Origin of the sequence: Brevibacterium casei CIP 102111, from assembly GCF_900169275.1 — a bacterium.
Taxonomy (GTDB): Bacteria; Actinomycetota; Actinomycetes; order Actinomycetales; family Brevibacteriaceae; genus Brevibacterium; species Brevibacterium casei.
Genome location: NZ_FXZC01000002.1, coordinates 513176 through 569558, shown reverse-complemented (window position 1 = coordinate 569558; position 56383 = coordinate 513176). Strand labels below are relative to the sequence as shown.

General features: G+C 68.6%; 56 protein-coding genes and 3 tRNA genes (2 of these 59 cut by a window edge). 39 read left to right on the top strand and 20 right to left on the bottom strand.

Annotation, left to right across the window (positions count from 1 at the left end; translation table 11 throughout):
- The 3 genes in view from BC102111_RS06300 to BC102111_RS06290 are tightly spaced (at most 12 nt apart) and all read right to left on the bottom strand, a layout consistent with a single transcriptional unit that may run on beyond the window.
- On the bottom strand, positions 1 to 1064 hold the 5' portion of the coding sequence (locus BC102111_RS06300) for a 3-hydroxyacyl-CoA dehydrogenase NAD-binding domain-containing protein (protein ID WP_101623835.1). It extends 454 nt beyond the left edge of the window; the window shows 1064 of its 1518 coding nt (coding positions 1-1064); the start codon lies at positions 1062 to 1064; the stop codon falls past the left edge of the window.
- Complete coding sequence (locus BC102111_RS06295; RefSeq protein WP_009375510.1) at positions 1061 to 1972, bottom strand: beta-keto acid cleavage family enzyme; 912 nt, start codon at positions 1970 to 1972, stop codon at positions 1061 to 1063. The genes BC102111_RS06300 and BC102111_RS06295 overlap by 4 nt, the downstream gene beginning before the upstream one ends.
- 12 nt (positions 1973 to 1984) lie before the next feature.
- Entirely contained in the window at positions 1985 to 2842 is an 858-nt protein-coding gene (locus tag BC102111_RS06290) for a TetR family transcriptional regulator (RefSeq protein ID WP_095375879.1), read from the bottom strand.
- A gap of 199 nt (positions 2843 to 3041) precedes the next feature.
- Between BC102111_RS06290 and BC102111_RS06285 the strand changes: the two genes are divergently transcribed.
- On the top strand, positions 3042 to 4415 hold the full coding sequence (locus BC102111_RS06285; protein WP_101623834.1) for a pyridoxal phosphate-dependent decarboxylase family protein: 1374 nt from the start codon (positions 3042 to 3044) through the stop codon (positions 4413 to 4415).
- A gap of 77 nt (positions 4416 to 4492) precedes the next feature.
- Here BC102111_RS06285 and yczE read toward each other — a convergent pair whose 3' ends face one another.
- Entirely contained in the window at positions 4493 to 5170 is a 678-nt protein-coding gene (gene yczE / locus BC102111_RS06280; protein ID WP_009375518.1) for a membrane protein YczE, read from the bottom strand.
- A gap of 93 nt (positions 5171 to 5263) precedes the next feature.
- Here yczE and yczR point away from each other — a divergent pair, with 93 nt between their 5' ends.
- From yczR to BC102111_RS06260, 4 genes are all read left to right on the top strand, one after another.
- Entirely contained in the window at positions 5264 to 6709 is a 1446-nt protein-coding gene (yczR, locus tag BC102111_RS06275) for a MocR-like transcription factor YczR (RefSeq protein WP_232252581.1), read from the top strand.
- Entirely contained in the window at positions 6706 to 7695 is a 990-nt protein-coding gene (locus BC102111_RS06270) for an arsenic resistance protein (protein WP_101623833.1), read from the top strand. The genes yczR and BC102111_RS06270 overlap by 4 nt, the downstream gene beginning before the upstream one ends.
- A gap of 32 nt (positions 7696 to 7727) precedes the next feature.
- Complete coding sequence (locus BC102111_RS06265) at positions 7728 to 9167, top strand: Ada metal-binding domain-containing protein (protein WP_095375882.1); 1440 nt, start codon at positions 7728 to 7730, stop codon at positions 9165 to 9167.
- A gap of 77 nt (positions 9168 to 9244) precedes the next feature.
- The gene (locus tag BC102111_RS06260; protein ID WP_095375883.1) at positions 9245 to 9775 is read left to right on the top strand and encodes a methylated-DNA--[protein]-cysteine S-methyltransferase; all 531 of its coding nucleotides are present in this window, start codon (positions 9245 to 9247) and stop codon (positions 9773 to 9775) included.
- Between the two features lie 206 nt (positions 9776 to 9981).
- Here the strand turns inward: BC102111_RS06260 and BC102111_RS06255 are convergent.
- Together BC102111_RS06255 and BC102111_RS06250 are read right to left on the bottom strand one after the other, a co-directional pair.
- Positions 9982 to 10054, bottom strand: a tRNA-Ala gene (locus BC102111_RS06255).
- Positions 10055 to 10134: 80 nt separating this feature from the next.
- Positions 10135 to 10323 (bottom strand): hypothetical protein, encoded by a 189-nt coding sequence (locus tag BC102111_RS06250; protein WP_101623832.1) that lies wholly within the window; start codon positions 10321 to 10323, stop codon positions 10135 to 10137.
- Positions 10324 to 11015: 692 nt separating this feature from the next.
- On the opposite strand from BC102111_RS06250, the gene BC102111_RS06245 reads away from it, so the two are divergent.
- Both BC102111_RS06245 and BC102111_RS06240 read left to right on the top strand, forming a co-directional pair.
- Positions 11016 to 11975: a universal stress protein gene (locus BC102111_RS06245; RefSeq protein ID WP_101623831.1), complete on the top strand. Its 960-nt coding sequence runs from the start codon at positions 11016 to 11018 to the stop codon at positions 11973 to 11975.
- A gap of 2 nt (positions 11976 to 11977) precedes the next feature.
- Positions 11978 to 12841 (top strand): alpha/beta fold hydrolase, encoded by an 864-nt coding sequence (locus tag BC102111_RS06240; protein WP_101623830.1) that lies wholly within the window; start codon positions 11978 to 11980, stop codon positions 12839 to 12841.
- Positions 12842 to 12893: 52 nt separating this feature from the next.
- Here the strand turns inward: BC102111_RS06240 and BC102111_RS06235 are convergent, their stop codons facing one another.
- Entirely contained in the window at positions 12894 to 13121 is a 228-nt protein-coding gene (locus tag BC102111_RS06235; RefSeq protein ID WP_101623829.1) for a hypothetical protein, read from the bottom strand.
- A 97-nt stretch (positions 13122 to 13218) separates the two neighbouring features.
- Positions 13219 to 13632 (bottom strand): phage holin family protein, encoded by a 414-nt coding sequence (locus BC102111_RS06230; RefSeq protein WP_063250628.1) that lies wholly within the window; start codon positions 13630 to 13632, stop codon positions 13219 to 13221.
- A gap of 251 nt (positions 13633 to 13883) precedes the next feature.
- Here BC102111_RS06230 and BC102111_RS06225 point away from each other — a divergent pair, with 251 nt between their 5' ends.
- A complete protein-coding gene (locus BC102111_RS06225; protein WP_101623828.1) occupies positions 13884 to 15215 on the top strand; it encodes an MFS transporter in 1332 nt (443 codons plus the stop codon).
- Between the two features lie 137 nt (positions 15216 to 15352).
- Positions 15353 to 16822: a peptide MFS transporter gene (locus tag BC102111_RS06220; RefSeq protein ID WP_063250630.1), complete on the top strand. Its 1470-nt coding sequence runs from the start codon at positions 15353 to 15355 to the stop codon at positions 16820 to 16822.
- A 63-nt stretch (positions 16823 to 16885) separates the two neighbouring features.
- On the opposite strand, the gene BC102111_RS06215 is transcribed toward BC102111_RS06220, so the two are convergent.
- Positions 16886 to 17644 (bottom strand): ArsR/SmtB family transcription factor, encoded by a 759-nt coding sequence (locus BC102111_RS06215; protein ID WP_101623827.1) that lies wholly within the window; start codon positions 17642 to 17644, stop codon positions 16886 to 16888.
- Positions 17645 to 17779: 135 nt separating this feature from the next.
- Between BC102111_RS06215 and BC102111_RS06210 the strand changes: the two genes are divergently transcribed.
- A complete protein-coding gene (locus tag BC102111_RS06210; RefSeq protein WP_232252804.1) occupies positions 17780 to 18892 on the top strand; it encodes an MFS transporter in 1113 nt (370 codons plus the stop codon).
- Between the two features lie 6 nt (positions 18893 to 18898).
- Here the strand turns inward: BC102111_RS06210 and BC102111_RS06205 are convergent, their stop codons facing one another.
- A complete protein-coding gene (locus BC102111_RS06205) occupies positions 18899 to 19744 on the bottom strand; it encodes a CPBP family intramembrane glutamic endopeptidase (RefSeq protein WP_101623898.1) in 846 nt (281 codons plus the stop codon).
- 92 nt (positions 19745 to 19836) lie between these two features.
- On the opposite strand from BC102111_RS06205, the gene BC102111_RS06200 reads away from it, so the two are divergent.
- Complete coding sequence (locus BC102111_RS06200; protein WP_101623825.1) at positions 19837 to 21018, top strand: molybdopterin molybdotransferase MoeA; 1182 nt, start codon at positions 19837 to 19839, stop codon at positions 21016 to 21018.
- A gap of 10 nt (positions 21019 to 21028) precedes the next feature.
- Positions 21029 to 22144 carry a ThiF family adenylyltransferase gene (locus tag BC102111_RS06195; RefSeq protein ID WP_101623824.1) on the top strand — a complete coding sequence of 372 codons (1116 nt, stop codon included), beginning with the start codon at positions 21029 to 21031 and terminating at the stop codon, positions 22142 to 22144.
- 15 nt (positions 22145 to 22159) lie between these two features.
- Here the strand turns inward: BC102111_RS06195 and BC102111_RS06190 are convergent, their stop codons facing one another.
- Both BC102111_RS06190 and moaA read right to left on the bottom strand, forming a co-directional pair.
- Positions 22160 to 22405 (bottom strand): MoaD/ThiS family protein, encoded by a 246-nt coding sequence (locus BC102111_RS06190; RefSeq protein WP_101623823.1) that lies wholly within the window; start codon positions 22403 to 22405, stop codon positions 22160 to 22162.
- Positions 22406 to 22413: 8 nt separating this feature from the next.
- Entirely contained in the window at positions 22414 to 23502 is a 1089-nt protein-coding gene (gene moaA / locus BC102111_RS06185; RefSeq protein WP_101623822.1) for a GTP 3',8-cyclase MoaA, read from the bottom strand.
- 38 nt (positions 23503 to 23540) lie between these two features.
- Here moaA and BC102111_RS06180 point away from each other — a divergent pair, with 38 nt between their 5' ends.
- The 13 genes from BC102111_RS06180 (at position 23541) to gluQRS (ending at position 34900) form a co-directional block, all read left to right on the top strand.
- Positions 23541 to 24767 (top strand): molybdopterin molybdotransferase MoeA, encoded by a 1227-nt coding sequence (locus tag BC102111_RS06180; protein ID WP_101623821.1) that lies wholly within the window; start codon positions 23541 to 23543, stop codon positions 24765 to 24767.
- 35 nt (positions 24768 to 24802) lie between these two features.
- Positions 24803 to 25234 carry a cyclic pyranopterin monophosphate synthase MoaC gene (gene moaC, locus BC102111_RS06175; RefSeq protein ID WP_063250648.1) on the top strand — a complete coding sequence of 144 codons (432 nt, stop codon included), beginning with the start codon at positions 24803 to 24805 and terminating at the stop codon, positions 25232 to 25234.
- Entirely contained in the window at positions 25231 to 25653 is a 423-nt protein-coding gene (locus BC102111_RS06170; protein WP_063250637.1) for a molybdenum cofactor biosynthesis protein MoaE, read from the top strand. Before moaC ends, BC102111_RS06170 begins: the two co-directional genes overlap by 4 nt.
- Positions 25650 to 26051: a TOBE domain-containing protein gene (locus tag BC102111_RS06165; RefSeq protein ID WP_009375555.1), complete on the top strand. Its 402-nt coding sequence runs from the start codon at positions 25650 to 25652 to the stop codon at positions 26049 to 26051. The genes BC102111_RS06170 and BC102111_RS06165 overlap by 4 nt, the downstream gene beginning before the upstream one ends.
- 72 nt (positions 26052 to 26123) lie before the next feature.
- Positions 26124 to 26885, top strand: coding sequence for a molybdate ABC transporter substrate-binding protein (gene modA, locus BC102111_RS06160; protein WP_101623820.1), 762 nt, complete (start codon positions 26124 to 26126; stop codon positions 26883 to 26885).
- A complete protein-coding gene (locus tag BC102111_RS06155; protein ID WP_063250640.1) occupies positions 26882 to 28564 on the top strand; it encodes an ABC transporter permease in 1683 nt (560 codons plus the stop codon). Before modA ends, BC102111_RS06155 begins: the two co-directional genes overlap by 4 nt.
- A 24-nt stretch (positions 28565 to 28588) precedes the next feature.
- Complete coding sequence (locus BC102111_RS06150; RefSeq protein ID WP_101623819.1) at positions 28589 to 30274, top strand: AMP-binding protein; 1686 nt, start codon at positions 28589 to 28591, stop codon at positions 30272 to 30274.
- A 99-nt stretch (positions 30275 to 30373) separates the two neighbouring features.
- Positions 30374 to 31102 carry an amino acid ABC transporter ATP-binding protein gene (locus BC102111_RS06145; RefSeq protein WP_009375560.1) on the top strand — a complete coding sequence of 243 codons (729 nt, stop codon included), beginning with the start codon at positions 30374 to 30376 and terminating at the stop codon, positions 31100 to 31102.
- Between the two features lie 36 nt (positions 31103 to 31138).
- Entirely contained in the window at positions 31139 to 32035 is an 897-nt protein-coding gene (locus BC102111_RS06140) for a glutamate ABC transporter substrate-binding protein (RefSeq protein WP_009375561.1), read from the top strand.
- A 67-nt stretch (positions 32036 to 32102) separates the two neighbouring features.
- Positions 32103 to 32765 carry an amino acid ABC transporter permease gene (locus BC102111_RS06135; RefSeq protein WP_009375562.1) on the top strand — a complete coding sequence of 221 codons (663 nt, stop codon included), beginning with the start codon at positions 32103 to 32105 and terminating at the stop codon, positions 32763 to 32765.
- On the top strand, positions 32762 to 33604 hold the full coding sequence (locus BC102111_RS06130; protein WP_101623818.1) for an amino acid ABC transporter permease: 843 nt from the start codon (positions 32762 to 32764) through the stop codon (positions 33602 to 33604). The genes BC102111_RS06135 and BC102111_RS06130 overlap by 4 nt, the downstream gene beginning before the upstream one ends.
- Before the next feature lie 13 nt (positions 33605 to 33617).
- Positions 33618 to 33932, top strand: a complete 315-nt coding sequence (locus tag BC102111_RS06125) for a GNAT family N-acetyltransferase (protein ID WP_101623817.1) — start codon at positions 33618 to 33620, stop codon at positions 33930 to 33932.
- Positions 33929 to 34900 carry a tRNA glutamyl-Q(34) synthetase GluQRS gene (gene gluQRS, locus BC102111_RS06120; protein WP_101623816.1) on the top strand — a complete coding sequence of 324 codons (972 nt, stop codon included), beginning with the start codon at positions 33929 to 33931 and terminating at the stop codon, positions 34898 to 34900. Before BC102111_RS06125 ends, gluQRS begins: the two co-directional genes overlap by 4 nt.
- Positions 34901 to 34933: 33 nt before the next feature.
- On the opposite strand, the gene BC102111_RS06115 is transcribed toward gluQRS, so the two are convergent.
- On the bottom strand, positions 34934 to 36106 hold the full coding sequence (locus BC102111_RS06115) for a glycosyltransferase (RefSeq protein ID WP_257957707.1): 1173 nt from the start codon (positions 36104 to 36106) through the stop codon (positions 34934 to 34936).
- Positions 36107 to 36148: 42 nt separating this feature from the next.
- Positions 36149 to 37060, bottom strand: a complete 912-nt coding sequence (locus tag BC102111_RS06110) for a DMT family transporter (RefSeq protein ID WP_223289865.1) — start codon at positions 37058 to 37060, stop codon at positions 36149 to 36151.
- Positions 37061 to 37327: 267 nt separating this feature from the next.
- Between BC102111_RS06110 and BC102111_RS06105 the strand changes: the two genes are divergently transcribed.
- The 11 genes from BC102111_RS06105 to BC102111_RS06055 all read left to right on the top strand — a co-directional run bounded on the left by BC102111_RS06105 (position 37328) and on the right by BC102111_RS06055 (position 47271).
- Positions 37328 to 37400, top strand: a tRNA-Asn gene (locus BC102111_RS06105).
- Between the two features lie 124 nt (positions 37401 to 37524).
- Positions 37525 to 38577 carry an LLM class flavin-dependent oxidoreductase gene (locus BC102111_RS06100; RefSeq protein WP_101623814.1) on the top strand — a complete coding sequence of 351 codons (1053 nt, stop codon included), beginning with the start codon at positions 37525 to 37527 and terminating at the stop codon, positions 38575 to 38577.
- Between the two features lie 106 nt (positions 38578 to 38683).
- Entirely contained in the window at positions 38684 to 40186 is a 1503-nt protein-coding gene (locus BC102111_RS06095) for an MFS transporter (protein WP_101623897.1), read from the top strand.
- Between the two features lie 87 nt (positions 40187 to 40273).
- A complete protein-coding gene (locus BC102111_RS06090) occupies positions 40274 to 41530 on the top strand; it encodes an EAL domain-containing protein (protein ID WP_232252582.1) in 1257 nt (418 codons plus the stop codon).
- A gap of 69 nt (positions 41531 to 41599) precedes the next feature.
- Positions 41600 to 41673 (top strand) — tRNA-Ile (locus tag BC102111_RS06085).
- A gap of 134 nt (positions 41674 to 41807) precedes the next feature.
- Entirely contained in the window at positions 41808 to 42299 is a 492-nt protein-coding gene (locus BC102111_RS06080; protein WP_063250473.1) for a DUF3145 domain-containing protein, read from the top strand.
- Positions 42300 to 42634: 335 nt separating this feature from the next.
- Complete coding sequence (locus tag BC102111_RS06075) at positions 42635 to 43594, top strand: ABC transporter substrate-binding protein (RefSeq protein ID WP_101623813.1); 960 nt, start codon at positions 42635 to 42637, stop codon at positions 43592 to 43594.
- On the top strand, positions 43591 to 44634 hold the full coding sequence (locus tag BC102111_RS06070; RefSeq protein WP_101623812.1) for a FecCD family ABC transporter permease: 1044 nt from the start codon (positions 43591 to 43593) through the stop codon (positions 44632 to 44634). The genes BC102111_RS06075 and BC102111_RS06070 overlap by 4 nt, the downstream gene beginning before the upstream one ends.
- Positions 44631 to 45713 carry a FecCD family ABC transporter permease gene (locus BC102111_RS06065; protein WP_101623811.1) on the top strand — a complete coding sequence of 361 codons (1083 nt, stop codon included), beginning with the start codon at positions 44631 to 44633 and terminating at the stop codon, positions 45711 to 45713. Before BC102111_RS06070 ends, BC102111_RS06065 begins: the two co-directional genes overlap by 4 nt.
- Positions 45710 to 46510, top strand: coding sequence for an ABC transporter ATP-binding protein (locus BC102111_RS06060; protein WP_101623810.1), 801 nt, complete (start codon positions 45710 to 45712; stop codon positions 46508 to 46510). Before BC102111_RS06065 ends, BC102111_RS06060 begins: the two co-directional genes overlap by 4 nt.
- Complete coding sequence (locus tag BC102111_RS06055; protein ID WP_101623809.1) at positions 46507 to 47271, top strand: GntR family transcriptional regulator; 765 nt, start codon at positions 46507 to 46509, stop codon at positions 47269 to 47271. The genes BC102111_RS06060 and BC102111_RS06055 overlap by 4 nt, the downstream gene beginning before the upstream one ends.
- A 109-nt stretch (positions 47272 to 47380) precedes the next feature.
- On the opposite strand, the gene fabF is transcribed toward BC102111_RS06055, so the two are convergent.
- The 6 genes from fabF to aceE all read right to left on the bottom strand — a co-directional run bounded on the left by fabF (position 47381) and on the right by aceE (position 55122).
- Positions 47381 to 48622, bottom strand: coding sequence for a beta-ketoacyl-ACP synthase II (gene fabF, locus BC102111_RS06050; protein ID WP_040340998.1), 1242 nt, complete (start codon positions 48620 to 48622; stop codon positions 47381 to 47383).
- 68 nt (positions 48623 to 48690) lie between these two features.
- Entirely contained in the window at positions 48691 to 48942 is a 252-nt protein-coding gene (locus BC102111_RS06045) for an acyl carrier protein (RefSeq protein ID WP_009375612.1), read from the bottom strand.
- 118 nt (positions 48943 to 49060) lie between these two features.
- A complete protein-coding gene (locus tag BC102111_RS06040; protein ID WP_009375613.1) occupies positions 49061 to 50062 on the bottom strand; it encodes a beta-ketoacyl-ACP synthase III in 1002 nt (333 codons plus the stop codon).
- A gap of 5 nt (positions 50063 to 50067) precedes the next feature.
- Positions 50068 to 50985, bottom strand: a complete 918-nt coding sequence (locus tag BC102111_RS06035) for an ACP S-malonyltransferase (RefSeq protein WP_063250478.1) — start codon at positions 50983 to 50985, stop codon at positions 50068 to 50070.
- A gap of 55 nt (positions 50986 to 51040) precedes the next feature.
- On the bottom strand, positions 51041 to 52240 hold the full coding sequence (locus tag BC102111_RS06030) for a PucR family transcriptional regulator (RefSeq protein WP_063250479.1): 1200 nt from the start codon (positions 52238 to 52240) through the stop codon (positions 51041 to 51043).
- Positions 52241 to 52359: 119 nt separating this feature from the next.
- Positions 52360 to 55122 (bottom strand): pyruvate dehydrogenase (acetyl-transferring), homodimeric type, encoded by a 2763-nt coding sequence (gene aceE, locus BC102111_RS06025; protein WP_009375622.1) that lies wholly within the window; start codon positions 55120 to 55122, stop codon positions 52360 to 52362.
- A gap of 268 nt (positions 55123 to 55390) precedes the next feature.
- Here aceE and BC102111_RS06020 point away from each other — a divergent pair, with 268 nt between their 5' ends.
- The 3 genes in view from BC102111_RS06020 to BC102111_RS06010 are tightly spaced (at most 13 nt apart) and all read left to right on the top strand, a layout consistent with a single transcriptional unit that may run on beyond the window.
- Positions 55391 to 55834 (top strand): DUF3052 domain-containing protein, encoded by a 444-nt coding sequence (locus BC102111_RS06020; RefSeq protein ID WP_009375624.1) that lies wholly within the window; start codon positions 55391 to 55393, stop codon positions 55832 to 55834.
- Positions 55831 to 56298 (top strand): redoxin domain-containing protein, encoded by a 468-nt coding sequence (locus BC102111_RS06015; protein WP_009375626.1) that lies wholly within the window; start codon positions 55831 to 55833, stop codon positions 56296 to 56298. The genes BC102111_RS06020 and BC102111_RS06015 overlap by 4 nt, the downstream gene beginning before the upstream one ends.
- Positions 56299 to 56311: 13 nt before the next feature.
- Positions 56312 to 56383: the 5' portion of an HIT family protein gene (locus BC102111_RS06010; RefSeq protein WP_101623808.1), read on the top strand. It continues 333 nt past the right edge of the window; 72 of the gene's 405 nt are visible here — the first part of the coding sequence; it begins with the start codon at positions 56312 to 56314; its stop codon lies beyond the right edge, outside the window.

Genomic DNA, 56383 nt, shown 5'->3' with positions numbered 1-56383 from the left:
GTCGCCGAAGCCGTGGCAGCTTCCGCCGTCGAGGCACTGACCGCTTCGGTCGCCGAGGCGGCGGCCGACTCCGGAGGCTCCGGAACGTCTGGTGCATCCGGAGCAGCCGACGTCGGCCTGTCCGCGGTGAGCCTCCGCAGGGCGACGATGCCGGCATCGCGTTCGGCGACGAGATCGGCGATCGACCGCTGGTCGGCCTCGTCCTCGCACCCGGCGACGACGGCGTCGCGCAGATTCGTCGTCAGCTCGGGGGCCTCGAGCCTCGTCCACGGGGACTTGAGCGAGGGCCCGAAGTGGTCGAGCATGTGCCCCATCCCGCCGGGCCCGCCGGCGAGGTGGAAGGTGAGCATCGGCCCGTGGAACGGCCAGCGCAGGCCGGGTCCGTCCGTGATCGACCGGTCGATCTGCTCGACGCTCGCCTCACCGGCTGCGACCATGTGCAGGGCCTCGCGCCACTGCGCCTCCTGGAGGCGGTTGGCGATGAACCCCGGCACCTCACGGTCCATGCGGATGACGGACTTCCCGATGAGGTCGTAGAACTCCGCTGCCCAGTCGACGGCCGCGGGCGCGGTCGCCTCACCGCCGACCACCTCGACGAGGGGGATGAGGTAGGGCGGATTGAACGGATGCCCGACGACGAAGCGTTCGGGGCGGGCCACCTCGGTGGCCATCTCCGTCATCGCGTACCCCGATGTCGAGGATCCGACGACCACCGAGGCGGGGGTGAGGGCATCGATGTCGGCGAGCAGCTGCCGTTTAAGGTCGAGGTTCTCCGGGGCCGACTCCTGGACGAAGTCGGTGCCCGCCAGCGCCTCGGCGAGGTCGGTGTGGATCGTCCATGCCGCCTTGTCGGCGCCGTCGACCATATCGAGTTCGGCCAGGGCGGGCCAGGCGGCGTCGATGAGCTGGGTGAGCCTGACCCCGGCGTTCGGGTCGGGGTCCCACACCTTGACAGTGAAGCCGCGGGCGAGGAAGTACGCGGCCCACCCGCCGCCGATCGTGCCCGCCCCGATGCACGTGATCGTGCGGACGGAGCCTGGGTCGGGGAAGTAGGTGTCAGTCACAGATCGGCTCCCTTCGCGGTCGGGGTCTGCACACGGAGATCGAGGATCTCGCGCGCCTCGGCGGGGGTGGCGACCTCGGCCCCGAGGTCCTCGATGATCGAGACGGCACGGTCGGTGAGCGCCTCGTTCGTCGCCTTGACGCCCTTGGAGATGTAGAGGTTGTCCTCGAGGCCGACGCGGGCGTGACCGCCGGCGAGGACGGACTGCGCGACCCACGGAAGCTGGTTGCGTCCGATCGCGAACGACGTGAACTCGGCCCCCTTCGGCAGGAGATGGACCATCGCCTGGAGGAGGCCGGCATCGACCGGGGCGCCGTAGGGGATGCCCATGCACAGCTGGTAGAGCGGCGGCGGATCGATGAGCCCCTCCTCGACGAGGACGTTGGCGAACCAGAGGTTGCCGGTGTCGAAGATCTCGAGCTCGGGGCGGACGCCGAGGGTCTGGATCTTCTTCGACCCCTCGCGAAGCATGTCGGGGGTCGAGACGTAGAGATTCGAGCCCTCACCGAAGTTGAGCGAACCGCAGTCGAGGGTGCAGATCTCCGGCAGCAGCTCCTCGACATGGGGGAGACGCTCGAGGGCATTGACGAGATCGGTGCCGGGCATGTGCGTCGTCGGATCCTGCGGGTCGATGACGAGGTCACCGCCCATGCCGGCGGTGAGGTTGATGACCGGGTCGACGTCGGAGGCGCGGATGAGGCGGACGACCTCCCGGTAGTAGGCGACCTCCCGCGAGCCCTGCTTGGTCTCGAGGTCGCGGACGTGGATGTGGACGACCGAGGCGCCCGCGCGGGCGGCGGCGATCGCATCGGCGGCGATCTCCTCGGGGGTGACCGGGACGTGCTCGCTCTTGCCCGTCGTGTCGCCGGCGCCGGTGACGGCGCACGTGAGGATGACCTTGCGATTCATGATGACTCCTCGTCAGTCGGTGGATGGATCGGTTGTGTCGGGCGCGATGATCGCCCGCTGCACGTAGTCCTCGAGACGGTCACGGAACGTCGGGACGTCCATGATCCCGGTGACGACCTTGATGCCGAGTCCGTCGAGGACGGAGGTGAGCTCGTCGGTCATCGGTCCGGAGTCTCCGGGACGGAACACTCCGCGGGCCTGGCCGTCCTCGATCGTCGCCCGCACCGTGCGCGACCACCGGTCGTAGCCGGCCGGATAGGCCGATTCGTCGGGATCCTCGACGGCGAGGCGGCTCCACGTCTGGATCCAGATCGACCACTCGCTGCGGGCGCGGGGACCGATCGGGGACTGCAGCTCGAGGAGCCGCTCGAGGCGACGCCTGGGGGAGACGATCTCATCGAGCCACGCGACCTGCCGGTCGAAGGCGAGCTTGACCGAGAACTCGAGGGTGGCGTCGAAGAGCTCGGACTTGCCGTCGAAGTGGTAGTGCACGGCCGCGCTCGAGACCCCGGCCGCCTCGGCGATGTCGGCGATGCGCACCGCGTCGTAGCCGCGGCGGGCGAAGAGATCCCAGGCGGTTTCGACGATGAGACGCCGCGGCGAATCCGGATCGACTGCGGCGGCCGGGGCCGCGTCGCGCAGCCCGGTCGGCACGGCCGAGACCGTCGATTCGTCTCCGAGCAGCCAGCGCACCGTCACCCCGGTCGCCGTGGCGAGGCCGAGGAGCTCTTCGGCGGTGAACCTGCGCCGACCCGAGAGCGACTTCGACAGCTTCGTCTCGTCGATGCCGATGACTCGAGCGAGATGACGCTGCGACAGTCCGCTCTCGGCGACGGACTCCCGTGCTCGAGCGGCGATCGTGGCGGCCATGCTCCGAACCTACCCGAGCCCCTGCGGGAATCGCAAGCATATGTGATGAGAAGTCAGAACTTGCGATCGGTGGATTCGGGAATCGCCGGGCGGTCGCGGTCCGGTGGTCGGTCGTTCCGGGTTGCGTTCGCCCCGCCGACCTCCCGCAGCGGATATCCTCGAACGGATGAACACCACGCACTCACCCTCGGAGGCACCCATGGACACCGATCTCCACTCCCGCATGCACGTCGTCTCCGATGAGACCCAGAACCTCGTCAACCTCGTCCTCGACTACTCCCGACGCCGGACCCTGTCCGTCGACACCCCGCTCGACCATCCGATGAAGGATTCCGAGCTCACCCGCCTCGCCGGTCCGACGATCAGCGAGGAGGGCGTGGGATCGGCGCGGGCGCTGGCGATCTTCGAGCACATCTTCGCTCCCGCCTGCATCACCACCGACCACCCGAAGTACCTCTCCTTCATCCCCAGCGCACCGACGAAGGCCGCCGTCGCCTTCGACCTCGTCGTCTCCGCCAGCGCCCTCTACGGCGGATCGTGGCTCGAGGGCGCCGGAGTCGTCCACGCCGAGAACGAGGTCCTCTCGTGGCTCGCCGCCGAGTTCGGTCTGCCGAAGACCGCGGGCGGCGTCTTCGTCCAGGGCGGGACGATCGGCAATCTCTCCGCCCTCGTCGCCGCCCGTGAGGCCCAGAAGGCGAAACTCGGGGACAAGCGCCCCGGCCGCTGGGTCATCGTCTGCAGCGCCGAGGCGCATTCCTCCGTGGCCTCGGCCGCCGCCGTCATGGACGTCGACGTCGCGCCCGTTCCCACCGACGACGACGGCATCCTCCGCCCCGACGGGGTGCGTGCGGCCCTCGAGGAGCACGGCGACGCCGTCATCGCCGTCGTCGCGACCTCGGGCACGACGAACTTCGGGACGATCGACGACATCGCGGGCATCGCCGCCTTGAAGAAGGAGTTCGACTTCTGGCTCCACATCGACGGCGCCTACGGCCTCGCGGCGATGCTCTCCCCGCTGGCCAAGCACAAGTTCGCCGGCGTCGAGGATGCCGACTCGGTCATCGTCGACCCGCACAAGTGGCTCTTCGCCCCCTTCGATGCCTGTGCGCTCATCTACCGCGACCCGCGCAACGGGCGCCGCGCCCACACCCAGCACGCCGAGTACCTCGACACGCTCACCGAATCCGACGAGTGGAGCCCCTCGGACTATGCGATCCAGCTCACCCGCCGGCCCCGCGGCCTGCCGCTGTGGTTCTCCCTGGCCAGCTATGGGGCGGAGACCTACCGGGCGGCGATCAGCCATTCGATCGAGCTTGCCCGCGAGATCAGCACCGAGATCAGGAAGCGGCCCAACCTCCGCCTCGTCCGCGACCCCGAGCTCTCGGTCGTCGTCTTCGAACGCGTCGGCTGGGAGCGCGCGGACTACGATGCGTGGTCGGACCGGCTTCTCGAAGAGCAGCGGGCCTTCGTCGTGCCCAGCTCGCACAAGGGCAAGCCGAATGCGCGGTTTGCGATCGTCAATCCGCTGACAACCTTCGACGACCTCGTCGTCATCCTCGACACGATGGAATGAGGCTCATCGGCACCGTGCGTGCCCGATGACGACGGCGACCGGCCGGGTGCCCGCAACGGGCACCCGGCCGGGGCCGTTCACTCGTCGGGCGAGGCCGTGCGGCGGGGGCGGAGTGCGACGGTGAAGAAGGGCAGCAGTGCCTGGGTGATCGGTCCGATGCTCACGGCGTAGAGGGCGGTGCCGATGCCGACGACTCCGCCGAGCGCCCAACCGACGGCGACGACGGTGACCTCGATGAGTGTGCGCACGAGGCGGATCGAGCGTCCCGTGACGCGGGAGAGGCCGGTCATGAGGCCGTCGCGGGGTCCGGGCCCGAGCTGAGCCCCGATGTACATCGCCGAGGCGACGCCGTTGAGGACGACCCCTGCGACGAGGAGGACGATGTTCCACCCCAGCGCCTCGGGGCGGGGGAGGAAGAGGAGCGTGAGGTCGAGCGCGGGACCGATGCTCAGCGCATTGAGCACGGTGCCGAGCCCTGGCTGCTGTCGCAGCGGGATCCAGGCGAGGAGGACGAGCACCGAGGTGATCGTGATGATCGTGCCGAAGGTGAGCGGGACGTGGCGGAGGATCCCCGAGTGGAGGACGTCCCAGGGGATCATGCCGAGACCGGAGACGACGACCATCGCCATCGACGCGCCGTAGAGGTAGAGGCCGACGACGAGCTGGAGAAGCCGGCGGGGGAGTCGGCCGCCTCGGAGCTGTTCGAGGGGACCGGCGTTCGCCAGTTCCCGGCGCTGCGGTGGAGTCGTGGGCATGGAGTGCTCTTTCGGTGGGGTCTGTGGTCTCGTCACCCCATCATGGACCGGATTGGCATTGCGAAAAAGAGCCAATTGCAGGAAAGTGGTTCCATGACGACGATGAGCGCCCGACGACTCGCAGCCATCATCGGCACGGGTCCGTGGCCCGCCCCGGCCTACGACTCCCTGGCCGGGACGATCGCCCACGCCATCACCGACGGCCGCGTTCCCGTCGGCGTGCGCCTGCCGAGCGAACGGGAGCTCGCCGCGGCGCTCGGCCTGTCGCGGACGACGTCGACGCGGGCCTATGCGCAGCTGCGCGAACTCGGCTACGTGCGCACCCGCCGCGGTTCGGGCAGTCTCGTCGAACTGCCGCAGGTGCCCGGCGGCAGGATCGATCACCTCCTCTCACCGACTGGTCCCGCCGCCGACGGGATCGACCTCACGTGCACCGCCACCGTCGCCCCGATCGGACTCCTCGACGCCTACGAGCGGGCGCTCGCCCAGCTCCACGCGTACCTTCCCGGCACGGGGTACTACCCCTCGGGGATCCCGCAGCTGCGCGAACTCATCGCCGACCGGTACACCCGCCGCGGCCTGCCCACCCGTCCCGACGACATCCTCATCACCTCCGGGGCGCTCGGTGGTGCCGCCATCGGCATCCGCGCGCTGCTCAACGGCAGCGGCGGCGTGCTCGTCGAGAGTCCGAGCTACCCGAATGCGATCGCGACGATCGCCGCCGCCGGCGCCCGCATCGTGCCCTATCCGCTCGAGATCACCGAGGCGGGACACCACTGGGACGTCGCGGCGATGGGGCAGACGATGCGCGAGGGACGCGTGCGCGCCGCCTATCTCATCCCCGACTTCCACAACCCCACCGGTGCCCTCATGCCGAGCGACCAGCGCGCCGAGCTCGCCGAAGAACTCACCCGCTCCTCCGTCGTGCCTGTCATCGACGAATCCCTCGTCGACCTCGGACTCGACGGGACACCGCCGCAGACCCCACTCGGTGCATTCGCGCCCGACGCGATCTCCGTGGGGAGCATGAGCAAGGTCTTCTGGGGCGGCCTGCGCATCGGCTGGATGCGGGTGCCCGCGTCCCGAATGGACGACGCCGCGGCCGTGCGCCTCACCCTCGACCTCGGGGCACCGGTGCTCGAACAGCTCGTCGCCGCAGAGCTGCTCGGCGCCGACGACGCGATCCTCACGCAGATGCGCGCCCGCCTCGCCGTCGCCCGTGACCGACTCGTCGACGACCTCCGGGCGCTCCTGCCGAGCTGGCACGTCGTCGTCCCGTCCGGGGGCATGGCCCTGTGGGTGCGCCTGCCCGAGGAGCGCTCCGGAGCCCTCGTCTCCGCTGCGCTCGCGCATGGGCTCACGCTCGCCTCAGGGCCGAACTTCGCCCCCGCCGGTGGTCTCGACCGCTGGATCCGCGTGCCCTTCACCGTCGCCGAGGCGGAGCTTGCCGACGTCGCCCCCCGCCTGGCCGCGGCGTGGGAGGATGCACAGGCGATGCCCGATCCGCGCCCAGCCGATCGCGCGCGGATCGTCGCATGAGCACCGGCGCGGCTGCCGTCTCGGAGTGGCTGACCCGGCATACGGCGCCGGCCTGTCTCGGTGCCATCGTCATCGGCGTGCTGCTCGGCAGGCTCGTTCCCGGCGCCGGCGAGGCGGCTTCAGTCCTCGTCACACCGGCCCTGGTCGTCCTCCTCGTCACGACGTTCACCGAGATCCCGCTCGAACGGCTCAGCGGGAGGCGCGGTGGGGGACGCTTCGCCGTCACCGTCCTCGTACTCAACTTCGTCCTCGTCCCCCTCGTCGTCGCGGGCCTTCACTGGGCGATCCCGCTGCCGAGCACGATCGTCGTCGCCGTCCTCATCGTCCTCCTCGCCCCGTGCATCGACTACGTCATCGTCTTCACCGGCCTCGCCGGCGGCGCAAGCGCACGCCTGCTCGCGCTCACCCCCGTTCTCATGGTCGTCCAGATCGTCCTCCTTCCGGTCTGGCTGCGCCTCATCATCGGTGAGCGTGCGACCGTGCTCATCACCCCGGGCCCGTTCCTCGCAGCCCTCGTCACCTTCATCGTCGTCCCCCTTCTCGCCGCGCTCGTCCTCCGTCTGCTCGCCCGCCGCTCGGCCGTTGCCCGACGCACCCTGAGCGTCAGCGAGCACGTGATGATGCCGGTCATGCTCCTCACGCTCATCGTCATCGCCGCCGCCGAGGTGCGCACCGTCCTGCCGTACCTGCCCGACCTCGGACCGGCGGTCCTCGCCTGCGTCCTCTTCGCAGCCGTCATGGTCGGCCTCGGGTGGGCCATCGGCCGGGTGGTGCTCGCCGACGGAGGAGAGAGGCGAGCGCTCGTCTTCACCGGGGTGACCCGCAACTCCCTCGTCGTGCTTCCGCTCGTCCGCGCCGTCGATCGTGAGGGACCCGGCACGGCCGCCGTCGTCACGCAGACCCTCGTCGAACTCGTCGTCATGGCTGTCCTCGTCTGGCTCGTCCCGCGGATGGTCCCCTCAACTGCGATGTCCGAAAACCGCTAGCACTGGTCTCCTGGGAGGAGCAGAATAGCCGTATGCTCACTTCGGACCAGTGCTATCAGGCGGTGACCGGACGCGACCGGCGCTTCGACGGAATGTTCTTCACCGCCGTGGCGACGACCCGGATCTTCTGCCGACCCTCGTGTCCGGCACGCACCCCGCTGCGGGAGAACGTCGACTTCTTTCCGACGGCTGCGGCCGCGGTCGAAGCAGGGTATCGGGCATGTAAGCGCTGCCGTCCCGATGTCAGCCCCGGTTCCCCGGACTGGGACGTCCGCGCCGATGTCAGCGCCCGGGCGTTTCGCCTCATCCGCGACGGTCTCGTCGACCGCGCCGGGGTCTCCGGCCTCGCCTCGGCGCTCGGCTACAGCAGCCGCCAACTCGGACGCGTCCTCCACGCCGAACTCGGTGCCGGCCCCCTGGCCCTGGCCCGCAGCGAACGAGTGCGCACTGCCCGGACCCTCGTCGAATCGACGGGGATGACGATGAGCGAGGTCGCCTTCGCCTCGGGATTCTCGAGCATCCGACAGTTCAACGACACGTTCAAGGACACGTACGGCATGGCCCCGGGTCGGCTGCGCACGGGTGCGGCTCCCGCCCGCGCCGACGACCTCGCGGTACGTCTGGCCTACCGTGCCCCCATCGACCTCGACCACCTCTTCGCCTACCTCGGGCTGCGCGAGATCCCCGGAGTCGAGGACGTCGGTGCCCATCACTACAGTCGTTCGCTGCGCCTCGCCCACGGGCCCGCCGTCATCACGCTCACCCCCGGCGACGGCGACTTCGTCACCTGCCGACTGCGCCTGACCGACACCCGGGACCTCGGGGCGGCCGTGGCGCGGGCGCGACGCATCCTCGACCTCGATGCCGACCCTGCCGCGGTGCACTCGACCCTCACCGACGCCGGGCTCGGCGACCTCGTCGGCCCAATCCCGGGCATCCGCTCGCCCGGGCACGGGGAACCCGTCGAACTCGCCATCCGCACCGTCCTCGGGCAGCAGATCTCCGTGCGCGCCGCCCAGACCCACCTGCGCCGACTCGTCGAGATCGCAGGGGAGGGCCTGCCCGAGGAGCTGCGCTGCGGCACCGTCGACCGGATCTTCCCCACCCCCGAGGCGATCACCGAGCTGACCGATGATGACTGGGCGCTGCCTCGGCGACGGATCGCGACCCTGCGGACATTGGCGCGAGCGCTCGCGGACGGGACCATCGACCTCGGTCCGGGCACCGACCGGGATGAGGCGGCCCGAGCTCTGCTCGCCCTGCCAGGGATCGGACCGTGGAGTGTCGGCTACATCCGGATGCGCGCACTCGGCGACCCCGATGTCCTCCTCGCCTCCGACCTCGGAGTGAGGAAGGCCCTCGATGCCCTCCCGGTGCCGCTCACCGACGGGCAGCTCGCGGCTGCCCGACCGTGGCGGTCCTACCTCACCCACCTGCTGTGGGCAGCCCACGCGGGATCGGTGCACCGCTGATGACCACACCCACCGGCCCAGCGCCGACCTCACCAGACCAGACCATCCCAGCCGCGACATCCCAGAGAGGAACCGCCATGCGCTTCTCCGCACCGAACACCGACGTCCTGCACTTCACCGCCATCGACTCACCCGTCGGGGAGATCCTCCTCACCGCCGACGACGAGCATCTCACCGGGGTCTACCTCGACGGCTTCGAGGCCGTCCTTGAGAGGCTCTCTCTGCGCACCGTCGCCGAGGCGGTCGAGAGTCCCGACCTTCCCGTCCTCGTCTCGGCGTCTGCGCAGCTGGGGGAGTACTTCGCCGGACAGCGGACGACATTCGAGCTGCCTCTTGCCCCGTCAGGCACCGACTTCCAGCTGCAGGTGTGGGAGGCGCTGACGACGATCCCGTTCGGCACCACGGCCGGCTACGGCGAACTCGCCAGGTGGATCGACCGTCCCAGGGCCTCGCGGGCGGTCGGTGCGGCGAATGGGAGGAATCCGATCAGCATCATCGTGCCCTGCCATCGGGTCATCGGCGCCAGCGGCGCGCTCACCGGCTACGCGTGGGGAGAGGAGCGCAAGCGCACGCTGCTCGACCTCGAAGGAGTGACGGCCCGCCGGTGACGACCGCGCGGTCTGAATCCGCATGGCATGGATCGATCCGTACCATGCGGATCGACACCGAGCGGTTGCCTCGGAGCTGTGCCGCGACTCACCCGGGAGAGAACGTTTTGCCGCGACTCACCCGGACGAGCACGCTGCGCTGCGGCACTGACCTGCGAGAACGACGAAGGCCCCGGACCGATCGGTCCGGGGCCTTCGCCCTGCGGTGGAGGTAAGGGGATTCGAACCCCTGACCTTCTCCATGCCATGGAGACGCGCTACCAACTGCGCCATACCCCCGCTTGCCTGATCAATATTACTCAGGCGGGGGCCACACGCCAAATCGACGGGAAGTGACGCTCGGCACAGTGGTGCACGGCTCAGGCGATCGGCCTCTGCGCGACGAAGAGGTCGAGGTCGCGGTTGCGCCGTGCCTCGAGCTCCTCACGACGGGCCTGGGCGCTGAGCTCGGCGATGCGGCGGTTGAGTGCGGCACGGGACGCCTGCGTCGCGTCGGCCTCGGGTCGTCTCGCCCAGGCGACGAGACGGAGACCGGTGGACAGGGCCACACGTCTGGGAAATGTGAATGCGAATGTAGTGGACACAATTGTTCCTTTGTGTTTTTCGGGCAGGGGGAATCCCCGGAAGACGGAAATGGCGAACACTGCTCCGAGGGCGCACAAATGCGCAGAACAGTGGTGGGAAATGCGTGCTGAGCTGAACTCGGATGCGCGGACGGGCTCGGCGATCTGCTGTGAGGCCGATGCGGTCGAAGCGCAGAGGAAAGCGCCGGTGTTCAGTCTGCCGGCGGAGAAGGAGGTGTCACACGGCTGTGATCAGCCGTCGAGTCCCAGTCCGCCGACCCAGCAGGCAGCGAGCGCACGGTTGCCTGTGCGAAGGTCCGTGAATGCGATGTCGAAGAGATTCATTGTGCTGCACTCCTTTCAGGGTCGTGGATCGTCGATGGGCCGCGTCGGAGCCCATTCGTGGAACTGTGCAATTGTCTGTGGGTGCGAATCCGTAATTGCACTGTCGAATTTATCACAGGCTGAGCAATTCGTGTGACTTCTGGTCATAATTTCTGAACTTTTCTTTTCCGAATGCGGATTCACCCGCACAGGGGTTCCGATCGGGACCCGTCGTCGCGGTGTCCGCGGCGTCTGGCCGGGGTGCGTCGTCTTCCCCGCCCGGGCATCCCGGCAGGATGGCCTCCTGACCACGTAGAATCACCTGGAGAGTCGCTACGAACCGGGAGAAGTCCATGACAGAGTCAGCTGCATCCGTTCCGCGCCTGGTCGTCGGATACATCGCCACCGATCGGGGTCGGGACGCCATCTCCCTGGCGATCTCCATCGCCCGGTCCGTCGAGATCGAGCTCGTCGTCACGATCATCCGCCCGGAGTCCTCGACCTTCCACGCCGCCGGATCGATCCCCAAGGACGGGACCGGCATCGTCGCCCAGCAGCTCGACGAGTGGCTCGAAGAGGCGCTGGCCCTCATCCCCGACGACATCGCTGCCCGCGGGGTCATCCACACCGCATCGAACGAGTCGAAGGGCCTCATGGAGGTCGCCTCCGACGAAGGAGCGGTGGCGATCGTCATCGGCGCCAGGGCGACGACGCTCATGCGCCAGTTCCGCATCGGCACCGTGGCGACCTCGCTGCTGCACTCCTCGGAGGTGCCCGTCGTCCTCGCGCCGGCCGGGCGCTCCGACATCGGTCCGGTCTCCCGGATCACGACGCTCTTCGGTGCCCGTCCCGGCGCCGCCGCTCTCATCGGCTCGGCGATCGAGGCCGCCACCGCCTTCGACGTCGACCTCCGCCTCGTCGCGCTCATCGAGAACGACGGCATGGCCGAGGACGAGATCGCCGAGGTCACGGAGTTCGCCGAGGAGTACGGGGGAGCAGTGCTCGCTGCCCGAGCCTCCGACCTCTTCGCCTCAGGCCGGGCCACCGTCGTCTCCGAGGGGGGCGCCGACATCGAGGAGGCGGCCGAAAGCGTCGAATGGATCTCCGGCGAGCTCGCCTTCATCGGCTCGTCCCGCCTGGGACACGGTCGCGTCTTCATCGGAGCCCGCGCGCGCCGTCTGCTGCGCGTCCTGCCGGTGCCCGTCGTCGTCATCCCGCGCCGCACGCTCTCCCGCGCCGACGACGCCACCGGAGCCGACACCTCGGCCCGTGCCGACGGCGACACTCAGGCAGCCGAGGGCGAGCAGCGCTGAGCGTGGAGCCAGCCCACAGGCTCGACCTCGACGTCGCCGGTCACCCCACACCCGTGTGGGTCCACCCCGGACGGGGGGCCGGTCGACCGGTCCTCATCGTCCACGGCTTCCGCGGCGACCACCACGGACTCGACCGGATCGCGGCAGCGATGCGGCAGCGCACCGTCATCGTCCCCGATCTGCCGGGGTTCGGGGAGAATCCGCCCCTCAAGGACGGCCTGAGCCTCGAGTCCTATCTCGATCACCTCGAGGCCCTCATCGCCGAGGCGGCCGACCGCTGGGGTGCGCGCCCGATCGTCGTCGGGCACTCCTTCGGTTCGATCCTCGTCTCCCACCTCGCGGCGAGGCGGCCGACGACGGTCGACGAGCTCGTCCTCATCAATCCGATCACCTCGCCGGCTCTCGAGGGGTCGGCGCGCGTGCTCACCGCGCTCACCCGCCTCTACTACGCTCTCGGGGCGCGCCTGCCCGAATCGGCGGGGCGCGCCCTGCTCGGCCATCCGCTCATCGTGCGGCTGATGAGCGAGGTCATGGCGACGACCCGGGATCGCGGTCTGCGCCGCTACATCCACGACCAGCACGCGAGGTACTTCTCCACCTTCAGCGACCGGGCGTCCCTGGCCGAGGCCTTCGATGTCTCCGTCGCACACACCGTCACCGAGGTGGCCGACTCCCTGACGATGCCGCTGCTCGTCATCGCCGGCGACAGCGACGCGATCGCCCCGATCGAGGTCACCCGCGGGGTCGTTGCAGGCCTGCCCGATGTCCGCTTCGTCGAACTTCCCGGGGTGGGGCACCTCGTGCACTACGAGCGCCCCGATGAGGCCGCCTCGGCGATCGAGGGATTCGCCCGCGAACGCGACTGACCGCGCCGCGGACGAGCCACGGCGCGGTCAGTCGCGCAGTCGGGGAGCCGGGTCAGGACCGGCGGTCGACGATCCAGTGGTAGATCATCGGCAGCATGAAGGCCACCGCCGCGACGAGGAGACCGGCCCAGAAGACCCAGAACTCCGTGCCCGCGGGGGAGGAGAAGGCCGCGCCGAAGAGGTAGATGGTGAAGATGAAGAGCGCGAAGGCGACGATGAAGACGACGACGTCTGCGAAGTTCGCCTTGCTCTGGCTTCTCTGCGCGACAGGGTTGGACATATTCTCCTCCGAGCGGTGGAACGGGTGATGGTCGATCGGCCATCAGTCTACATGCCGTAGAGAGCGGACCCCGGCATTGAGAGCCGGACCCCGGCATTCAGTCGCGGTCGCGGCTGCTGTCCGGGGCGAGCCACCCGAGCAGTGCGGAGACGATCGAGACGATGATCGCTGCGAGGATCGCCTGGAAGAAGAACGAGTCGATCGTGAAGACGAAGGGCGTGAACCCGCTCAGCCAGCTTGTCAGGGCGAGCATCGCGGCGTTGATGACGATCGAGAACAGGCCCAGGGTCAGGCACGTGATCGGGGCGGAGAGGACGCTGAGGATGGGTTTGATGAACGCGTTGGCGAGTCCGAAGATGAGGCCGATGACGAGGTAGGAGACGATCGTCGCGGCGATCGGTCCGGTCTGCTCCTCGACGACGCTGTTGCCTTCGATGGCGACGCCGGGAAGGATCCATGCGGCAACCCAGATCGCGAACGCATTGATGCCGACTCGGAAGAGGAAGTTCATGCTCGTATCCTCGCAGACTGGTCTGCGTCCTTTCTGAGTCGGGCGTGGGAAACCCGTGTCCGGACCGACCGTTTCTGTGACAGGGGTCCGTGACAGGTTTCCGTGACAGAGATCAATGCCCCATGGCGGCCGTCACCGGGTAGGGTGGTGGGCGAACCCCACTTCGACGTGCATCTACCGAGTGCTGTGCAGCAGTCCACCACGGCGGCACCGATCCTCGCCGATGGGGCGAGGCAGAAATGACGATTGCCATGCCGCACACCGATCCGCTCCGACCGCAGTCCCCGACCGCAGGTCTCCCGGCCCCGACCTCGGGCCCCGCCGAATCCGCAGGTCCGCCCGACTCCGCGGGCCCGGCCTCATCGCCCACCCTCCTCTCCGCGGTGGGCCTCGGCTACTTCCCGCTCGCCTTCCTCGCCCGTCTGCCCTATGCGATGGTCGTCGTCGGCGTCCTCACCCTCGTCGTCGCCGGTCGCGAATCGCTGAGCCTCGGCGGGCTCAACTCCGCCATGGTCGGGCTCGGCACCGCGATCTTCGGCTCCTTCATCGGCGCCGCCGCCGACCGGTGGGGGCAGCGCCCCGTCCTCCTCGTCGTCGGCACCCTCAACAGCCTCGCCCTGATCTTCCTCGCGTGGGTCGTCTTCTCACCGCTTCCCGACGCCGTCGTCCTCATCGCCTCCTTCGCGATCGGCGCCACCGCCCCACAGGTCTCGCCGATGTCGCGCTCCCGCCTCGTCGACATCATCCTCGCCCGCCTGCCCGGCGGACGGCAGGCGAAGGTCCTCAACGGCACCATGGCCTACGAGTCAGCCGCCGACGAGGTGGTCTTCGTCTTCGGTCCCTTCATCGTCGGGCTCCTCGCCACAGGGTTCTCTCCCGTGGCACCGATCATCGGTGCGGTCGTCATGACCGTCGTCTTCGTCTCCGGCTTCGCCCTCCACCCCAGCGGTCGTCTCGCGGCGAACGGCCGGAACCGCGCAGGCGCCAAGGGACCCGTGCGCGGGCTCTTCACCTCGGGCATCGTCGTCGTCATCGCCGGCGTCTTCGGCATCGGCCTCGTCTTCGGGTCGACCCTGACCTCGCTCACCTCGCTCATGAACGATCTCGGCCGGCCCGAACAGGCGGGACTCGTCTACGGCGTGCTCGGCATCGGCTCGGCGCTCCTCGCGATCTCCGTCGCCCTCTTCTCCCCGCGCTTCGCCCTCTGGGCACGCTGGCTCTGCTTCGCCCCGCTCCTGCTCGCCGGCACGATCGTCCTCGCCGTCTCGACGTCGATGCCCGCCGTCGTCGTCGGCCTCCTCCTCATGGGCACGGCGATCGGTCCCACGCTCGTCACCCTCTTCAGCCTCGCCGCCGAGCGCAGTCCCCGCGGCCGTTCGGCGACCGTGATGTCGATGGCTGGGTCCGCGATCATCGTCGGCCAGTCCGTGGCCTCCGCGGTCGGCGGAATCCTCGCCGAGGAGGCCGGAACGGAGACGGCCATCATCGTCCCCATCGCTGCCGCCCTCGTCGTCCTCAGCGCGGGTCTGGCCAACCTCCTCGTGCGCTTCCGGACCCGGAAACGAGACGTGGTTCACACTTAGATTCCGCTTGTTGGGACGCCGTGTCCCAGAGTGGCCGAAGTGTGCTCTGAGCCATGTCGTGGGAGTAGGATGACCGACTGTTCAGAGTGAATCACGCCTCAGAATGCGTGATGACATGACACAACGGAAAGCACGATATGTCTTCTAGCACAAGGACGACTGAGGTCGTCTCGAGCGATACGCGGTTCTTCGGACACCCGCTGCCGCTCATGCAGCTCTTCAGCCTCGAACTGTGGGAGCGCTTCTCCTACTACGGCATGAACGGCATCCTGGCCCTGTACCTGTACTTCAAGGTCACCGATGGCGGACTCGGTCTTCCGCAGGCCACAGCGGTCGGCATCGTCGGCGCCTACGGCGGTGCCGTCTTCCTCGCCACGATCCTCGGCGCGTGGGTCGCCGACCGCCTGCTCGGGGCGGAGAAGGTCCTCTTCTCCTCGGCCATCATCATCATGGCCGGTCACATCGCCCTCGCGCTCGTTCCCGGCTTCGGCGGCGTCGCCGTGGGCCTCATCCTCGTCGCACTCGGTTCGGGTGGACTCAAGGCCAACGCCTCGGCGCTTGTCGGAGAGCTCTACGAGGAGAAGGACCCGCGTCGTGACGCCGGCTTCACGATCTTCTACATGGGCGTCAACATCGGCGCCCTGCTCGGACCGCTCATCACCGGTCTCCTCCAGCAGAACATCGGCTTCCACTACGGCTTCGGCGCAGCCGCCGTCGGCATGGCCCTCGGTCTCATCATCTACGCGACCGGCCGGAAGAACCTCCCCGCCGAGTCGCGGGTCGCGGTCAATCCGCTGCCGAAGTCGAAGGTCTACCTCTTCGTCCTCGCCGTCGTCGCCGCCGTCGTCCTCGCAGCGCTGCTGTGGATGACCGGCCTCATCACCCCGGAGAACCTCGACTGGTGGATCGCCGGCATCTCCGCCGGAGCCGCTGCGTGCTACGTCATCGTCATGTGCACCTCGCCGCAGACGAACGCCGACGAGCGCTCGCGTGTCCTCGCCTTCATCCCGTTCTTCCTCACATGTGTCGTGTTCTGGTCGATGTACCAGCAGATCTTCGGAGTGCTCACCGTCTACTCCGACGGTCAGCTCAACCGTTCGATCTTCGGCTGGGAGATGCCGATCAACTGGATCCAGCTCATCCCGGCGTTCTTCGTCATCGTGCTCGCCCCGGTGCTCGCGTCGCTGTGGATGAAGCTCGGCACCCGGCAGCCCTCGACGCCGATCAAGGCCGGACTCTCGCTCATCCTCATCGGCATCGGCTTCCTCATGTTCCTGCCGTTCTCGGATGCGCCGGCGAACTCGACGCCGCTGCTCTGGGTCGTGCTCATCCTCATCGTCTTCGTCCTCGGTGAGCTGCTCATCTCCCCGGTGGGCCTGTCGTTCTCGACGAAGGTCGCCCCGAAGGTGTTCCAGTCGCAGATGATCGCGGTCTTCTTCCTCGCCTCCGGTGTCGGCACCGCGCTCTCGGGTGTCCTCGGCGGTTACTTCGATCCCGCGAACCAGGTTCCCTACTGGACGTCGATCGGCGGCACGTCTGTCGTCCTCGGACTCCTTGCGCTGACGCTGACGAAGCCGATGCTCAAGGCCCTGCGCGGCATCCGCTGACTCAGCGAACCGCATAGCGTTCGTCCGACGCCGCCCTCCCGGATCTCCGGGAGGGCGGCGTTCTCAGTTCGGTGCGTGGGGGTGCGCGGGCGCTTCGGTGAGCCAGTTCGCGATCGCCTCGGGTGCGAGGACACGGAGGTCTCGTCTGCCGGCTCGTCGGGCGACCCAGCCCAGGCCGATCATGCGGGTCATGATCTCGGCTCCGAGTCCCCCGGCGAGGTGGTGGCGCTGTTCCGACCAGTCCATGCACACCCGGATCAACGGTCGCCGCCGAGCATGGAGAGGCGCGAGGTCGATGCCGATCCGCCCGAACATCGCCTCGGCGGCAGGACCCAGCGCGTACGGTGCGTTCGCGACCCGGCTGCTCAGCTGATCGGCGGCCGCGGGCGCAGGGCCGTCGACGCCGTCGCCGCGGGTGAGAGCGTCCTGTTCGAGGAGACCTGCGAGCAGGTCGATTCCGAGGCCTCCCGCGAGATGGTCGTAGCATGATCGTGCGACCCGCAGTCGCTGCCATCTGTCCACGGCGGCCAGACCGACCGGGCGCTCGGTCTTCGCGAGCGGAAGCAGAGCTTCGATTGCGGCGACGACGCGCAGATCGGTGATGCGATAGCGCCGGGTCCGCCCGGACGCCTCGACGGTGACGAACTCAGCGGCCTCCAGACGGGCCAGGTGCGAGCTCGCCGTCGATGCGGATACTCCGGCGATCCGTGCGAGGTGACCGGCAGGTCGCGCGGCGCCGTCGACGAGCTCGATGAGCATCCGGGCGCGAGAGCGATCCGCGAACAGTTCTGCGACCCCGGCGAGATCGGGCTGTGCTTCCATGCCCACCAGTATCCCTCCGCCATCGTTCGATCGCCGTCGAATGGTCCCGGTCCGAGGATGGGGTCCATGAAGCCATGCCCACCGACACAGGGAACAAGCGGGAGTCCGCTGCTGCTGACAGTGCTGTGCGTGCCGATGTTCCTCGTCCTGCTCGACGTGCTGTCGATGAACGTCGCCCAACCCAGTCTGGGTCGCGCGTTCGACATTCCCAGGAGCCAGTGGTCGCTCCTCGTCGATGCCTACACGGTGCCGCTCGCGCTCGGGCTGCTCCCGGCCGGGTGGCTCGTCGATCGCCTCGGGCCGCGCCGCGTGCTCTTCTGGGGCCTGGTCGTCTTCGTCACGGCCTCCGGGCTCGGGGCAATCGGATGGTCGTGGGGGACCGTGCTCGCTGCCCGCGGCGCGCAGGGCATCGCGGCAGCGGCGATGCTGCCGGCCGGGCTGGCCGCGCTGACGATCACGTGGGCGGAACCGGCCCCGCGAGCGAAAGCACTCGGAATATGGTCAGGGGTGAGTGCGGTGGCGACCGCGATCGGTCCAGCTGTCGGCGGGCTGCTCGTCGCGGCCCTGGACTGGCGGGCGGTGTTCTGGGTCAACGTGCCTCTCGTCCTCACGGCGCTCTTAGGCACCGCACGGCTGCTCCCCGCCGGCGATGCGGCCGACGAGCGCGGGCGACCGGAGAGTCTGCGCTCATTGGTCGTCTCGGTCATCGTCGCCGCGGTCATGACCAGCGGCGCCAATGGAACGCTCCAGGTCGTCACTGTCCACCTCCAGGACGAGCTGCACCTCGCAGCCGGCCCCGCAGGAGCGATCCTGCTGCTGGCGACCGCGCCGTTCGTCATCCTCGGACCGGCCTCCGGCAGACTCGTCACCCGTTGCGGCCGCCGCGCCGTCGCCTGCAGTGGCCTGCTCATCGGCGGGGTCGGTCTCCTCACCCTGGGCCGGGTGCCCGGCGTGCCCGGCCTCATCCCCGGTCTGCTCGGGATCGGCATCGGCCCGGGCCTGATGACCGCCGCCATCGTCGGTGAGACCATGGCCGCCTGGCCGAACCGCCCAGGACTCGCCGGTGGTCTCAACAACGCGTTCCGGCAGTTCGGCACCAGCGTGGGTGTCGCCGTCGGCGGCATCGCGACACTGCACACGACGGGCGGCCCGCTCCTCGAACGCACCGGGATGACCGCCGGACTCTGGTGGATCGCCGGAGCCGTCCTCGTCTTCATCGGCTTCGGACGGAACCGGTGGCGTCGTTGAGGCCGGTCAGACCCCGATGAAGATCGGCAGCGCTTGGGGGTGGTGGGCGGAGACGATCGTGAGGAAGACGATCGCGTCGAAGAGGAGGTGGACGGTGACCGTGTACGGCAGCGACTTCGTCCGAGTGAAGATCACCGCCTGCACGAGGGCGAAGGGGATCGTCAGCAGCGGGCCGATCGACCGGTAGCCGAGCTCCCAGAGGAACGAGACGAAGATGATGCTCATGAGCACGTTCGCCGTCCAGAAGTCGAAGTGCCGACGCAGGAGTGCGAAGACCGTACAGATGAAGAAGAGTTCGTCCCAGAGTCCGACGGCGTTGACGCCGATGAAGAGACGGAGGATCTCATGCCATTCGGTCACCGCCGGCCAGTTGAGGTAGACGCCGGTGCGGATGAAGTACTGGGGCAGGACCGCCCACGCGACGACGACGACGAAGATCAGCCACGCCCATTCGAGCTTCGACCACGGAACCCCGTGCCGCCGCGGGTAGACGATGCTCTTCTCCTTGAACCAGTAGCGCGTGATGAGGAAGGGGATGACGACGACGGCGGAGAGCACGAGGCCCATGCGCAGGATGTTGCCCCACGAGATGTCGGCTTCGACGGAGATCGCGGAGATGAGGGCGAGCGCCCCCGCGATGACGGTGAGGTCGCGGGCGAAGCTCAGCGTCGTCGTCCATGCGAGCCCGACACCGGCGAGCAGGGGCGCATACCCCCACGCCTTGAGATCGGGCAGATCCGTGCCGATGCCGAAGAGGATGACCGCGGAGACCGCGATGAGCACGGCTGAGAGACCCGGCAGGGAGACGACGCTCCACCTCTGCTCCGCGGTCTCGTCTGTCACGTCGTCCACGTCGCCCACTCTAGTGGAGACATTCGGCCGGGGCGGGCATTCGTCACCCGCCCCGGGCAGGTCTTAGGATCATCGGAGACGAAAGGACGTGTGTGGAACCTGAGGACTACTCCCGGCTCATCGCCAGGGACCTGCCCGCGAGTGCGGAGACCGTTCCGCTCGCCGAGGCGGTCGGTCGGATCCTCGCCCGCGACGTCGCCGCGCCCGCCCCGATCCCCGGGTTCGCCACCTCGGCGATGGACGGATATGCCCTCGACTCCCTCGCCCTCGACCGGGCACGGACGGGGGAGTCGGTGCCGGTGCGCGGCGACATCCCGGCCGGGCACCCTCCGGTGGAGATCCCCAGCGGCTGCGCCGTGCGGGTGATGACCGGTGCCCAGGTGCCCGCATCCGCCGAGGCGGTCGTCCCCGTCGAGCTCACCGACGCCGAGCGCACGGGCACGATCCCGGAGGCGATCACCGTCACCGGACTCCCGGACTCGAACGGACCGGGGTGGAACATCCGTGCGGTCGGGGAGGACACCGCGGCAGGCGACGTCGTCGCCCTCGGGGGGCAGCGCCTGGGCGCCGCAGGGATCGGGACCCTCGCGATGCTCGGCATCGACGCGGTCGAGGTCACCCGGCCGCTGCGGGTCGGACTCGTCGTCACCGGCGACGAACTCCAACCCGGCGAGGACGCTCCTCGGATCCCGAACTCCAACCTGCCGATGCTCGTCGCCGCGCTCGAATCCCACGGTCTCACCGCACAGCCGGCGACGAGCAGCGACGACCCGGCAGAGTTCCTCGCCGTCCTCGACGGTCTCCTGCCTGGAGTCGATCTCGTCATCACCACCGGGGGAATCAGCGCCGGTGCCTACGAGGTCGTCCGTGCCGCCTTGGAGGGGGAGTCCTCGCAGTTCCTCCGCCTCGGGCAGCGCCCCGGGGGACCGCAGGGACACGGCGAGCGGGCGGGCACACCGCTGCTCCACTTCCCGGGCACCCCCGCCGGCGCGTACCTCTCCTTCCACCTCTTCGCCCTGCCCCTGCTCACCGGCACCGTGCTCGCCCACTGCTGGCGTCGCGCCGTCTACGAGGGGCCGTCCCTGCCCGGACACCGCCGGGGAGTCTCGCTCGTGCCAGCGACCATCGCCGTCGACGGCCGTGTCGTCCCGGCGGCACGGGCGCGGCTGCGCGACTTCGCCGCCGCCGACGCGATCCTCAGGGTGCCTCCAGCTCCCGGGGGCATCGAGGACGGGAACGCCGTCGACATCCTTCCGACCGGACCCGGGTTCTAGACTGGAGGACATGGACCTCTCCCGCTACACGCGCCAGATCCGCCTGCGGGGATTCGGCGCCGAGGCGCAGAAGCGCCTCCTCGCCGCTCGCGTCGTCGTCATCGGCGCCGGCGGACTCGGTGCCCCCGTGCTCACCTATCTTGCGGCGGCCGGTGTGGGGCGTCTCGACATCGTCGATCCCGACGTCGTCGAGCTGAGCAATCTCCACCGGCAGTTCATCCACTCCGAGGACGGCGTGGGTGCGCGCAAGGTCGATTCGGCGGCCGAGCGGCTGGAGAGACTCAACTCGACGATCGAGATCGTCACCCATCCCGTCCTGCTCACTGCCGCCAACGCCGAGGACATCCTCTCCGGCGCCGACATCGTCGTCGACGGCAGCGACAACTTCGCGACCCGCTATCTCGCCAACGATGCGTGCGAGATCCTCGGCATCCCGCTCGTGTGGGGGACGATCCTCGGGTTCGACGGACAGGTCGCCGTCTTCGACGCCCGCCACGGTGCGACCCTGCGCGACCTCTTCCCCGACGTGCCCGCACCGGGGTCGGTGCCCGACTGCGCGACCGCCGGCGTCATCGGTGCCCTGTGCGGAAGCATCGGCTCGGCGATGGCGATGGAGACGATCAAGGTGCTCACCGGCATCGGGACCCCGCTGCGCAATGCGGTGGCGATTCACAGCAGCCTCGACGCGACCTGGGAGACGATCCCCGTCGCCCGCGACCCGCAGCGGGCACCGGTGACGAGCCTCGACGCACACCGTGCGGCACCGGTCGGTGCACCCGCACCCACGGTGCCGGCACCGAGCGACGACACGGAGGCAGCGGCGATCGGGTGGGACGAGGTCGCGTCAGGCGATCGTCTCATCGACATCCGTGAGGACGCCGAGGTCTCCGCCGGTGCTATCGCCGGCGCGCGGCACATCCCCATGGAGGCCCTGCTCGCCGACCCCGCCAAACTCCTCGGGTCCGAGGACGAGGTGGAGACCGGACGGATCGCCCTCTACTGCCGCTCGGGTGTGCGCTCGGCGCGGGCCGCCACCGAGCTGCGGGGCCGCGGCTTCGACGTCGTCACCGTCACCGGCGGCTACCTCGCCTATCTCTCACGCACCGACGCCTCGCCGGTGGGCTGAGCGGGCGCGGACTGTTCAGCCGCCGGCGAACGGCGGGAGCACATCGACGGTGTCACCGTCGTGCAGCGCCTCGGCGCGGTCCCGGCGGGCGACGGCGTTGACGAGGAACGACGACCGGGAGAGCACGGTGACCGCCTCGGGTGAGGCCCCCGCGGAAAGTGTGCCGACGAGGTCGTCGAGGGTCGACGCCTCGACGGTCGACTCCCTGGTGCCGAACGCCTCTCGGGCAGCGGCGAAGAACCGGACGCTGACTGTGCTCACGGGTGCTCTCATCCTCCGATCGCGCTCATCGGTCGCTGCGGCTGGGTGAAGTCATCGGAGTCCATGCCGTGCCCGGCGAGCTTCGCCCAGTGCGCTCCCTTCCACAGATTGGCGATCTCCTCGTCGCTCGCTCCTGACCGCAGGGCCGCGAGGAGGTCGACCTCGGTGCGGGAGAACAGACAGGTCCGCACCCGCCCCTCCGCGGTGAGCCGGGTGCGCGTGCAGTCGGCGCAGAACGGGCGGGTGACCGAGGCGATGATGCCGACTCTGCCGAGGATCGTCTCCGGATCCTCGCGGGAAGCCACCGTGAACGTCTCGGCCGGGGCGCCGCCGCGCGGTTGGGAGTCGGGGGTGAGGGCGAACCGCGGTTCGAGGAGGGCGAAGACATCGGCGGCTGTGATCATCGTCGACCGCTGCCACGAATGCCCCGCGTCGAGGGGCATCTGCTCGATGAAGCGCAGGGAGAGGTCGTTCTCCAGGCACCACTGGAGGAGATCGGGGGCCTGGTGGTCGTTGAGGCCGGGCAGGAGCACGGCGTTGATCTTCACCGGATCGAGGCCGGCGGCCTTCGCCCCGTCGATGCCGGCGAGCACACGGTCGAGGAAGGGGCGGCGGGTGATCTCGGCGAACGTGTCGGGGTCGATCGTGTCGAGGGAGACGTTGATCCGGTCGAGGCCGGCGTCCCGCAGCCGCTCGGCACGGTTGTCGAGCCCGATCGCGTTCGTCGTCAGGGCGATGTTCGGCCGCGGTCGAAGGGCGGCGACCCCGGCGATGATGTCGGTGATGTCATGGCGGGTGAGCGGTTCGCCGCCGGTGAACCGGATCTGGTCGACGCCGAAGCGCTCGACGCCGATGCGGGCGAAGCGGACGATCTCCTCGGCGCTCATCGCGGCGTCGCGGGGCATGAACTCGACGCCTTCGGCGGGCATGCAGTAGCTGCAGCGGAGATTGCAGAAGTCGGTGAGCGAGATGCGCAGGTCGCGGGCACGCCGACCGAAGGTGTCGAGCAGCGAATCCTCGGTGTGCTCGGTGAACGTCGTTCCCGGATCGAGGGTGGGAGTCCTCAGGACCGGGGTCGGGAGACTGACCTTCCGCATTCGTCCTCCTTGTTCTTTCCCTTCGCTATCATCGTCCCATGACCAGCGCCATCATGCATCGTCGTCGCGTCGGTGAGACGATCTCTCCGCTGCTGGGGACCGAGAACCGTCCGTTGTCCGAGCTGCTCACCGTGCCGAGGCGGCTTGCCGCCGACGTCGTCACCGGCATCGACGTCCCCGGCTTCGACAATTCGAGCATGGACGGCTTCGCCGTCGCCGCTGACACGCTGCGCGGCGCGGCAGCCGCAGACGGCATCGGCCCCATTCCCGTCACCGGCCAGGTCGCCGCCGGGGTCCACGGGGGCCCGGTCGCCCCGGGCACCGCCGTCGAGATCATGACCGGCGCCCCGCTGCCGCCGGGCACGGACACGATCGTTCCCATCGAGGCGACGCAGCCGGGTCGCTTCGGTGCCGCGGAGATCACCGTCGACCTCGATCCCGAGACTGTCGAGCCCGGTGCCTTCGTCCGCCGCCGCGGCAGCGACGTCGGGGTCGGAACCACCGTGCTCCGGGCCGGTGCCGAGCTCACTCCCGCCCGCCTCGGCGTGGCCGCCGCCTGCGGGGTGGGGGAGCTCGAAGTCGTTACGCTGCCGCGGATCCTCGTCGTCTCCACCGGCGACGAGGTCGCCGACGGTGCCGACGCCGGCATCCACGACGCCAACGGGGTCACCCTCACCGCGGGGCTGCTCCGCCTCGGCGCCGAGGTCGAGAGGCTGCGCGTACGCGACGATCCGCGTCTGCTCCTTGAGGCCGTCGCCGCCACCGACGCCGACCTCGTCGTCTCCACCGGCGGGATCTCGAAGGGCGCACGCGAAGTCGTCCGGCTCGCCGCGGACCTCGACCCGGACTCGGCAATGGTCTTCGAACCCATCGCCATGCAGCCGGGCGGGCCCCAGGGGTGCGGTCGGCTGGCCGGACGGGCCTGGGTGGCCCTGCCCGGCAACCCGGTGAGCGCGCTCATCAGCTTCGAGATGTTCCTCCGACCGGCTCTCCTCGGCCTCGATGCCGAAGCCGACGCCCGTCCCGCCGCCCACCACCGGCTGGCGGCCGGACTCGACGAGACCCCGCCGGCGAGCAAACTCCAGGTCCGGCGCGCCCGCCTCACCGACGACGGCATCGTCTTCGTCGGCGGCTCCCGTTCCCACCTGCTCCACAGCTATGCGGAGAGCACCCACCTCGTCTTCCTCCCTCCCGTCGACGCACCCGAGTCCGACAGGCTCTTCGCGCCCGCGGGGGATAGGCTGAAGACGTGGACAATCGACTGAACCTCACGCACATCGACGAGACCGGGGCCGCCCACATGGTCGACGTCGGGGACAAGGACGTGACGAAGCGCCGCGCCGTGGCGACGGCGCTCATCACGACGCGCCCCGAGGTCATCGCCCTCATCACCGAGGCGGGACTGCCCAAGGGCGACGCCCTGCCGGTCGCGCGCATCGCCGCTGTCATGGGTGCCAAGCGCACGAGCGACCTCATCCCCCTCTGCCACCCGCTGCCCCTGACCGGAGTCGACGTCGACTTCACCCTCGACGAGACGAGCGTGCGGATCACTGCGGCGGTCAAGACCGTCTCGAAGACGGGCGTCGAGATGGAGGCGCTCACTGCGGCATCGGTGGCGGCCCTGACGATCTTCGACATGATCAAAGCCGTCGACAACCAGGCGGTCATCGGCGACATCAAGGTCATCGAGAAGTCCGGGGGCCGCAGCGGAGACTGGAGGCGGTCGACATGAGCGTGATCCGCACCGGAATCGTCGAGACCCCGATCAGCACCGACGAGCTTGCTCCCGAGGTCGTCACCGCGGCGTCCGGAGCATCCGTGACCTTCTCCGGCATCATCCGCGACCACGACTCGGGCAGGGGAGTCGAACGACTCGTCTACGAATCCCATCCGCTCGCCGACCAGCAGCTCGCCGAGGTGGCCGCCGCCGTTGCCAGAGCCCACCCGGAGGTGCGGATCTCCGTCGTCCACCGGGTCGGGGAGCTTCGCATCGGCGACGTGGCGCTGGCCGCCGTCGTCGCCTCCGCCCACCGCCGGGAGGCGTTCGCCGCGTGTGCAGAGCTCATCGACGAGGTCAAGGACAAGGTCGCGATCTGGAAGCACCAGTACTTCTCCGACGGCGACGACGAATGGGTGGGAGCGCTCGAATGACCCGGCTGCGCATCAGCGACGCCGCCCGCTTCCTCGGCGTCAGCGACGACACCATCCGCCGGTGGATCAGCGACGGGCGCCTGCGTCAGCACAAGGACGCCTCGAACCGCTCGGTCGTCGACGGCGCCGAACTCGCCGCGCTGGCCCAGGACTCCGCCGGAGCCCTCGACGATCCCACCCATGTGCGCAGCTCGGCCCGCAACCGCTTCACCGGACTCGTCACCGACGTCGTCATCGACGGCGTGATGGCCCAGGTCAGCCTCCAGTGCGGTCCCTTCCGCGTCGTCTCCCTCATGTCCGCCGAGGCGTGCCGTCAGCTCGAGCTCGAACCCGGCAGCCTCGCCACGGCCGCGGTCAAGGCGACGATGGTCTGGATCGACACCGTCGGCGAGGAGTGACTGATCGGGAACGAAATCTCAGATACTGACAGAATGTGGTGAAAACTCCGCATCTGCGGGTATGAATGGGTTATGAAGAGACTTGCCACCGCAGCGGGCATCGTCGCCCTGCTCACTCTCTCCGCCTGTTCCACCGGTGCCTCGGGCGAGGACCGGGCCGAGGAGCCGACCACGCTCACTGTCTTCGCCGCCGCCTCCCTCACCGAGGTCTTCGAGGAGATCGCGACCGAATACGAGAGGACCGCGCCGAACACCGACGTGACGTTCTCCTTCGCCGGATCCTCCGACCTCGTCGCCCAGATCAGCGAGGGCGCTCCCGCCGATGTCATCGCCACCGCCGATGAGAAGACGATGGACACCCTCGCAGGCGACGATCTGCTCACCGGAACGCCGGAGATCTTCGCCTCGAACACCCTCGCCCTCGCCGTCGCCCCCGGCAACCCGAAGCGGATCGCCGACTCGCAGGACCTCGCCGGCACAGACCTCGTCGTCTGCGCACCCCAGGTGCCGTGCGGGGCGGCGACGAAGGAGTGGGCGCAGCAGAACGGCGTCACCCTCGACCCGGCGAGCGAGGAGAACTCGGTGACCGATGTCCTCGGCAAGGTGAGCTCCGGCCAGGCCGACGCGGGCATCGTCTACGTCACCGACGTCGCCCGCGCAGACGGCGACGTCGACCAGGTTGACCTCGACGGGGCCGAGAAGGTCGTCAACCGGTACCCGGCGGCCACGGTGAGGGCGAGCGAGAACCAGGAGCAGGCGGACGCGTTCGTCAGCTACCTCCGGTCGCCTGAGGCTGTGAAGCTGCTCGAGGACGCCGGGTTCTCCACCCCATGAGCCGTCCCACCCGCCGTCATTCGGCGGCGCCGAGGTGGCTGTGGATCCCCGCAGCCCTCGGCGTCGCCTTCCTCCTCGTGCCCATCATCGGGATGGTCGCACGCATCGACCTCGGCCACCTCGGCGAGGTCGTCACCGCACCGGAATCCCTGCTGGCGATGGGACTCTCCCTTCTCACCTCGACGATCGCGGCACTCGTCAGCCTCCTCATCGGCTTCCCGCTCGGTTACCTGCTCGCGACGACGCGCTTCCGCGGACAGAGACTCCTGCGCACCCTCATCCTCCTGCCCCTCGTCCTGCCCCCGGTCGTCAGCGGCCTCGCCCTGCTCTACACATGGGGGCGGTCGGCCTATCTCGGGTCGCTGCTCACCGAGGCGGGCATCGGCCTCGCCTACACGACCGCAGCCGTCGTGTTCGCGCAGATCTTCGTCTCCCTGCCGTTCATGGTCATGTCCGTCGAGACCGCGGTCGCCGCCCGCGGGCAGCGGTGGGAGCTCGCGGCGGCCGAACTCGGTGCGACGCCGGCCCGAGTGTTCGCGACGATCACCGTCCCGATGCTTCGGGGCGGCATCCTCACCGGTACCGTGCTCTGCTTCGCCCGGTCGCTCGGGGAGTTCGGGGCGACCCTGACCTTCGCCGGTTCCCTGTCGGGGGTGACGCGGACGATGCCGCTGCAGATCTATCTCGTCCGTGAGTCCGATCCGCAGTCGGCGATCGCCCTCTCGCTCCTCCTCGTCGCCGCGGCCCTCGTCATCATCGTCCTCGCCTACCGTTCGCCGCATGCGCCGCGGCTGCGCCGGCGCGCAGCCGCCCGGACGGACGCCGCCGCGCCCGAGAGCGCCGGTGCTCGCAGCGCAGCCCCGGCGGACCTGCCCGCCGCAGACGACTCCGACCATGCGTCGAGCGTGCGGGACCACCCCCCGACTGACCGCGGTACGCTCAGCCTCCGGGCGGTCCTGCCCGAGCGCGGCCTCGATGTCGCCGTCGACGTGCCCGCCGGGTCGACGACGGCGGTCATCGGCCGCAACGGCGCCGGCAAGACGAGTCTCTTCGAGATCCTCATCGGGGCGCTCCCGGCCGCTGCGGGATCGCTGCGGATCGGCGGGACCACCGTCTTCGACGTCGCGGCGGGCCTGTGGCCGCCCATCCACGCCCGCGGCATCGTCCATCTCGCCCAGAACCCGCTGCTCTTCCCCCACCTCAGCGTGCTCGACAACGTCGCCTACGGACTGCGCGCCCGCGGTGAACCGGCCGCGCTGGCACGGCGACACGCCGCGGACATGCTCGACCGCCTCGGCGTCGGGGAATGCGCGGGGCGTCGACCCGATGCCGTGTCCGGGGGACAGGCCGCCCGCATCGCCCTCGCCCGCGCCCTCGTCGTCGATCCTGCCCTCCTCCTCCTCGACGAACCCCTGGCCGCCCTCGACGTCGACGTGCGCATCGAGACGCGCCGCGTCCTCAAGGAGGTGCTGCGTGGGCGCAGCGCACTGCTCATCACCCACGATGTCGCCGACGTCACGAGCCTCGCCGAGACCCTCGTGCTCATCGACTCCGGGCGTGTGGACACTGTGGGAGCGGTCGGGGAGATCGGCCACGGCGACGACACGAGCGGCCGGGATTTCCTCCGCAGCTTTTGCGAGACGGACGGAGAGGGAATACTGTGCAGTGGATCACACTAGACCCCTGCGAAGGAGCACACCGACGTGACCGCACTCTCCTACTCCTCCGGCCCCTCGAACGCCCCCCTGCTCGGCGAGACGATCCCTGCGAACTTCCGCCGCACGGCTGCTGAACACCCCGAGGCGATCGCCCTCGTCGACCGCGGCTCCGATCGCCGCTGGACGTACGCCGAGTTCGACAGGGACACCGATGCCCTCGCCGCGGCGCTGCTTGAGCGCGGCGTGCGCAAGGGCGACCGGGTGGGCATCTGGGCGCAGAACGTCGGGGAGTGGGCGCTCGTCCAGTATGCGACGGCGAAGATCGGCGCGATCCTCGTCAACGTCAACCCCTCCTATCGGGCGCACGAGCTCGAATACGTCGTCAGGCAGTCGGGGATGACGCTGCTCATCTCACAGATCCTCAACCCGCCTCACACGGACTTCCACGCGCTGGCCACCGAGGTCTCCGGCACCGTCCCCGACCTCGACCTCGTCTTCATCGACACCGTTCCCGCCGCGCTGATCGGCGACACGGCGGTGGGGGAGCGCGAGTCGTTCGCGCGCCTGCTCGACGAGGGCCGAAGCCTCCTGGAGGATCCCGGCGCGAAGTACGCGGTGCGCCTCGAGCAGGCAGCCGGCGAGCTCTCGGTCGACGATCCGATCAACATCCAGTACACCTCGGGGACGACGGGCTTCCCGAAGGGGGTCACCCTCTCCCACCACAACATCCTCAACAACGGGTACTTCATCGCCGAGCTGCTCTCCTACACCCCCGACGACTCGGTCGTCCTCTCCGTGCCCTACTACCACTGCTTCGGCATGGTCATGGGCAACCTCGCCGCGCTCAGCCACGGCGCCTCGATCGTCCTGCCCTCACCCGGATTCGACCCGGCGGCGAGCCTCACTGCCGTCGCCGAGGAGAAGGCGACCTCCCTCTACGGAGTGCCGACGATGTTCATCGCCGAGCTCGGCCAGCCGGACTTCTCCGACTTCGACCTCTCATCGCTGCGGACCGGGATCATGGCCGGCTCCCCCTGCCCGGTCGAGGTCATGCGCCACGTCATCGACGACATGAACATGTCCGAGGTTGCCATCTGCTACGGGATGACCGAGACCTCCCCGGTCTCGACGATGACCCGCGTCGACGATTCGCTCGAGGCCCGCACGGAGACCGTCGGGCGGGTGATGCCGCACGTCGAGGTGAAGATCGTCGACCCGGTGACGGGCCAGACCATGCCCCGCGGGCAGAAGGGCGAACTGTGCACCCGCGGCTACTCGGTCATGCTCGGGTACTGGGAGGAACCGGAGAAGACCGCCGAGGCGATCGACAGCGCCCGGTGGATGCACACCGGGGACCTCGCGATCATGGACGACGACGGCTACGTCGACATCTCCGGGCGGATCAAGGACATGGTCATCCGCGGCGGCGAGAACGTCTATCCGCGCGAGATCGAGGAGTTCCTCTACCAGCATCCGGCGATCAGCGACGTCCAGGTCATCGGCGTCTCCGACGAGAAGTACGGTGAGGAGCTCATGGCATGGGTGATCCTCAAGGACGGCTACGACACGCTCACCGCCGAGGACGTCAGGGAGTTCGCGGCCGGGCGTCTCGCCCACTTCAAGATCCCTCGCTACGTCGAAGTCCGCGACTCCTTCCCGATGACGGTGTCGGGCAAGATCCGCAAGGTCGAACTCCGCGAGGAGGGCGAGCGCATCGTCCATGCGAGCTAGGTCACAAGTCGGTTGCAGTTCCCCTGTGAACACCCGGGGATTACCTTGTGAGCTGGTCTTTCACTAAGATCGGTGGTCATGAGAGCTGAATCACAGCCGTTGGTCTCGATGACGGACGTCGAGAAGCACTACGGAGACTTCCATGCGCTGAAGCACATCGACCTCGACATCCACGAGGGCGAGGTCGTCGTCGTCATCGGACCCTCCGGTTCGGGCAAGTCGACCCTGTGCCGGACGATCAACCGACTCGAGACCATCACCTCGGGGTCGATCACGATCGAGGGCGAGGAGCTTCCGGCCGAGGGAGCCGAGCTCGCCCAGCTGCGCTCGGACGTCGGCATGGTGTTCCAGTCCTTCAACCTCTTCGCCCACAAGACGATCCTCGAGAACGTCACACTCGGGCCGATCAAGGTCCGCAAGCTCAAGAAGTCCGAGGCCGACAAGCAGGCGATGGCGCTGCTCGAGCGCGTCGGCGTCGCCCATCAGGCCGACAAGTACCCCGCTCAGCTCTCCGGCGGTCAGCAGCAGCGTGTCGCGATCGCCCGGGCATTGGCGATGAAGCCGAAGGTCATGCTCTTCGACGAGCCCACTTCGGCGCTCGACCCGGAGATGATCAACGAGGTCCTCGACGTCATGGTCGAGCTCGCCAAGGAGGGGATGACGATGGTCGTCGTCACCCACGAGATGGGATTCGCCCGCAAGGCCGGCAACCGGGTGGTCTTCATGGCCGACGGCGAGATCGTCGAGGTCGCCGACCCCGAGGAGTTCTTCACCAACCCGCAGAGTGCCCGCGCGCAGGACTTCCTTTCGAAGATCCTCACCAACTGACCCCGCAGTCCCGCACGAGAACCACAAGGAGAAACCATGAAGAAGCTCAGAGTGTCCATCGCCGCCGTCGCGGTCGGCCTGCTCGCCCTCAGCGGCTGCGGTCAGGGCGGAACCCCCGATGCCCCCGCCGAGGGCGGTTCGCAGGCGGCGGCCCCCGAGTACCCCGTCAACGAGAACGCCGACGTCAAGGACTCGAAGACCTGGCAGGCCGCGAAGGACGCGGGCACGCTCAAGGTCGGCGTCAAGTTCGACCAGCCCGGGCTCGGCAACGTCAAGGCCGGATCGGACGTCCCGGAGGGCTTCGACATCGAGATCGCGAAGATGGTCGGTGCGCAGCTCGGCTTCGCCCCCGATCAGCTCGACTTCGTCGAGACGGTGTCGGCCAACCGTGAGCCCTTCCTCCAGCAGGGCAACGTCGACATGGTCGTGGCGACCTACACGATCAACGACGAGCGCAAGAAGGTCGTCGACTTCGCCGGACCGTACTACGTCGCCGGTCAGGACCTGCTCGTCAAGGCCGACTCCGACATCGCGGGACCCGAGGACCTCGCGGGCAAGAAGGTCTGCTCCGTCGACGGGTCGACGCCGGCCCAGAACATCCAGGACAAGTACACGGACGCCGAGCTCGTCACGTACGACACCTACTCGAAGTGCGTCACCGACCTCCAGTCGGGCGCGGTCGATGCGGTGACGACCGATGACGCGATCCTCCGCGGCTATGCCGCCCAGAACGAGGGCGAGCTCAAGGTCGTCGGAAAGCCGTTCAGCGAGGAGCCCTACGGCATCGGCCTGCCCAAGGGCGATACGGCGCTGCGCAACGCGGTCAACGACGCCGTGGAGAAGAGCATGGAGGACGGCGACTGGAAGAAGGGCTTCGAATACACTCTCGGTTCGTCCGAGGGAGTGCAGATGCCTGAGGTCGACCGTTACTGACCTGTCCGCTTGATGATGCGATGCGAGGGCGCCTGAGGGTGCCCTCGCATCGATTAAGGAACCCGGGATGGATTTCGTCCAGCTCCTCGAGCTCTTCGGCTCCGGCGTGTGGGGCACGGTCAAGCTCTTCACCGTCGCCCTGGTCGGCTCACTCGTGCTCGGAACGATACTGGCAGCGATGCGGGTCTCGCCGACACCGGTGCTCCGGATCGCGGCCTCGACGTACATCAACGTCGTGAGGAACACGCCGCTGACGCTGGTGATGTTCTTCTGCGCCTTCGGCCTGCCCTTCCTCGACATCCGCTTCGGCAGCTCGAGCTCGTTCAACTCCTTCGTCTACGCGACGATCGCGCTCACCGCCTACACCGCTTGCTTCGTCGCCGAGACGCTCAAGGCCGGCATCGCCACCATCCCGGTCGGTCAGGCCGAAGCCGCACGGGCAATCGGACTGACCTTCAACCAGACGCTGAGCGAGGTCATCCTCCCGCAGGCGTTCCGCACCGTCATCCCGCCGCTCGGCAGCGTCGTCATCGCGATGCTCAAGAACACCTCGATCGCCTCGGCGTTCAACAACCGCGAGCTCATCTCGGCGATGCGCAACGCGATCGAGCTGCGCGGGGACCTCGTCATCCCCATCCTCTTCGGCACGGCCGTCGCCTACCTCGTCCTGGCCCTCATCCTCGGCCGCATCTTCTCCTACCTCGAGCGGAAGCTGGTGATCCTGCGATGAGCGCACCGACAGCGGTCCTCTTCGACGCGCCCGGCCCCAAGGCCCGCCGCAACAACATCGTCCTCTCCATCGTCTCGACGATCGTGCTCGCCGGCATCGTCGCGTTCGTCATCTGGAAGTTCGCCGACGCCGGACAGCTCGAACCTGCGAAGTGGTACCCGTTCACGTTCGCGCAGATCCAGCTCGTCCTCCTCGAGGGCATGCTCGCGACCCTCAAGGTCGCCGTCGTCGCCTCGGTGCTCGCGCTGGCCGTCGGAGTCGTCTTCGCCCTCCTGCGGCTCTCACCCAAGCGCATCATCTCCGTGCCTGCGACGATCGTCCTCGAGTTCTTCCGCGGCGTGCCCGTCCTCCTCCTCATCTTCGCGACCTTCCTCCTCTTCGGGAACACGATCGGTCCGTTCTGGTCCGTCGTCATCGGCCTCACCCTCTACAACGGCATGGTGCTCGCGGAGATCATCCGCGCCGGCATCCTCGCTGTGCCCAAGGGCCAGCGGGAGGCGGCGATGGCCATCGGTCTGCGTCCCGGTCAGGTGATGAGCCTCGTCCTCATGCCGCAGGCGCTGCGAGCGATGATGCCGACGATCATCGCCCAGGTCGTCGTCCTCCTCAAGGACTCCGCACTCGGCTTCATCGTCACCTATCAGGACCTCCTCTACCAGGTCAACCTCATCGGCCGCGAGTACAATAACCTCCTGCCGACGTTCATCGTCGGTGCCGCCCTCTTCATCGTCATCAACATGATCGTCGCCGGCTTCGCTCGGTGGCTGGAGAGACGGCTGCAGCGCAAGACCACGGCCGATGTCGAGGGCGAAGGGCTCACGACTGCGCCCGTGCGATGATGAGGAAGTGCAGATGGAACCCGAACTCAGCACCACCCCGGTGACGATGCGACGCAACCGCGACCGGGACCGCTTCGAACTCTTCACCTCTGACGACGAGGCGTTCGTGGGGTTCCTCGCCTACCGGGTCGTCGATGGGTCGACCCTCGAGCTGCAGCACACGATCATCTCCGAAGGCTTCTCCCGTCGCGGATTCGCCCGCACCCTGGTCACCCACGCCCTCGACGAGATCCGCGCCGAGGGCGGGCGGATCGTGCCCACGTGCACCTACGTCATCGACTACCTTCAGCGGTTCCCGCAGTACGCCGACCTCGTGTCTGAGAAGTGAGGGGCGCCGGCCGGTTCGCACCGAGCCCGAGCGGCGACCTCCACCTCGGCAACATCCGCACCGGACTCCTCGCCTACGCGCGGGCCAGGCAGACGGGACGGCGGTTCCTCTGGCGCATCGAGGACCTCGACAGGGTCCGGGCGGGGGCGGCCGCCTCGCAGCTGCAGGTCTTCAGGGAACTCGGCGTCGTCCCCGATGAGACCCCGCTCGTCCAGTCCGAGAGGCTCGACGTCTACGCTGACGCGATCGGCAGCCTCGCCGAGGCGGGGCTCGTCTACGAGTGCTACTGCTCGCGCCGGGACATCCAGCAGGCGCCCTCGGCTCCGCACGCCCCGCCGGGGGCGTACCCGGGAACGTGCCGCCGCCTCGGCGAGGGGGTCCGGGAGCGTCGACGCGCGGAACTCGCCGCCGCAGGCCGGCAGCCGGCGCTGCGGCTGCGCACGGAGAATACGGAGATCACGGTCCCCGACGGACTCCTCGGGACGATCACCGCGCCCGTCGACGACTTCGTCCTGCGCCGGGGTGACGGAGTCTTCGCCTACAACCTCACCGTCGTCGTCGACGATGCGGCCAGCGGCGTCGACGAGGTCCTCCGCGGTGACGACCTTGCCTCTTCGGCACCGCGGCAGGCACATCTCGGGCGCCTCCTCGGTGCAGGCGAGCAGTCGTGGCTCCACGTCCCCCTCGTCCTCGGGGAATCGGGGGCCAGGCTGGCCAAGCGCGACGGAGCAGTGACGTATGAGCAGCTCTCGGCCCTCGGCTGGAAGCCCGCGGATGTCTTCGAATGGGTGTGGCACTCCCTCGGCGGGGACTCCGCCGGGGGAGAGGTTCTCGGGCAAAGGCCCTGGTCGTCGCTTGACGACCTCGTCGACGGCATCGACTTCGCGCACCTGCGCCGGGAGCCGAGCGTGTTCCTTCCGCCGACGGATGCGGCGACGGTGCCGACCGGGAGCGCGCCTGACCTCTGAGCCGCTGCGCTGTGCCCGCCGCTGGCTGTGGCCTCAGGCCGCTGAGTCGACCGTGCCGTCGATGACGTCGGCGTAGATCGATTCGAACGTGTCGAGGGTGTATTCGATGTCGTGGACGGCGACGACGTCGAGGGAGGCCCGGGACATCGCCTCCCGGTCCGCCTCCGACTGCGTGCACAGGCGGGTGAAGCGGTCGGCGAGGGCGTCGATGTCGCGCGGTGGGAAGAGGTAGCCGTTGACGCCGTCGCGCACGAGGTGGGGCAGGGCCACGACATCGGCGAGGACGACGGGTTTGCGTGAGGCAAGCGCCTCAAGGGTCGCGATCGACTGGAGTTCCGCGGTCGAGGGCATGCAGAAGAACGTGCAGCGGGCGTAGGCGTCCATGAGCTCTGCGTCGCTGACCTTGCCGAGGACGTGGATGCGATCGGCGATGCCGAGTTCGGCGGCAAGCGCCTTGAGCGGCTCCTCCTGGTCACCGCCGCCGACGATGTCGGCTTCGAGTCCGAGGGCGGGGTCGGTCTTCGCCACGGCCCGAACGATGTCGTCGGCGTGCTTCTCCGCGGAGAGGCGGCCGACGAAGAGGACGCGAGGAGCGTCGCCGTCGCCGATGCCCGGTGCGTGGTCCTCCTCCTGGAGGTGGGAGAAGCGTTCGAGGTCGATGCCGCAGGACACGGCGCGGATGGGGGAGGTGAATCCGTTCTGCGTGAGGAGGTCTGCCGCGAGCTGGGTGGGCACGGTGATGAAGTCAGCGGACTGGAACTTCCGGCGCAGATCCCACCAGGCCATGGCGGTGCCGCCGTCGACGAGGGGTCTGGGCACGCGGAGGTAGGGGCGGACGTTCTCCGGCATGAAGTGGTTGGTCGCGACGACGGGGATGCCGCGGCGGATCGATTCGGAGAACGCGTAGCGTCCGATGACGAAGTGCGCCTGCGTGTGGACGACGTCGGGGCGCAGGGTGTCGAGGAGGCGGGCGATCTCGGGTTTCGTCTCCCACGGCATGCAGATCGTCCACGTGGGGTGGAGCATCCAGCGGTGGGAGGTGAGGCGGTGGACCGTGACGCCGTTCTCGACGCTCACCGACGGGGTTCCGGTGGCCGACGGGCAGGCGACGTGGACGTCGTTGCCGCGTGCGGCCAGGCCCGCTGCCAGTCGTTCGGCGAACTTCGCCGCTCCGTTGACCTCAGGAGCATAGGTCTCTGTGGGGATGAGGATGCGGCGCGCGGGGGCGGTCGATTGTGCGGACAGGGTTCAACTCTCCTCGGTGTCGTCCAGGTTCAGTACTTCGCGGGCCTGCCGGCGCGCGTTCTCGCGATCTCTGACATCGGGATGATACCGAGACAATACAACGACCCCGAGACACGCGACCAATCCGGTGATCGTGATGATGATGAGCAGCCACAAGGGAGCTTCCTTCGCCTCGCCGAGGACGACGGAGCCGAGGATGACAGCGGCGATCGGGTCGACGACGGTGAGCCCGGCGATGACCATCTCCGGGGGACCGGCCGCGTACGAGTTCTGGACGAACCACGAGCCCAGGGCCGCGGCGGCGACGAGTGCTGCGATGTTCTGCCACGTGACGTTCTCGATCCCCGCCCGCAGATACTGGACGCTGACGAGGTGGGCGTTCGTCGCCACACAGGCGAAGAGGAGACCGGCGGCGGTGATGAGGACGAGCTGCGGGGCCCGTCTGAAGGCGACCATGATGATGAGTCCGAGGACGACGATGACCCCGGTGATCCACACCAACGGCATCGCATCCGCGCCGAGGTGGACCTGCGTGCGCGCGGTCGTGGCCGAGAGCGCGACGAAGACGGTGACGCCGAGCGTGCACCACACGACCGCCTGGACGAGGCGGCGGTTGACCTTGAGACCGCGATAGCGCACGCCGAGGAGGACGGAGACGATGAGGGAGAACGCGCCGATGGGCTGGACGACCATGACCGGGGCGAGAGCGAGGGCGAGGAAGTTCCCGAGCGTGCCGAGGCCGAGGATGAAGAGACCGAGCAGCCACTTCCGATTGCTCAGGAGCTCCTTGAAATGCGCCCAGCTCAGACCGTCGTGCGAATTGTCCTGATCGGCGACGGCGTCGTGCTGGTAGAGGGCCCCGAACGCGAGGGCCACGGCTGCCAGCACGGCGAGGGCGATGGCCACAATGGTCACGTGTTCTGCTTCCGTCGGATTCGGGCTCGGAGTCTCTCCCGCGACGCGTCGGGGGATCACCCCCGATGTTACAGGGCGGTAGTCGGCCGAGCCCTCAGGTGGAGGTGAATGTACGGTTTCCCCTCCCGTCGAGGTGGGGTGAGCCGGAGGCGCACACAGCTCGGTCCGGTCGCCGACGAGCATGTGAGCCAATGCACAGTCGCCCGCTTTGCTCAGCCGGGACGACCTTTGCTATGCTGTTTTCTCGTGCGCAGGTCACTGCCACATTCCTCCGTAGCTCAGTTGGCAGAGCATTCGACTGTTAATCGAAGGGTCGCTGGTTCGAGCCCAGCCGGGGGAGCAGGAGAAGGCCCCGTCGTCCGCGACGGGGCCTTCGTCGTACCCGGCGACCGTGCGACTCCTCTGGGTGGGCTGGCGGTCCGATGCGCCGGAATAATTGATCTCTCAACCAGGTTGCCATGAGCATGAAGGCATTCGGATTCCTCAGTTTCGGCCACTACGGACCAGGTGCGGCCCCCGGCGACTACGGCGCGAAGGAAGCGCTCCAGCAGGCCGTCGAGATCGGCGTCGGCGCCGATGAGATCGGCGTCAACGGCGCATACTTCCGCGTCCATCATTTCGCGAAGCAGGCGGCCGCCCCGATTCCGGTCCTCAGCGCAATCGCCGCGAAGACGAAGCACATCGAGGTCGGCACCGGCGTCATCGACATGCGGTATGAGAACCCGCTCTACCTCGCCGAGGAGTCCGCGGCCCTCGACCTCCTCTCCGACGGTCGAGTGGCGATCGGGGTGAGCCGGGGATCACCGGAACCCGCCGAACGCGGCTGGGAAGCCTTCGGCTACCTCGACGCCGAGGATGCCAAGGGTGCGACGATCGCCCGGGCGAAGTTCGGGAAGTTCATGGACGCAGTCCGCGGGGAGAAGGTCGCGCCGGCTGATCCCGCCCAGTACGGTCCCGGCGCGCGCCTCGCCATCGAACCCTTCGCACCGGGTCTCGACAAGCGGATCTGGTGGGGCGCGGGCACGGCGGCGACCGGGGAGTGGGCTGCCGCGCAGGGCGTCAATCTCATGAGCTCGACCCTGCTCACCGAGGCGACCGGTGAGTCCTTCGGGGACCTCCAGCGTGCCCAGATCGACAGGTTCCGCGACGCCTGGCAGGAGGCCGGCCACGACTGGACGCCACGGGTGTCCGTGAGCCGGAGCATCTTCCCGATCACGACCGACCTCGACGACCTCTACTTCGGGCGGCGCTCGAGCGCGGACGGCGACCAGATCGGCATCATCGACGACATGCGCTCGACGTTCGGCAAGACCTACGCCGCGGCACCCGACGTCCTCATCGATCAGCTCAAGGCCGACCCGGCGATCGAAGCGGCCGACACGGTGATGCTCACGATCCCCAGCCAGATCGGCGTCGACTACAACCTCCACGTCCTCCAGTCCTTCGCCGAGCACGTCGCTCCTGCGCTCGGCTGGAAGCCGAATTGGGAGGGGCCGGTCACCGGTTATCCGATCTGAGTCGCCTGCGCGGCTTCGGCCCGTGAGTCGGACGCTGCGGGCCCCGTCGTGTCACCAGGGGCTATCATCGCAGGCAGAGACGATGACGTGAAGGAGCGTGGATGCGGTGGCCGGCGGCGAGATGACCCAGGTGCAGAAGCGGATCCTCCTCATCTCTCTCGTCCCGCTCTTCATGTCGCTGCTGTCGGTGTCGATCATCAACGTCGTGCTCTCGGCGATCGGGCAGGACCTCGGTGCCTCGTCTTCTGCGCTCCAATGGGTGCTCACCGGCTACGCACTGTCCTTCGGCGTCGTCCTCGTCGCCGCCGGACGGGCTGGCGACGTCTTCGGCCGCGCCCAGCTCTTCATCGCCGGCGTCAGTCTCTTCGGAATCTCGTCCTTGGTGGCCGGGCTCGCGCCTGACCCGCTCACGCTCAACATCGCCCGCGTCCTCATGGGCTTCGGCTCGGGCCTGCTCAATCCGCAGGTCGTCGGTCTCCTCCAGCAGTATTTCCAGGGTCCGCAGCGGGGACGGGCGTTCGGGCTCATGGGCACGATCGTCGGACTCTCCGTGGCGATCGGGCCCGTTCTCGGCGGCGTGTTCATCGCCGTCTTCGGGCTCGACTGGGGATGGCGGGCATCGTTCCTCGTCAACGTCCCCATCGCGATCGTCGCCGCCCTCCTCGCCCGGGCGTGGCTGCCGGACACGGCCTGGCACCCGATCGCCCAATCGGATCCGGCTCCCGACCAGGTCGCCGCCGATGAGCACACTGCGCCCAAGGCTACGGTCGAGCCTGCGACCAGCGGGCGCGGACGCGCGCGTCACGACCTCGACCCCATCGGCACAATGCTGCTCGGCCTCGGCGTCCTCCTCGTCCTCCTCCCGTTCGTCGAGGGCATGCTCGGCTGGTACGTCTGGCTCGCGCTGCCGATCGGGCTCGGAGTCATCTGGGCCTGGACCCGGTGGGAGCGGAGCTACGCCGCGCGCGGACGCACACCTATGGTCGACCTCGATCTCTTCCGGATCCGCAGCTTCAGCAGCGGCGCGGTCATCATCACCCTCTACTTCATGGGCGTGACGAGCGTGTGGGTGCTCGTGGCCATGTACATGCAGCAGGGACTCGGACACACGGCCCTCGCCGCCGGTCTCATGGGTCTTCCCGCGGCTCTGCTCTCCGCGGTCTCCGCCGACGTCTCCGGCCGCTTCGTCTTCCAGATCGGGCGCAAACTCGTCGTCTGGGGCATCGTCACCTGCCTTCTCGGCCTCGTCTCCACGGTCGCCGTCGTCGTCCTCCTCGCCAATGGCATCGGCAGCGAATGGTGGATGCTGCTCACCCTCAGCTTCGTCGGCATCGCCCAGGGCATGGTCATCAGTCCCAACCAGACGCTCACCCTCCAGGAGGTGCCGCTGCGCTACGCCGGATCCGCCGGCGGAGTGCTCCAGACGGGGCAGCGCATCGGCACCTCGATGGGTTTGGCGATCATCACCGCCCTCGCCTTCGCCGCCGTGGCCGGAGGCGACTGGAGCCGGGGGATCGTCGTCGCCTTCGCAGCAATCGCTGTTGTCGTCATCGGTGCCGGATTCGTGGGAATCGCCGAGGTCAGGCGGGGGCGGCGTCCTCAGCTCTGAGCGCAATAATGTTCCCGAATCGCAACAGCCGACTCATCTGTCATGTGGAAGACTGTGAACGCGAGTTCCCACATGGAAGGACAGACGGTGGTGCAGACGGTGAAGGATGAGGGCCTCGACCTTGAGGAGCTGGTGCGCTCCGGAGGGATCGAGACCCGCTTCGCACCGGTCGTCGATGCCTTCACCTTCGACACCATCGGCTATCAGGTCCTCCAGGCACCCGTCGGCGACCCTGCGCTCGGCCATGCCGAATCGGAGAACCTGCGCCGCGCGATGCATGCCTCGCCGATGATCGGCGACCTCGACGCGTCGATGCGCGACACCGCTCTGCGCACTGCCGAAGGAGCGGGCTTGCCGAACTCAAACCGTCTCTTCCTCCACGCCGAGGAGGAGTCCTTCGCCACTCTCGAGGACCGCACGACGGCGCCGGACCGTTCCGTCATCCTCCAGCTCGATGCCTCCCGGGTCTCGTCCTCGCCCGCTTCGGTGCTCCGCTCGGTGCGACAGGCCCGCTCCATGGGCTGGGGCGTCGGGATGTCCTCGGTCGGACCGGATCTGCGCAGCACCTCGTTCGTTCCGCTCGTCAATCCCTCCGTCGTCGGTCTCCACCCCGACGTCCTCACGGTCGAGTGCAACGCCCAGCTCGCCGAGCTCAACCGGCTCCTCCATGCCCACCTCGAGCGCACCGGTGCCGTCATCCTCGCCGAGGGGGTGACGACCGAGGACGATCTCGACCGTGTGCGTGCGCTCGGGGCGCGCTTCATGTCCGGGCCCTACTTCGGCCGCGCCACCCGTGAACCGACCCCCGTGCCCCCGCCTGCCGAGGACGGTCTGGCAGACCACCATTCGCGCAACCTTCCGGCGCTGGGCACCCCGTACTCGATCGCCCAGGGTCTGCGACGCGAACCCCTGGTGATGAACCGCGAACTCCTCATCGCCCAGATCGCCGCGCTCGAGGAGCGCGCCCTGGCCTCGGGGGCGGCGACGATCGCCCTCGGCGTCTTCGGTGAGGAGACGACCTTCTCCCAGGCGACCTACGACCGGTACGAGCGCATTCGCGACACCGTCGGACTCACCGCGATGTTCTCCGGCGGCTTCACCACCCCGCCGGTCCCGGGCGTGCGCGGGGGAGTCGTCGACGCCTCCGACCCGATGCGCAATGAGCACGGAGTAGTCGTCGTCGGTCCCGACTGGTCGGGGCTCGTCGCCGCGTCGAAGCGCAACGATCCCGGCAGCGACGGGCAGACGGTCTACGACGTCTACATCACGACCGAACGCTACACGTGCGTCGACGCCGCGAGGAGCGTGCTCACGCGGATCTCACCGACCGCCTCGGCGGGCTGAGGCGACACCACGGTCGACGACATGGGAATGGGAGGCGGGCGACCTCCGGTGCTACTCTGGTCTCGGCTCGCCCCCGTAGCTCAGCTGGTCAGAGCAGGGAACTCATAATTCTTTGGTCGTCGGTTCAAGTCCGACCGGGGGCACTGGCGATCAAGAACCCAGGTGAGACGGCATTTCGGTGCTTGGCTCGCAGGGCATCGTCGACTATCATGAGCCGTGTACCTCCTTTCGGATCGTAGGGGAAGACGTATCCGAGTCAGGAGGCACACAAATGGATATGACACAGGGCGTACTCTTCGTCCACTCAGCACCTCGCGCGCTCTGCCCGCACATCGAATGGGCAGCGGGCGGGGCGATCGGTGCGCAGGCGCGCTTCGACTGGACACCCCAGCCGGCGGCGCCCGGACTGGTCCGTGCCGAGGTCTGCTGGCGAGCGCCCGCAGGATCCGGCTCTCGCATCGCCTCCGCACTGCGCGGGTGGGACTCGCTGCGCTATGAGGTCACCGAGGAACCCTCCGCCGGAGTCGACGGCGGACGCTGGAGCCACACCCCCGACCTCGGCATCTACCACGCGGTCACCGATTCCGTCGGCAACATCCTCGTCCCCGAAGACCGCATCCGCTCGGTCATGGAACGCGCCGGCGGCGACCCCGCGAAGCTCGCCCATGAAATGGCCCTCGCCCTCGGCGAAGCCTGGGACGAAGAGCTCGACGCCTTCCGCCACGCCGGTGAGGGTGCTCCTGTCCGCTGGCTGACGAAGGTCGGCTGACGCCGCGCTCCCGCGTGACTCCCCTCACATCTGAGGAATCCGACCGCCGTTCGGTCCGTCGCAGACCGACCCCTCGCCGATCCCGTATGACGACAGCGGGCATGTCTCTGCCTCCGACATGCCCGCTGTCGTCGTCGTGCCCCTCCTTCGCCGCCGTCGTGGGGAATCGGGAGAGCGCCTCCGACAGCCCGGCCTGCCACTGCCGCACCGACTCACCTGCCGCCAGCGGTGACAGTCGGCCCTGACAATCGTCCTTGTCCGGCCCTTTCCCATTCAACGGTAGCTGTGACCTGCGTCATCTTTACAGTCGACTGGATAAGGTTAGGGTAACTTTCATGACTACAACACCGCGGCTGCTCGCCGCTCTCGCCCTGGTCCCCGCCCTCCTCGCCGGCTGCACTGCCACCGCCGGCGCCTCCGGATCCGACTCCTCTTCGGGTGGCACCCGCACGGTGGAGACGTCGCTCGGTAAGGTGTCGGTGCCCAAGGAGATCGACTCCGTCGTCGTCCTTGAGGGCCGCCGCGACCTCGACATCGTCCTCTCGCTCGGTCTGCCGCTCACCGGCTTCCCCTACGAGGAGGAAGGCTCCCTCGATCTCGAGTCCCCGGTCAGCGATCAACTCGAGGCGGCCAAGAAGGACGGGGCCAAGGAGCTGTTCCTCGACGACGAGATCAACCTCGAGGCGATCATCGGCGCCGCCCCCGACCTCATCGTCTCCCGGGCCGAGGACGTCGAGCCGATCCGCGCCGAGCTCGAAGCCATCGCCCCGGTCATCGCGATCGGCGACCAGAGCACGAGCACCTGGCAGGAGGACCTCGAACTCGTCGCCGCCGCCACCGGCACCGAGGATCGTGCGAAGGAGCTCATTGCCGGCTACGACGAGCGCGTCGCCGCCCTGAAGAAGGACTATGCGGAGGAACTGACCTCGAACACGTTCGTCCCGCTCAGCTACAACGAGGAGAGCCTCGAAGTCCGCCCGAACCGTCTGCTCTCGTCGAACCTGCGCGACCTCGGGGCCACCCCGGCGAAGTCCTTCCAGGATGCGATCGACGGCAAGGAGGTCTCCTACAGCATCGAGCAGACGCTCGAGAAGTTCGAGGACGCCGACGCGATCATCGCCCTCGTCAACGACAGGCAGGTCTGGTCGCAGTTCCAGGACAACGGCCTCTACCAGCAGCTGCCCGCGGTCAAGGCCGACAACGTCATCCGCTCCGACAAGCAGACCCACGAGGGAGCCGCGCTGACGGCCGACCACAACCTCGGCATCATCGAACAGCTGCTCAAGACGCTTTGACCGCGACCGCACTCGCTCCCGCACCAGCATCGCGTCGCCATCGCCGTGGCGGCGGGCCGCTCGGGCTCGCCGTCCTCGGCGTGGTGGTCATCGTCGGACTCAGCGTCCTCGTCGGATCACGCTCCCTCGATGTCGCCGCTGTCGCCTCGGCGCTGTTCGGTCAGGGCACCGCCGAGGCGACGGCCATCGTGTGGGAGCAGCGGGTCCCGCGCACCCTCTTCGGACTGTTCGGCGGGGCCGCCCTCGCAGCCGCCGGAGTCGTCATCCAGGGTCACACCCGCAATCCGCTCGCCGATCCCGGGCTGCTCGGAGTCACAGCCGGTGCGTCGCTGGCCGTGGTGCTCAGCATCGCCGTCCTCGGACTCGCCACACCGGCGGAGTATCTCTGGTCGGCCTACCTCGGCGCCGGTCTCGGAGCCGCCGTCGTCCTCGTCATCGGGGTCGTCGCCAACCGCCGCCGGGACGCCTCTCCTGCCTCACTCGTCCTCGCCGGTGCTGCCGTGTCCGCGCTCCTCGGGGCGATCAGCGGAGTCGTCCTCCTCCTCGACCAGGCAGCCCTCGACGTCTACCGCTTCTGGACCGTCGGATCGTTGGCGGGCAGTCGGGGACTCGACTCACTCAGCCTCGTCGCCCCGCTGATGATCGCCGGCGCCATCCTCGCCGCCGCGCAGTCGCGGTCCCTCGACGCTCTCGCCCTCGGCTCCGACATGGCCCGATCGCTGGGCCGCAGGCTCCTGCCCGTTCAGATCGCGGGCCTGCTCAGCGTCACGCTGCTCGTCGGCGGGGCGACCGCTCTCGTCGGTTCGCTCGGGTTCGTCGGCCTCGTCGCCCCGCACATCGCCCGGGGGATCGTCGGACCCGCCCACGGTCGGCTCCTGCCGCTGTCGGCGGTGCTCGGTGCCGCCCTCGTCCTCGCCGCCGATGTCCTCGGCCGCCTGCTCGTGGCCCCCGCAGAGCTGCCGGTCGGCATCGTCCTCGGCATCATCGGCGGGCCGGTCTTCCTCATCCTCGTCATCAGGCTCTACAGGAGGCGGCCATGACCACCTCGACGCTCTCGGCACCGCGGACGCTGCGCATCGGCGCGGTCTCCCTCCGGTGGTCGCCGCGGACGCTGTTCGTCACGCTCATCGCGGCGATAAGCACCGTGGTCCTGGCAGTGCTCTCCCTCGGCGCGGGAGAGATGTCGCTTCGCCCCGATCGGGTGCTCGCAGTCCTCACAGGCGGCGGCACCGAGCAGGAGCAGCTCATCGTCCTCACCCTGCGCCTGACCCGCACGGTGCTCGGCATCCTCGTCGGGGCGATGCTCGCCCTCTCCGGGGCGATCGTCCAGACGACGACCCGCAACGGCCTCGCCAGCCCCGACCTCCTCGGCGTCACCGCAGGTGCCGGAACCGGCGCGGTGGCCGTCATCGTGCTCGGCGGAACCGGTCCGACGGCGTCAGGCATGTCGACCCTCCTCCACGGCCTCGGCACCTCGGCGGCCGCGCTGCTCGGCGGTCTCGCCGCCGCGCTCACGGTCGCGGCGATCCTGCGCCTGGCCGCCGGCGGGGGACTCCAGATGCTTCTCATCGGCGTCGGCACCTCGGCGCTCTTCGGAGGACTGACGAGCTGGATGCTCATCACAGCGAACATCAGCGATGCCGCCCGGGCGAACGTGTGGCTCGCCGGTTCCCTCAACGGGCGCGGGCCCATCGAAGTCGTCCTCGCTGCGGTCACCCTCGGCATCGTCGGCGCCGTCCTCGTTCCGCTCTCCACCCGCCTGCCCGCACTCCACCTCGGCACCGACCTCGCCTCCGCGCTCGGTCAGGACGTCCGCGTGACCCGCAGCGGCCTGCTCCTCGTCTCCGTCGTCCTCGCCTCCATCGCCGCCGCTGTCGCCGGGCCGATCGGCTTCGTCGCCCTCGTCGCGCCCCACATCGCCCACCGGGCGACCGGTGCCGCGCGACCGCCGCTGTTCACCTCGGCGCTCATCGGGGCCGGCATCGTCGTCGCCAGCGACCTCGTCGCCCGCACCATCGCCTCTCCCATCCTCCTGCCCACGGGCGCGATCACCGCGATCATCGGCGCCCCCTTCCTCATCTGGCTCCTCGTCCGCCAGGGAAAGGACTCCGTCCGATGAGCTCGGCCTTCCACCTCACCGACGTGCGCGTCAGCCTCGGCGGGCGCACCATCCTCCACGACCTCAGCCTCGACATCCCCGCCGCGTCGACGACGGCGATCGTCGGTCCCAACGGCTGCGGGAAGTCGACGCTTCTGCGCACGCTCTCCCGACTCCAGGAGCGCACCGGCGGCATCCACCGGGAGGGGAGGGACATCGGGGAACGCAGGCCACGGGAGTACGCGAAGGACGTCGCGCTTCTGCCTCAGTCCCCGGAGGCACCGGAGAACCTGCCGGTCATCGATCTTGTCTCCCGCGGCCGTGACCCGCACCGACGCTGGTACGATCAGTGGTCGGAGGCCGATGAACGGGTCGTCCGGGAGGCCCTGGCGGCGACCGGGCTGACCGACCTGTCCGAACGACCTCTCGGCACCCTCTCCGGAGGACAGCGCCAGCGCGCGTGGATCGCACTCACGCTCGCTCAGGCCCCCGAGGTCCTCCTCCTCGACGAACCGACGACCTACCTCGACGTCGCCCATCAGATCGAGGTCCTCGAGACCGTCACCGACCTCCAGCGCAGGCGCGGCATCACCGTCGTCATGGTCCTCCACGACCTGGGGATGGCGGTGCGCTACGCTGACCACATCATCGCGATGCAGGACGGGCGGATCGCCGCCGCGGGACCGGCCGACTCGACGCTGACACCGGAGGCCATCCGCGAGGTGTTCGGGATCGACAGCGTCATCCTCACCGACCCTGTGACCGGACGCCCGGTCATCGTCCCGCACCGCGCACCCCAGACCGTGGAGGGCACATGAGGACGACGACCGGACGCGGCAGGCGCGTGGGCACGAGGATCGGCGGTCCGCGCAGCGCTGTGGCCCTCGCCGTCGACGCCCTGCGGCTGCGCATCCTCCGGGGTGATCTCGCACCGGGGGCGCATATCGGGGAGCAGAGTCTCGCCGATGAACTCGGCGTCGGACGTGCCACCCTGCGTGAGGCCCTGCGCGACCTCGAGCACGACGGACTCGTCGTCCGCGTCCCCGGCGTCGGCACTCGGGTGATCTCGCTCAGCCTCGAGGACGCCTACGAGATCGTCACGCTCCGCGAGCACCTCGAGGACCTCGCTGTCGACCTCGGCGTTCCCGCCTCCCCGGCTCGGGTGGAGAGGCTCATGGCCGCCGTCGCGGACCTTGAGAGGGGAGCAGCCGACGGTGACGAAGCCTCCTCCGTCCCCGACAGCCTCGCTTTCCACCGCGCGTTCATCGCCCTGTCCGGCAACACCAGACTCACCGCTGCCTTCGAGACCATCCTCTACCCATTGGGGCTGCTCATGCAGCTCAATCGGCGGGCCAGCTCCGCGGCGGAGTCGCTGAGCGAGCGGGCCGCCCGGCACCGTCGGCTCGCCGAACTCGTCCGCGCCGGTGACCCTGAGGCGGTGCGCGCGGAGATGGGCAGCCACCGGACCACGGCGTTCCTCCGCTCGGGCGAGCTGTCGACCGAGGAACTCAGCGATGCCGCGAAGGCCTGGGTGGAGTACCGGACGACGCTCGACACGCAGTCCCCGACGAAGCGCTGAGGATCCGCCTCTCGCTGCCGACACACGAAGCGCCCGACGAGGTGGGCGCAGAGACAGCGAGGGCCCCAGCGCAGACGCTGGGGCCCTCGACTCTGTCGCCGGATGGGGATCAGACCGACTTGAAGGCGACGACGGCGTTGTGTCCGCCGAAGCCGAACGAGTTCGACAGGGCGGCGATGTCGCCGTCGGGCAGCTGCGCGGGAGTGTCCCGGACGATGTTGATCGACACCTTGGGATCGACCTCGGTGATGTTCATCGTCGGGGGAGCGGTCCGCGTCTCGAGCGCCTTGACCGTGAAGATCGCCTCGACCGCACCGGCACCGCCGAGGAGGTGGCCGGTCATCGACTTCGTGCCGCTGACGAGGGTGTCCTCGATGTGGTCGCCGAGGAGTTCGGCGATTGCGACGGACTCCGGGATGTCGCCGACGGGCGTCGACGTGGCGTGGGCGTTGACGTGCTTGATGTCGGCGGGGGTGAGCCCGCCGGCCTCGAGCGCCTGCTCCATCGCCTGCAGCGCGTACTTGCCCTCGGGTTCGTTGCCCGTGATGTGGTAGGCATCGTTCGAGATGCCCCAGCTGGCCACCTCGGCGTAGATCTTCGCTCCACGTGCCTTCGCGTGCTCCTCGGTCTCGAGGACGAGCGCGCCGGCTCCCTCGCCCATGACGAAGCCGTCACGGTCGACGTCGTAGGGCCGCGACGCGGTCTCCGGGGAATCGGTGCGACGGGAGAGCGCCTGCATCGAGTTGAAGGCAGCCAGGGTGATCGGGTGGATGGCCGCCTCCGAACCGCCGGCGATGACGATGTCCGCGTCGCCTTCTGCGATGAGATCGTAGGCGTGGCCGAGGCTCTCCGTCGACGAGGCGCAGGCCGAGACCATCGTCTGCACACCCGCCCGTGCCTTGAACTCCATGCCGATGGCGGCAGCGGGTCCGTTGGGCATGAGCATGGGGACGGTCAGCGGCATGACGCGTCGCGGACCCTCCTCCTTGAGCGTGTCCCAGGCGTCGAGCAGCGTCCACACGCCGCCGATGCCCGTCGCCCACGACACGGCGGTGCGTTCGGGGTCGGTCTCGGACAGGCCCGCATCCTCCATGGCCTCACGGGCGGAGATGAGGGCGAACTGGCTTGAGGGGTCCAGCCGTTTGGCCTGGACGCGCTTGAGCTTCTCGGGCACGACCTCGGGGTCGACGGTGGCGGCGAAGTCGACGGTGAGGTCATACTTCTCCGCCCAGTCATTGTCGAGGGTGCGGACGCCGGACTTCCCGGCCAGCAGCGCCTGCCAGGTCTCGTCGACCGTCGCGCCCAAGGGTGTCACCGCACCGATCCCGGTGACGACAACTTTTGGTGTCATGGTGGAAACCTCGTCGATAGTGTGGGACACGGCCCGTCGGTGGACGGGCCGTGTTCGTCCTCAGTGGTTCAGGCTTCTTGGGCCTTGTTGATGTAGTCGACGGCATCCTGGACGGTGACGAGGTCCTTGACATCGTCGTCCGGGATCTTCACACCGAACTTCTTCTCGGCGTTGACGACGATGGTCATCATCGAGATGGAGTCGATGTCGAGGTCGTCGGTGAACGACTTGCTCGGCTCGACGGCCTCGACGGCCAGGCCGGTCTCTTCGTTGACGATCTCTGCGAGTCCGGCGAGGACTTCAGCTTCGGTGAATGCCATTTCTTTCCTACTTTCTAGTGACGACCGAGGTGCCCCCGGTCGGAGTGGAACCGTTTCGACGAGTGTCCCGCCGAATATCTTAGGACATTCACGGAGTGTTTTCCGTGAACGGGCGGTCTCAGGGGAGGCGGACGACCTGGGCGCCGTAGACGAGTCCCGCACCGAATCCCATCTGCAGGGCAAGGCCTCCGCTGAGCTCGGGCTGCTCGCGCAGCAGGCGTTCGGTGGCCAACGGGATCGACGCCGCCGAGGTGTTGCCGTTGTCGGCGATGTCCCGGGCGATGACGACGGACTCCGGCAGGCCCAGCTGCTTGGCGAGTTCGTCGATGATGCGCATGTTCGCCTGATGGGGGATGAACGCGGCGAGGTCGGAGGCTTCGACACCTGATTCCTCGAGCGCCTTCTTCGCCACCTCGGCGCCGTCCCAGACGGCCCAGCGGAAGACGGTGGGTCCGTCCTGGCGCAGGGTCGGGAACGGCAGTTCGCGGTCGTCGCGAACGTCCATGAGCGAGTCGGTCATCCGGATCGTCGACCAGTTCTCACCCTTCGAGCCCCACACCGTCTTCGAGATGCCGGGCTCGTCGGCCGAGGTGATGACGACGGCGCCGGCGCCGTCGCCGAGGATGAACGAGATCGACCGGTCGGTGGGGTCGATGACGTCGGAGAGCTTCTCGGCGCCGATGACGAGGATGTTGTCCATCGTCCCCGAGCGCACGAGCGCATCGGCCTGGGCGATGCCGTAGCAGTATCCGGCGCACGCGGCGCTGATGTCCCAGGCGGGCACCGGGCCGGTGCCGATGCGGTCGGTGAGCGCGGCTGCCGCCGAGGGTGTGAAGTACGGGAAGGTGACGGTGGAGATGATGATCCCGCCGATGTCCTCGGGCTTGAGCCCCGCCGAGGCGATCGCCTCGAGTGCTGCCTCTTCGCACATCTCGAGGACGCCGACGTCCTTGCTCGCGCGCCTGCGGGTGACGATGCCGGTGCGCTGGCGGATCCACTCGTCGGAGGAGTTGATCGGTCCGGCGATGTCGTCGTTGGTGACGAGGTTCTCGGCACGGTAGGCGCCGATGCCGGCGATCTTCGAGAAGCGGCCGGTCTCGGCGGTGTTGAGAGTGGGCATGGCGGTCATCCTTCTGCTCCGGCGTGGGCTGCGGCGAACTCACGGGCACCGTCGAGGTCGGCGGCGGTCTTGATGGGATACGTCTCGACGCCCTTCATCGCCCGGCGGGCGATGCCGGTGAGCGTGCCGCCGGGGACGAGCTCGATGAGCCCGGTCACACCCATGTCCATGAGCGTCTCCTGGCAGAGGTCCCAGCGCACGGGATTCGTGACCTGGGCGACGAGGAGGTCGACATACGCCTTCCCGGATTCGATCACGGAGCCGTCGGAGTTCGTGAGGATCGGCAGGTCCGGGTCGGCGACGCCGAGACCGGCCGCGGTCTCGGCGAGAGCGGGAACGGCGGGAGCCATGTAGTCGGTGTGGAAGGCACCAGCGACCGGCAGCGGGATGACCCGGGCGCGCTCGGGCGGGTTGTCCGCGAGTCGCTCCAGGTCCGGAAGGGAGCCTGCGGCAACGGTCTGGCCGCCGCCGTTGACGTTGGCGGGGCTGACCCCGGCGGCTTCGATGGCGGAGAGGACATCGGCAGGTTCGCCGCCGACGACGGCCGACATCCCGGTCGGTGTCTCTGCGGCGGCCGCGGCCATGCCGGATCCGCGGACGGCGACGAAGCGCATCGCATCAGCGGGAGAGAGGATACCGGCAATCTGGGCAGCGGCGATCTCTCCGACGGAATGCCCGGCGACGACGTCGGGAGTGACCCCGAGTTCGGCGGCGCACGCGATCGCCGAGGCGACGAGGAGGGGCTGCGCGAGCGCGGTGTCCTTGATCGTCTCATCGTCCGAGGTCGTGCCGTGCAGTCGCAGGTCGATGCCGGAGGCCGACGCGAGGTCGTCGATCTGGGCGGAGAAGGTCTCGAGTTCGAGGAAGGAGGAGAGGAAGCCTGACTTCTGGGCGCCCTGGCCCGGGCAGGTGATGACTAGCACTCAGTTCTCTTTTCGTTCGACGTCGCTGTTCAATCTAGTGGATGGTCCAAGTCGCCTATGGCATTTTGTCGCCGTTCGACAATAGCCCGGCATCTGACAGTCGCCCGTACACCAAGGCGATGTGGATGACGAAGGCGTCACGGGAGACCGTGGGATCGAGGCCGATCGCCTCGGTGATCTTCCGCAGGCGGTAGCGCACGGTGTTGGGGTGCACGGAGAGCGCCTTGGCTGTGGCCTCGAGGGACGAGCCGAACTCGACGTAGGCGCTCACGGTCTTGAGCAGCTGACCCGTCCCCGTCGTCAGCGGCTCGTAGTAGCGGGAGATGAGTTCGCCCAGCGCCACGGTGTCCCCGGCCAGCGCACGCTCCGGAAGGAGTTCGTCGGCCTTGACCGGGCGTGGAGAGTCGGGTCGGGCCGTGGCGGCTTTGAGTGCTCGGATCGCCGCCTTCGCCGAGGTGGCCGCTTCGGCGAGGCTCGGAACGCTGGGTCCGACGATGACCTCGGAGGGGCCGAAGCAGTCCGAGAGGTCCTCGACGGCCGTGTCGAGGTCGCCGACGCCGCCGAGGACGATGAGGAGGCGGTTGTCGTGGACGCCGACGAGGGCGTCCTCGGCCCATTTGCGGGCCTTGCGGCGGATGACTTCGATGCCCTTCTTCGCCGAGCGCTGTGGGGCGCGGCCGACGAGGACGGTCACGGGCTCCTCCGACTGCCAGCCGAAGGCCGCGGTGCGGCTGGCGAGTTCGTCGACGGAGTCCCCGCGGACGAGGGCGTCGACGACCATCGCCTCGAGTCGGGCGTCCCAGCTTCCGCGGGCTTCGGCGGCCCGGGCGTAGACGTCGGCGGCGGCGAAGGCGATCTCGCGGGAGTAGATGAGCACGGCCTCCCGCAGCGCCGACTGTTCGGCGGTGCGGGCGATGTCGGGCACCCGCTCCTCGACGACCTCGACGACGACCTTGAGCAGCTGGAGGGTCTGCTGCAGGCTGATCGCGCGGATGAGGTCGCGGGGCGCTGATTTGAAGATCTCGCTGACCACCCGCAGATCGGTGTCGGGGTGGCGGTACCAGTCGATGAAGGAGCTGATGCCCGACTGGGCGAGATGGCCGACCCACGAGCGGTCGGAGGGCGCCATCGAGCGGTACCACGGAAGCCGGGCGTCGAGCCTCTGCAGGGTGACGGTGGAGAGGACTCCGACCCCTGCCCGCAGGCGTCGTCCTGTCTCTGCGCGACGGCGCAGCGTCTCGGTGTCCGAACTCATGGACTCCAGCTTAAAGCCTCGGCGACAAATCCCTTGTCCGCAACGCACAAAACTTCGTGAGATACGACAAATGCGGCCGGAGTCGCATCGACTCCGACCGCATCGGTCTCAGCTGATGATCAGGCGCCGGCGCCCTCCGTGGACCCGGTGGATCCGGCACGCGGATCGTCGAGCTGGTACTTCTTCGCCGCCTCGGCGGCCTTCTCGATCGGGATCACCCCGGTGTCCGCGAGCGAGATGAGCGCCTGGGTGGCCATCGAGGGACCGTCGACGAGGTAGTAGCGACGAGCCGCGGGACGGGTGTCCGAGATCGCGTAGCCGTCGGTGCCCAGCGACGTGAAGTGGTTGGGCACGTACTGGCGGATCTGGTCGGGCACCGCACGCATGAAGTCCGAGGTCGCGACGACGGGGCCGTCGGCGTCGAGGAGCTTCTCCGTGACGTACGGGATGCGCGGTTCGGCCTCGGGGTCGAGCAGACGCTCGTCATCGGCGGCGAGGCCGTCGCGGCGCAGCTCGGTCCACGAGGTCACCGACCACACATCGGCTGAGACGCCCCAATCGGCATCGAGGAGCTCCTGGGCCTCGAGTGCCCACGGCACACCGACGCCCGAGGCCATGAGCTGGACCTTCGGGCCGCCGTTGTCCGGACCCTTCTTGAGCAGGTACATGCCCTTGAGCAGGCCGTCGACGTCGAGGTCCTCGGGCTCCGCCGGCTGGACCATCGGCTCGTTGTACATCGTCAGGTAGTAGAGCACGTTGGGGTCGCGACCGTCGTCGGAGCCGTACATGCGCTGGAGGCCGTCCTTGACGATGTGGGAGATCTCGTAGACGTAGGCCGGGTCGTAGGAGATCACCGAGGGATACGTCGACGAGAGCAGATGCGAGTGTCCGTCACCGTGCTGGAGTCCCTCGGCCACGAGCGTCGTGCGACCGGCGGTGGCGCCGAGGACGAAGCCGCGGGCCATCTGGTCGCCGGCGGCCCAGAAGAAGTCGCCGGTGCGCTGGAAGCCGAACATCGAGTAGAAGATGTAGAACGGGATCATCGGTTCGCCGTGCGTGGCGTACGACGTCCCCACCGCCGTCAGCGCCGCCGTGGCGCCGGCCTCGTTGATGCCGACGTGGAGGAGCTGTCCGTCCATCGCCTCCTTGTAGGCGAGGAAGAGGTCACGGTCGACGGAGATGTAGTTCTGCCCGTGCGGGTTGTAGATCTTCGCGGTCGGGAAGAACGAGTCCATGCCGAAGGTGCGGGCCTCGTCGGGGATGATCGGCACGATGCGCTTGCCGAACTCCTTGTCGCGCATGAGGTCCTTGAGGACACGGACGAAGCCCATCGTCGTCGCGATCGTCTGCTTGCCCGATCCACGGCGTCCGGCCTCGTAGGTCTTGTCCCCGGGCAGGGCGAGATCGACGTAGGTGCTGCGACGTTCGGGGGAGTACCCGCCGAGGTCGGCGCGACGCTGCTGGAGGTACTTGATCTCCGGGGCGTCGGGTCCCGGGTGGTAGTACGGCGGCAGCTTCGGGTTCTCCTCGAGCTCCTTGTCCGAGATCGGGATCTGGAAGTGATCACGGGCGAGCTTGAGGTCGTCGATCGTCATCTTCTTCATCTGGTGCGTGGCGTTGCGCGCCTCGAAGTGGGGCCCGAGCGAGTAGCCCTTGACGGTCTTGACGAGGATGACGGTCGGCTGACCGGTATGCTCGAACGCCGCCTTGTAGGCCGCGTAGACCTTGCGGTAGTCGTGGCCGCCGCGCTTGAGCTGCCAGATCTGCTCGTCCGTGTAGTCCTCGACCATCGCCTTCGTCCGCGGGTCACGGCCGAAGAAGTTGTCGCGGACGAAGCCGCCCGACTCGCCCTTGTACGTCTGGTAGTCGCCGTCGGGGGTCTCGTTCATGAGGTTGACGAGGGCTCCGTCGCGGTCCTTGGCGAGCAGGGCGTCCCATTCGCGGCCCCACACGACCTTGATGACGTTCCATCCGGCGCCGCGGAAGTAGGCTTCGAGCTCCTGGATGATCTTGCCGTTGCCGCGGACCGGTCCATCGAGGCGCTGCAGGTTGCAGTTGATGACGAAGTTGAGGTTGTCGAGCTCCTCGTAGGCGGCGACGTGGAGCATGCCGCGGCTCTCGGGCTCGTCGAGCTCACCGTCGCCGAGGAAGGCCCACGTCTGCTGCTGCGAAGTGTCCTTGATGCCCCGGTTGTGGAGGTACTTGTCGAACTGAGCCTGCGCGATCGCGTTCATCGGGCCCAGGCCCATCGAGACCGTCGGGTGCTCCCAGAAGTGCTCGAGCTGGCGCGGGTGCGGGTACGAGGGCAGACCGGCGGGCTTGCCGTCGATGAGGTGGGACTGCTGCTGGCGGAACCCGTCGAGCTCCTCGGCGCTCATCCGGCCCTCGAGGAAGGCACGGGCGTACATGCCGGGGGAGGCGTGGCCCTGGTAGAAGATGTGGTCGCCGCCGCCGGGATGGTCCTTGCCGCGGAAGAAGTGGTTGAGGCCGACCTCGTAGAGGGTGGCGGAGGAGGCGTAGGTCGAGATGTGTCCGCCGACCTCGATGCCGGGCCGCTGTGCACGGTGGACGACCATCGCCGCGTTCCAGCGGTTCCACCGACGGTAGCGGCGTTCGACCTCTTCGTCGCCGGGGAACCAGGGCTCGTTCTCAGGCCCGATCGTGTTGACGTAGTCGGTGGCCGTGAGGCTGGGCACCCCGATCTGCTTCTGCCGGGAGCGTTCGAGCATCCGCAGCATGACATAGCGTGCACGGGTGCGCCCGCCTTCGTCGATGAGGGAGTCGAGAGAGGCCAACCACTCCTCTGTCTCCTCCGGATCGATGTCGGGCACCTGGCTGGGCAGGCCGTTGAGTATCGGTCCGCCCTGATTCCGATTGTCCACGGTGTGGTCCTCTCTTCGCTCCACGACCTGCACAGGTGGTCAGGCCGCGTTCTGCCCGGAGGAGTGGGGATCGGATCGGATCGGTCCCAGGGTCCACCGGATTCACTCATCAGCGTAGTACGCGCAGGCTTTCTTCGCTCATCCGTTCGCTTGTGATCTCTCTGACGGACCCGGGGGCCTCGCCTCGGGGCTCGCGAGACCGACGTTCGGCATGTTCAGGGGCGCGCCGACATTTGCGCCCCGGCCACTGGGGCGGAACAATGAGAGCATGAGCAACTCCGCTTCTGAAAGGACATCGTCCACTTCGACCCTGGCGACCGAACTGGGACAGAATCTCGGTCTCGAGTCAGGGGACTACGTGCAGGAGATCGGCTACGACGACGACGTCGATCTGCAGCTGTGCCAGGCGATCGAGACCATCATCGGAGAGAAGATCGCGGACGGGGACGTCGACGACGTGTTCGACGTCATCCTCATGTGGTGGAGGGCCGACGACGACGACCTCATCGACGGCCTCGTCGATGCGCAGGTCACCCTCAAGGACGGCGGCGTCGTCTGGCTGCTCACGCCGAAGGCGAGCCGGCCCGGACACATCACCCCCGCCGAGATCTCCGAGGCCGCACCGACCGCGGGCATGCACGTGACCTCGACCGTGAGCGCGGCCGAGGACTGGGCGGGCTTCCGCCTCGTCGGCAAGAAGAACTACTCATGATCCTGGGGCCCGGCGATGCGGCCCCCGACTTCTCCCTGTCCGATCAGTTCGGACGGGACCTCCACCTCGCCGAGGCGGCCCGCCGCGGCCCGGTCATCCTCGCGTTCCTGCCCTACGCCTTCTCACCGGTGTGCGGGGACGAGATCCGAGCCCTCCAGGAGATCCAGGACGATGCGGACGCCGGGGGTGTCCCGCTCACCGTCATCGCGGTGACCGCCGATGCGAAGTACACGCTCGCGGCCTGGGGCGCCGAACGCGGGGTCTCCCTGCCGATCGGCTCGGACTTCTGGCCCCACGGCGAGGTCGCCCGTGCCTACGGGGTCTTCGACGAGGAGCACGGCGTGGCCGAGCGCGGTGTGTTCGTCATCACAGCAGACGGTACGATCGTCAGTGGCCGACAGGTCGCACGCACGGAGACCCGTGACTTCGCGATCGAGGCCCGCACCGCCGCCGCCAACGCCTGAGGAGGACCGCACCATGGCCACCATCTTCACGAAGATCATCAACGGCGAGATCCCTGGCACCTTCGTCTACGAGGACGACGAATGT

Excerpts from the sequence above, each read along its gene's own strand:
- BC102111_RS06075 (WP_101623813.1), top strand. The coding sequence starts at position 42,635 with ATGACTACAACACCGCGGCTGCTCGCCGCTCTCGCCCTGGTCCCCGCC.
- BC102111_RS06170 (WP_063250637.1), top strand. The coding sequence starts at position 25,231 with ATGAGCGTGATCCGCACCGGAATCGTCGAGACCCCGATCAGCACCGAC.
- BC102111_RS06080 (WP_063250473.1), top strand. The coding sequence starts at position 41,808 with ATGACACAGGGCGTACTCTTCGTCCACTCAGCACCTCGCGCGCTCTGC.
- BC102111_RS06130 (WP_101623818.1), top strand. The coding sequence starts at position 32,762 with ATGAGCGCACCGACAGCGGTCCTCTTCGACGCGCCCGGCCCCAAGGCC.
- BC102111_RS06220 (WP_063250630.1), top strand. The coding sequence starts at position 15,353 with ATGTCTTCTAGCACAAGGACGACTGAGGTCGTCTCGAGCGATACGCGG.
- BC102111_RS06210 (WP_232252804.1), top strand. The coding sequence starts at position 17,780 with ATGTTCCTCGTCCTGCTCGACGTGCTGTCGATGAACGTCGCCCAACCC.
- BC102111_RS06140 (WP_009375561.1), top strand. The coding sequence starts at position 31,139 with ATGAAGAAGCTCAGAGTGTCCATCGCCGCCGTCGCGGTCGGCCTGCTC.
- BC102111_RS06125 (WP_101623817.1), top strand. The coding sequence starts at position 33,618 with ATGGAACCCGAACTCAGCACCACCCCGGTGACGATGCGACGCAACCGC.
- BC102111_RS06180 (WP_101623821.1), top strand. The coding sequence starts at position 23,541 with ATGACCAGCGCCATCATGCATCGTCGTCGCGTCGGTGAGACGATCTCT.
- BC102111_RS06260 (WP_095375883.1), top strand. The coding sequence starts at position 9,245 with ATGCGCTTCTCCGCACCGAACACCGACGTCCTGCACTTCACCGCCATC.
- BC102111_RS06230 (WP_063250628.1), bottom strand. The coding sequence starts at position 13,632 with ATGAACTTCCTCTTCCGAGTCGGCATCAATGCGTTCGCGATCTGGGTT.
- BC102111_RS06135 (WP_009375562.1), top strand. The coding sequence starts at position 32,103 with ATGGATTTCGTCCAGCTCCTCGAGCTCTTCGGCTCCGGCGTGTGGGGC.
- BC102111_RS06245 (WP_101623831.1), top strand. The coding sequence starts at position 11,016 with ATGACAGAGTCAGCTGCATCCGTTCCGCGCCTGGTCGTCGGATACATC.
- moaA (WP_101623822.1), bottom strand. The coding sequence starts at position 23,502 with ATGCGGAAGGTCAGTCTCCCGACCCCGGTCCTGAGGACTCCCACCCTC.
- BC102111_RS06290 (WP_095375879.1), bottom strand. The coding sequence starts at position 2,842 with ATGGCCGCCACGATCGCCGCTCGAGCACGGGAGTCCGTCGCCGAGAGC.
- BC102111_RS06015 (WP_009375626.1), top strand. The coding sequence starts at position 55,831 with ATGATCCTGGGGCCCGGCGATGCGGCCCCCGACTTCTCCCTGTCCGAT.
- BC102111_RS06215 (WP_101623827.1), bottom strand. The coding sequence starts at position 17,644 with ATGGAAGCACAGCCCGATCTCGCCGGGGTCGCAGAACTGTTCGCGGAT.
- BC102111_RS06055 (WP_101623809.1), top strand. The coding sequence starts at position 46,507 with ATGAGGACGACGACCGGACGCGGCAGGCGCGTGGGCACGAGGATCGGC.
- yczE (WP_009375518.1), bottom strand. The coding sequence starts at position 5,170 with ATGCCCACGACTCCACCGCAGCGCCGGGAACTGGCGAACGCCGGTCCC.
- BC102111_RS06195 (WP_101623824.1), top strand. The coding sequence starts at position 21,029 with ATGGACCTCTCCCGCTACACGCGCCAGATCCGCCTGCGGGGATTCGGC.
- BC102111_RS06100 (WP_101623814.1), top strand. The coding sequence starts at position 37,525 with ATGAAGGCATTCGGATTCCTCAGTTTCGGCCACTACGGACCAGGTGCG.
- BC102111_RS06030 (WP_063250479.1), bottom strand. The coding sequence starts at position 52,240 with ATGAGTTCGGACACCGAGACGCTGCGCCGTCGCGCAGAGACAGGACGA.
- BC102111_RS06060 (WP_101623810.1), top strand. The coding sequence starts at position 45,710 with ATGAGCTCGGCCTTCCACCTCACCGACGTGCGCGTCAGCCTCGGCGGG.
- BC102111_RS06165 (WP_009375555.1), top strand. The coding sequence starts at position 25,650 with ATGACCCGGCTGCGCATCAGCGACGCCGCCCGCTTCCTCGGCGTCAGC.
- modA (WP_101623820.1), top strand. The coding sequence starts at position 26,124 with ATGAAGAGACTTGCCACCGCAGCGGGCATCGTCGCCCTGCTCACTCTC.
- fabF (WP_040340998.1), bottom strand. The coding sequence starts at position 48,622 with ATGACACCAAAAGTTGTCGTCACCGGGATCGGTGCGGTGACACCCTTG.
- BC102111_RS06235 (WP_101623829.1), bottom strand. The coding sequence starts at position 13,121 with ATGTCCAACCCTGTCGCGCAGAGAAGCCAGAGCAAGGCGAACTTCGCA.
- BC102111_RS06155 (WP_063250640.1), top strand. The coding sequence starts at position 26,882 with ATGAGCCGTCCCACCCGCCGTCATTCGGCGGCGCCGAGGTGGCTGTGG.
- moaC (WP_063250648.1), top strand. The coding sequence starts at position 24,803 with ATGGTCGACGTCGGGGACAAGGACGTGACGAAGCGCCGCGCCGTGGCG.
- yczR (WP_232252581.1), top strand. The coding sequence starts at position 5,264 with ATGACGACGATGAGCGCCCGACGACTCGCAGCCATCATCGGCACGGGT.
- BC102111_RS06020 (WP_009375624.1), top strand. The coding sequence starts at position 55,391 with ATGAGCAACTCCGCTTCTGAAAGGACATCGTCCACTTCGACCCTGGCG.
- BC102111_RS06045 (WP_009375612.1), bottom strand. The coding sequence starts at position 48,942 with ATGGCATTCACCGAAGCTGAAGTCCTCGCCGGACTCGCAGAGATCGTC.
- BC102111_RS06065 (WP_101623811.1), top strand. The coding sequence starts at position 44,631 with ATGACCACCTCGACGCTCTCGGCACCGCGGACGCTGCGCATCGGCGCG.
- BC102111_RS06270 (WP_101623833.1), top strand. The coding sequence starts at position 6,706 with ATGAGCACCGGCGCGGCTGCCGTCTCGGAGTGGCTGACCCGGCATACG.
- BC102111_RS06040 (WP_009375613.1), bottom strand. The coding sequence starts at position 50,062 with ATGCCCACTCTCAACACCGCCGAGACCGGCCGCTTCTCGAAGATCGCC.
- BC102111_RS06225 (WP_101623828.1), top strand. The coding sequence starts at position 13,884 with ATGCCGCACACCGATCCGCTCCGACCGCAGTCCCCGACCGCAGGTCTC.
- BC102111_RS06285 (WP_101623834.1), top strand. The coding sequence starts at position 3,042 with ATGGACACCGATCTCCACTCCCGCATGCACGTCGTCTCCGATGAGACC.
- BC102111_RS06295 (WP_009375510.1), bottom strand. The coding sequence starts at position 1,972 with ATGAATCGCAAGGTCATCCTCACGTGCGCCGTCACCGGCGCCGGCGAC.
- BC102111_RS06265 (WP_095375882.1), top strand. The coding sequence starts at position 7,728 with ATGCTCACTTCGGACCAGTGCTATCAGGCGGTGACCGGACGCGACCGG.